Below are 57,671 nucleotides of genomic sequence, written 5' to 3' on the forward strand. Positions count from 1 at the left end.
GAAGCAAATGATCTTGCGGTACCAGTTCTTCCAGGGAAACGAATTCAAAGGATTGTTGTTTGTCTCGATGAGATCGCAGCATACGAACACCGTCCGTTCTATACAATAGTTACCTATATTATACAACATTAACGCGGTGTCGTCTTAAACAAAATCAACATAAAAAAGCTGTCGAGACTTTCTCGACAGCCTGAGCAGACGCTAATGCGTCTGCTTTATTTTATAGCCTCATTATCTATGCCACCCGTTATGCTGTCGATTTGGAGCGAAGTGGCAGCATTCGTTCTTCATAACGCTGGTAAAACCAAATGCAAGCCGCCATCCAGCAGCCACTCATAAAATAGCCACCTACAACGTCGCTCGGATAATGCACGCCCAAATAAATGCGGCTCGTCCCGATAGCTGCAATCAGCAGGCTACTGAGCACAATAAGAAGGATACGACCTCGCCTGAAAGGAACGTGCTTCCACACTAAAAATGTTAGCGCCGCGTACATGCTGAAAGCTGTCATGGAATGTCCGCTCGGAAAGCTGTATCCATTCTCTTCAATAATACGGTTAATTTCCGGTCTCGCACGCTGAAATAGCAATTTTAGTATCGTATTCAGCATCACCGATCCCAGCACAGCAACCGCCAAAAAAAGTAGTTCTCTGCGGTGTCCCAATACTTTATACAGCACGAACATGGCAATTAAAATGATGATCACAACTGGAATCCCGCTGCCGATCACGGTGAAAAATTTCATTAGACGTGTCATGGCGGACGATTCCAGCTGTCCAATAGCAGTAATGATATTCTGGTCAAAATGTCGTATTTGATGGTCGCTGACCCATAATGCGATTAAGCCAAAACCGAGTGCACATACTATACATGTGAGCAGAGCCAAGGAAATGGGCAGCTTTGTTGGTGTTTGCTTCATTTTTTATAGCTCCTCCGTGATATTCATCCCATTTTAAAACAAAGTGCAGCATTAGCATCGTATATGTCTTTACTTTACCCACTTTCTCTTATCATTTCATCAAAGAATTAGCTTTTAGAGTATAGCGAGCTTAGCTTTTTGGCAAAAGAACGAGGAGTCATCCTGTGATATTAAACCAATTCTCCATTACAGATCACATGAAATACGCCATATGGTGTCGGGGACAATTCCATCAGCTGTGAACGATCGCGTATATAAATGATTTCAGGTTGTATGCCCACAGCCTCAACTGCTTCAATTACATTTTGCGCGGCTATTTCCAGATATGGGCATTGATGAGTTCGCAAAATGGTTAAGCCTTCACCAAAACGCTCCAACCGTTGCGCCCAATTATTAGGAAAATAAGGATCTGAATGCTCCTGATTAAGCTTGTAGACATACAACTGAAAAGAATAAGGTGCGTTTTCCACATGCTGAAACCCGTTTTTTAGAAAAATGTCGGGACCCGGGATGTGGTTGAAGTTTTCATATAGCCTCTCCCAACTTTAAAAATCATTTTATAATATAAGGATTTCATATTGACTACAAAATCGCAAGCGCAATGTAGCGAAAAAAGCAGCAACAAAAAAAGGACGCCATTCAAGCCTTATAAACGGCTCGAATGACATCCTTTGACTACACGTGACATACTGCAAACGCAATTCCTAAGTTAAACAAACATCATCTTCTATTTAGGTTGGTGTGACTTCTCCAAGTTTAACCTTATTCTCTGCTTCCTCTATTGGATAGCGTCTGCGGAACCACAGCGACTGAAGCAGCAAAAAGGTGCCACTTACTGTCCAATACAATGGCATGGCGGCAGGGGCATTGAAAGAAAAGACCGCCATCATAATCGGTGAAAGATAGCCCATGATAGCAAATTGCTTGCGCTGATCAGGCGTCATCTGAAGCTGAGAAAGCTTGGCCTGTGCCAAGTATACAACTGCGACGACGATTGCCAAAATCCAGTCCGGCTGTCCAAGCCGGAACCATAGGAAGGAGTGAGACGCTAGTTCCGGGGTTAGCCGGATTGCAGTGTACATACCGCTCAATATCGGTAGCTGAATAAGAATAGGCAGACAACCGATATTGAGCGGGTTGAATTGATGCTCTTTGTAAAGCGACATCATTTCCTGCTGCATACTCTGCTGGCTGGTGGCATCTTTCTTGTTTTCATACTTCTTCTTAATTCGGTCCAAGTCGGGCTGCATGGCGCTCATCTTGCGCTTCATCCCCTGCTGAGCACGCGTTTGACGCATCATAAGAGGCAGTAAGGCCAGACGGACAATGAATGTCAAAGTCATGATCGCCAGTCCAAAGCTTCCACCAAACCATTGCGCTAATTGCTGAATGAGCCAAGAAAGCGGAAACACCACGTAATGATTAAAAAATCCAGGTGTTTGTGCATTAATCTCCGCAGCATTCGCACCACAACCAGACAGCAGCATGACCACCGCCAACGCTACCATTAATCCAAATATCCGTTCTTTTTTACCCCAAAAAGTGAATCCCTTGAATCGTTTCATATGTTCCTCCTCGTTGATTGGCTGTGCCATCGTTCAACGAGGGAGAACAATCGGATGCATCTTCATCCGGCGCTTCTTTACGCCGGATATGTCGGGCCAGCCGGACAGGCATGTCCTGTCCACGGGCAGACATCGGCATCAGCGGAGAAGCATGAGACCGCACAGGCCCGCCTTCTACCCAGCATTCGGGTACACTACCGTGCAAATGAGCGAGATACGTATAAGTCACTGTGCATAGCAAGCCGATCGTAAATAAATAGGGGAGCAGGTCCTGAAGCTCAAACAAGGGATTCACCTCCTTCGGTTTGTTGCTATGATTATAGCACGAAACCGGGCGAACGACTAATCTTCAATTAGAGATACAGATAGGTTCACAAGCAACTGAATTTAAGTATCTGTGCTCAAAAAAAAACTAAAATGTAAAAACAACATGAAACTTTTGGTTTTTTTTACAGTCTAATCAAAGTGGAAACCGTCTACATGCCGTCAAGCTCCCTGCTTCTCTAAAATAATTTTAAAAAATTCAAGAAAGTACGCTCTCCGGAACAACAAAAGCTTAACGGATAGCAAGCATACGATTCAGTGCCAGTACAGCATCCTGTCTGACCTGAGCATCCACACGAATCACACCCACAGGCTCTCCTCGATCAATCTGCTCCATTGCCCACAGCAAATGCGGAAGATCGATCCGATTCATGGTCAGGCAGGGACACATATCGGGATTGAGCGATTCAATCTGCTGTTCAGGGTACTGCTGTTTGATTCGTTGCACAAGATTCATCTCTGTGCCAACGGCCCATTGGGTCCCCGGCTCTGCCGCATGGATCGTGTCGATAATAAATTTTGTGGAGCCCGCGCAATCTGCGAGCTGTACGACTTCATAAGAGCATTCGGGGTGAACGATGACCCGGATGCTCTTATCTCGTTCACGGACGTTGTGAATATGATCTACCGTAAATTTTTCATGAACTGAACAGTGCCCTTTCCATAAAATAATTTTCACGGTTGCCGGATCCTGTTCAATCTCCAGCTGATCGGTCATGGGATTCCACACAGCCATTTCATCCAGCGGAATTCCAAGATCGTAAGCTGTATTGCGGCCCAAGTGCTGATCCGGCAAAAACAAAATACGTTCCTTTTGCTTTAGCGCCCAGTCCAGCACTTGCTTGGCATTCGAAGAAGTCACGGTAGCCCCGCCATGCCGTCCTACAAAAGCTTTGATCTCTGCTGTGGAATTTACATACGTTAACGGAATGATCGTATCTCCTACCAACTCCTGTAAATGCTTCCACGCTCGTTCTGTCTGCTCCATATTCGCCATATCTGCCATCGAGCAGCCTGCGCGCATATCCGGCAGTACGACGATTTGTCGATCGGTAGTCAGCATATCCGCTGTCTCCGCCATAAAATGTACCCCGCAAAATACAATAAACTCCGCTTCCTGATTCTGTGCAGCCATTTGAGCGAGCTGTAGAGAATCTCCTGTTATATCAGCAAACTGAATAACCTCGTCCTTCTGATAGTGATGACCCGGAATGAGCAGCTTGGGGCCCCACTTTTGTTTCAGTTCAGCTACGCGTTGCTCCATGTCAGCAACTGTCAGTGCCTTATATTGCTCTGGCATAAGTCCTCGATTTCCTTGTAAAACGTCAAGCATAGACATTAGAATCCCTCCATATCGCTGCGGCTAACTGTCCCTGCTCTACGAACAGATAACCGCTGTTTATATATATGTTTACAAGTGTCTTGACACTTATATTTACACATGCCTACAATAATCTCAAGGGTTTTTGGATGGAATTATTTTTAAGCAGGGAGGATTTGCTGTGATTTATCTGGACTATGCCGCTTCCACACCCATGTGTGATGAAGCTTTGAATATGTATAGTGTATTAAACAAGGAAATGTTCGGAAATGCCAGCAGCCTCCATGATGCGGGTGGTCAAGCAGCCTACGCGCTGGATTACAGCAGGCAACGGATGGCGAATATGATTGGCGGGCAAAAGGAAGGCATCTATTTTACAACAGGGGGAACGGAATCCAATATGTTAGTCGTGCAGTCGATCCTGAACGGGTTGCCTCAGCACAAAAAGCATTGGATTATGAGTGCCTTGGAACATCACTCTATGTACAATCTTGCCAGTTTGCTGGAACGGCAGGGCTATGAGCTGACCATTGTGCAACCGGACCGGGAAGGACGAATTACTCGCCAAGCTCTTTTACCTCATCTCAGAGAAAGTACCGGGCTTGTATCGGTACAACACGCTAATTCGGAAACGGGACTGATTCAGGATCTTGCTGCCTTGTCTCCCCTGCTACGCGAACGCGGTATTTTGCTGCACAGTGATGCGGTACAAACATTTGGGAATATTCATGTAGATGTAGAAGCCATGGGAGTAGATGCACTCTCTGTATCGAGCCATAAAGTATATGGCCCCAAAGGTGTCGGTGCTGTATATCTCAAACCCGGAACCCCGTGGCGTCCTGTGTATCCTGATACACTGCATGAAAACGGATTTCGTCCCGGAACGGTTAATGTTCCCGGAATTGCTGCCTTTGTCGCGGCTGCAGAAATGATGACCGAACAGATGGAGCTGCATCAGGATCGGTATGCTACGTTGAGACAATACTTTATTACGAAAGTTCAAGAAAGATCTATTCCGTTACATTGGGTCGTACAGGAAAGCGATAAAGAAGCTGTGCTTCATCATATTGTGGGATGTTTTTTTCACGGTTACGAGGGACAATATGTTATGCTGGAATGTAATCGCAGCGGTGTCTGTATATCTACCGGAAGCGCATGCGCCACCGGGCACCACGAGCCTTCGCCTGCTTTACAGGCGCTTGGAGCATCCGGCCGTGAAGCATTACAATTTATCCGTATTTCTTTCGGAAGGACGACAACCATCGAGGAATTGAATGTACTGGTAGATATTTTAACAGACCTGACGCATCGACAAGAAAGGAGCTTATCCCGTTGACTGAATCTTTAAAACGGTCGGGTACGGATCGCCGCGAACAGCTGCTGTTATGGCTCAAGAGCGAATCACCGCTGACCGGGAGCGAACTGGCACGCAGATCCTCCGTCTCCAGACAAGTAATTGTACAGGATATTTCCCTGTTAAAAGCAAGCCAAGAGCCTATCCTTGCAACGAGTCAAGGATATATTTATATGGAGCCTGCGGGTCAGGCTGCTCCCTTAGCCTCACGTATTATTGTGTGCAAACACCGACCTGAACAGACAGAAGAGGAATTAAAGCTGATTGTGGACTACGGTGTAAGTGTGCAGGATGTTATTGTTGAGCATCCGGTATACGGGGATCTGACTGCTCCGATTCGGGTCGGAACCCGCAAGGAAGTGGACGATTTTATCCGCAAAATCAGCTCCACCCAAGCGACTTATCTGTCCCAGCTGACCGGAGGTATTCACCTTCATACCTTGCAAGCCCCGGATGAAGCTAAAATTAATGAAGCCTGTGCTGCATTGGAGCAAGCTGGCTTCCTAATGACGGACTAGCTTGCAGTGTTATAGCAGAAAGAAACTATGTAACCCCTGTCTCGCATGGGAGCGCTCCTTGCGCTCCGTGGGGCGGCTATATGATTAAAATGTGCCCATTAAAAAGTAAAAATCCCGGCCCCCTCATAAAGGGAATCGGGAACGGGTTATGTGAGCTTAATTTCAAGCAGCTCATATTTGATTACAGCCATGGGTGCATCTACATGAATGATACTGCCCACTTCTTTCCCCAAAAGTGCCTTGCCTAAAGGACTCTCATAGGAAATTTTGTTATCCAGAACATCCGCCTCAGCAGGACTTACAATTTTGTATTCCATCTTCTCCGAAAATTCGATGTCATTCAGAATGACAGTCGATCCGATACTAACGGTTCTAAGGTCCAAATTACTCTCATCCACAACCCGAGCTTTAGTCAGCATCTTCTCCAATATGAGAATGCGGGTTTCCATAAACGCTTGGTCGTCCTTGGCTGAGTGATACTCACTATTTTCTTTCAAATCGCCGTAGCTGATAGCCAACTTAAGCCGTTCGGCGAGTTCCTTGCGTTTTACAGTCTTCAGTTCCTTAAGCTCATCCTCCAGCTTGGCCAATCCCTCTTTAGTCAACAAAACTTCTTCATTCGACATATTTTATCTACAACTCCTATTTAGCTTGCTTTATTGTAGTTTAACCTATATTGGATCAACATGCGAAAAGAAATTACAGGGTGACAGGAGTCGGGTTCACTCTGACAGGGTTATTCATGCAGTAACCAATGCTTTCTTTTCGCATATGATAAGATCATAACGCATTTTGATGAGCACGTGCAGTGCCGCTGTCCTTGCCCCGAACTTTCATAAAGGCCAGGCAAGAACAGTATATGGCGGGAGGAAGATTCAATGACTTCCTTAGGAAAGAATGGGAATGGAAATCGTAAATCCAAATCACCCCCCAACGGTCAAAAGAAAAATGGATTAAACAGCAATTCAGCTATCTTCTCTGCTCTTCAAGGGAAAAATGTGGAGGTCCTAGTGGCAGCCCTCCTATTAACAGGAAAACTCAACGTCGATTCCGTGACTTTATACAGACAAGCAACATTGTTTTTGGGCCTAACGGGAAAATACAAAACATTAGCATCCACTCCATCCAACGTCGATAATATGGTTAAATTTTTAAATGATAACGGAAATATGACACTGGATCAGGTGATACAGGCCTTTTCACAGAAAATAAATAACTAACAAGTGGCGAAAGGAGATACTTGTGGTGAGTGAGTTTGATGGAGAATATTTTGCAGAGGTTATCATTATTGTGATTCTGGTTGCCTTGTTCTTCTATGGCTCCTCAGATATAGAGGGACTTTCTGCTTCGCCAACCCAATCCTAAGTGGGCGGGTCCCCATTCCCGGGGGCTCTTTTTTGTACTATTACCGATATTCGGGTTGAGAAGCGACTGACAACATACGGAGTGACAGCCTGAATAAATAAAAAAGAACATCTATTGACTCTTATAAAGCCCATAGATGCTCTTGCGATTTGACGCTACTTCACTTCTACGCTTATCGTTTTACTAGAAACTTCTCCTGAAGCATTGACTAACTCGGCCCGATACTCATATGTACCCGGCTTTTGATTTTGAATGTTGGTGACTGCACTTTGCGCCTGCGGACTTTGGCTCGGCAGCTCTTGCGTGTCGATCAGCTCACCATTTTCATATAAATTATATTTTGTCGCATTTGTGCCCCACCACATATTCATGGAAATGGTATAGTTACCGTCACCGTCCCAGTTATCATGAGAAAGCACCGGAATGCCAGGGGAGGCATCGGTCACTTCGACAGTTAATGGGTCGCTGGTCGTTTTACCGGAAGCGTTGATCAACTCGGCAGTATACGTGTAGGTACCATTTGTCTTGCCCGTAACGGGAATGACTGCATGCTGTGCTCCAGGGGAAGCCGCTTGCAAAGATTGGGTTCCGATTAGTTTGTCGTTTTCATACAACTTGAGTCCATCACCATTCGTACCCCACCACAGATTCATGGTGATGTTATAATTGCCATCCTTCAACCCGGTGTCCTGCCCGTTATCATGTGACAGCACAGGTTTACCCGGCACTTCACCTGCAGCGGTCTTTTCGACTCTAACGGTTACAGGATTGGATACGACAGTTTTACCGCGCAAGGTGACGCTGGCTGTAATCTCGGCGCTCCCCTCTTTTAGGGCCCGAAGTTCTCCATACGCATCCAGCGAAACGGATTCATGACTGCTAGTATACTGAACAGAAGCGTGGCTTAAATCAGCTTCTCTGCCATCTGTCAGCGTACCCTTGAGATGTGTCGCTACTGTATCTCCAATGTTGAGAGTCGTTTGATCCAGCGAAAGCTCTACTTCTTGCAAGGCTGCGCCTGCCTGAGCTGAAAAATCATCCAGTCCACGCGGTTTTAACTGATAATTCCCTTTGAAAATCGCCGAGATCCCCTTCAACTTTACTTGCTGCCCTTCTTGATATGGAAAAGATGTTCTTGTTACGCCTGTACGTGCATCGACGCGCACATGGTGGCTTATCTCACCGGATACTGCATCAAATTCAAACGAACCTACTGGAGTCGCGTCTATCACATTACGAATGATTGCAGTAGGAAGCTCAACCAGCTGTCCTTGGTTCGCATCGCTGAGTTCGGTGACCTGCACAGCTTCCGGAAGTTGTCCTTCTCCCGTTTTTTCAATAACCACTGGATCGCTCAACTCCAGTTCACTGTTATATAGCGCCAAGCTCGCTGTAATCTTTACTCGATCGCCTTGGTGAAAGCCGCTTTGGTTTTGATATACATAAATACCTCCACTTTCATCCTGCATGTAAAAGGCTTGACCACCGAATGTTCCCGGCTCTGTCGTCACAATACCCTCCAAGGTAACGACTTTGCCAGCCGGAAGACTCCGTGCTTCTGCGACACTGATACGGGCTGGAACGGTGTTGCCCTCCTCAGGCAACGGCTGGGCGGGGACATCTGCTAGCACGACTGATTGGGTCAGCAGGTTGCTGCCGTTTTGCCTCAGCCTAAGATTAGCCGATCCACTGGTTCCCGGCTTGATCCGCACCGTTAGGTCCTTATATGCATGCCCCTTGCTGTCGGATTCCAGACTAAATGTTCCGCTATAGCCATAGGAGGTCGGCCAGCTTCCATCTGGATTTTGAATCTGGGCTACTTGATTGCCGCCCGCTACATAAATACCTGTGCTGAATCCGCTAATGGTGCTATTGGGAGCCAGTTGGTCGGCAGCAATTCGAATTTGAAAAGGCTGTGCATTCGGCAGCTGTTCCTGACGAACGATGCTGTACACAGGCTGCGCACTGGCCGTAGGTCCTCCATAGGCTCCGGCCTTGAATGTTTGCTGATCCCACCACTTGTAGCCGGCTGCGGGAGCGGACCATGGCTCAGCTTGCGGTTCCGTCGAAGCCTGTGGCTCTTCAAAAGGCAGTAATGCCGTCGGCTGGTCAAGCTGTAAGCTTTTCACATCCGTAAGGCTGGTATACTCCTCCTTCTTGGACAACCAGTCTACGATATTGACCAGTAACACGGCGTCGTCCTGCTCCTTAAAGCCGTCATATGTTGTCTTCTTGGTTCCTGTCTCTTCGCGCAAATATTTCGGCGTTGCATCTTCGACAGGAGACGAATCCCCAATGAAAGCAGCTTTACCTAGTCCTACTTTCGATACAGCTGCATAGGGTCCCTCCGGTATGCCACCTCCATTATAGACGCCCTGATCTACCGCATTCCCCCAAGCCTGACTGGTTTTAGGCAGGTATACGATGCCTTTGGCTTTGGCCGGGTCGATAATCGCCAGTGTTGATCCTGCGTGCATCGCCACATTACTCACTCCTGCTGTAATGCCAAACGCCTGCGCAGGCTCAACAATCTGATTGGCGGTGATATCACCTAATGCATTGTAGCGAAAACGCACACCAAACTGGCTGCCCAGCCAATCTGAACTGACTACGCCCTGCATCGCTGCCGAGCTTTTCTCTTCCGCACTCATTCCCTTCGTAGGGTCTTCCCATGCACCACGACGGTAGCCATTAATACTCTCCGATCCGTCCCAGCGATTCTTGTTGCGGTCCGCATTATAATGATCTCCAATGAAAAAAATGCTATTGCCTGCTTTTACATACTGCTCCATTGCAGCCTGCTCGCTTTGTTTAAAAGGAATATTCGGCTCTGCCGTCACAAATACATCATAATTCTTTAGATCATTGTAAGTAATCGGCGTAGATTGGCGAAGCTCATGTACATCATAGCCATTGCTCGCGAGAGCTTGGCCGAAGTCTGAAAACCCGCCGTCAATCACCCAATCTGCTGCGCCAGCTGTCTGTCCATGTGTATTATCGAATAACACTTTTTTACCAGCATTCTCATTGACCACTTTGGCTGCAATGAAAGGCGCTGGGTCCGCCGGACCTTCTGCCCGTGCCGGTTGTATGCTGCCCACAACACCAGCGTACAACGACAAAGTGAAGACCGTCGCAGTTGCGTATTTGAAGCTACGGGATGTAAAACGACGAAAGATTCCCATTCTATTCCTCCTGTTTGTTGGTGTAAGGCTCCCGCTGTGGGGGACCAAATACAAATTTTAGCATTCATTTATATTCGGACATGCGATATTTTGTAAATTAGCATTTTGCATAATTCGATTTTCAACGCTTAAAAGTACAAAATATAGACGAATTAGACCGTTTCGATCTATATTTCCCGATTTAAAATCGCTCTTGGGATTTATGCAAATGCTAAAATCTTTAGGAATAATGAACAGGAAGGAAATTCCAATAAAAAAGATAGGCCGTATGCAGCAATGTGAGTACCGCAAATAGGATTTTCCCGGCAGCCCGGGTTCTTTTTTCCCCTGTAATCAGCTTTGCGCCATTCACGATCAATACCCACACGGCAACGAGTGCTGAAATGAGCGGCAGCGTGCAAATTCCCCAGATATACCAGGCGGAATAGCCATACACCATCTGATTGTTACCATAGACGACCTGCACCCCGAGAAAAATCGTATTTAGTAACGCGATGTATGCAAGGTTGGACGAAATGTGATTATTAGTTTTGCGGATAGCTCTGAGCACATATCTTATGATCCAAATCAGCAGGGTTGTGATGAAAAATAAGGAGGCGGCAGCGTAGCTGATAAGCAGCGTCCAGGTACGGTGCCAAAATGTCGTCTGTTTCATGGTCTCACTATCCGGAGCAATCATCATCCATGTACCGTTTTCCTGATACAGCAACATTTTAAGCCGCCCCCCCTTTTCCACAAACAGTCCATCGCCTGCTGCTTGAAAAACTTTGTCTGATGCTTCATTCTGATTCGGGTATTTTCCTTTAACAATTAACGTATGATCATCTTGAATTCGAACGGTGTATTTAATGCTTCCCAGCATCCGAATCCACTTTCCCCACCCATGAATAGGATTAGAATCCAGCTGAATATACACCCTCGATTTCTGGCAAAAGCTTCACTTGCGTGGCTGAACGAGCCGGTGACTGAGAGGCGGCCTGCGGCTCTGCGGGCAGCATTTGGGCTATCGCATTGATGACTTTTCCATGAAGCAGGGTGTCCGTGTCAGCTGAATTGCTGGTTACAAAAATACCGATCTTTTAGGACGGAATCAGTACCATTTCGCAAATAAAATCATCAATTTTCCCGGTAGCCCACAGCATGGGTACTCCCGTCTCCAGTTGACCGCGGAAAAATCCGTAGCCCAAACCATCCAGACGGGCGTCAGCTGCAAATTGCTGTGCATGCATCGTTTTTACCGTTTGTGGCTGGAGCACCGCTTTGCCCTTATACTCGCCTTGGTTTAAATGAGTGATCAGATAATGGGAAAATTCGTTGGGTGTGACGTTCAACGCTCCTGCTCCCGGCAGATTGATATACGATAAGGGTTGTTTCACATAAGCTCCATGCTTCCACTGATACGATCGGGCCAGTGCCGGATGATTTAACGACAACTCCAGTGTCGCGCTGGGCATATTCATCGGCTGGAGCAGATGTGTGCGAAGGTAATCATTCAGTCCCTGACCACTTACTTGCTCCACGATATTACCGATCAGACCATAGGCGACATTACTGTATTCATACTGAATTCCAGGTTTGCGGATAGGAGGCTGATTTTGAAAATACGTGATGAGATACTGCTCTGTAGGTAAAACGCCTGCCCGAGTCGAGCTGTTAATGTCGTATATCGCTTCATCTAATCCCGAAGTATGTGTCAAAAGCTGATGCAGATTAAAAGGCTGATTTTGGTATTGCGAAGCTTTATAGCTGTGGAGATAGCTGTTCACGTCTTTATTCAAATCAAGCTTATTTTGCTCGACAAGTTGCATTGTGGCGCTTGCACTAAATGATTTGGTTAGAGAGCCGACACGAACAATGGTCTTCGCCGGGTCGAATGCCATTTTCCGCTCCAAGTCTGCATATCCATAGCCTTTACTAAAAAAAATGTGGTCTTCCTGGGTCACGACGACGGCAGCTCCCGGAATATGCAATTTTTCCAATTCTGTACTCATGATATCGTCCACTGCTTTTTCCACTGAATTAGGTGTTATACTGTCTGCCGCCCATGCCGAAGCAATGAGCAGGTTCCAGAAAAACAACGCTGCTAAGAATGCGGATAGGTAGCAAATGCTTCTATTCTTCATGTTGAAGTACCCTCCTTACGTATGAAGTTGATTTATTGATTTGAACCGTGCGGTGATTGCATAGCGAGCAGATATTTATACTCCGTATGGAAGCCATCAGCATGGCGCTATGGAATCATCGCACTTCCCATCGCGGGAGTGCACATGATAAAGCGAATCCTGATCGAATCGCGTAAGCGGAAGGCTTCTTACCTATTCGATCAGGATTCATGGGTTGCAGATTAAAAATTAGTAATTCCAGTTAGTTAAATCATCGACCGTAGACTTTTCAAGAATTATGATGTGCCAAACCTTGTGCCATGTCTTTGTCTATGTTCGGGGTTATCTGTTGTATCGCGGCACGGATACTTTTTACATTTTCTTCGATAAATCCGGGTTCCAGCAGTTCGTAATGATTCCCAATCAAGCTATGCTCTTCATAGCTTCCTTGTGTAGCGTCTTTCCATAAAAGTCGATTATCTCCTGTGCCCTTCACCGTTTCCGATCCAATGGCGACAAAGCCATGAATATTCGCCTGAACGCTTTCTGTGTTCACAAGCTGGTTGCCATACACCGCATAAGCGATCATTTTACGCTGGTACGTTTCATTCAACAGCTCACGGTAGGTTTCGGGAACCTGTTCCAGCATGGCATAAATTTCGTGCTCTGTTTCTTCGTCTGTGAAGGGCAAGGCTTCCGTCCTTTTGACCGAATCAAGCATAAAAATGTCGGATACAGCATGACCTTGACGCTCCAGCATGTCGGCAACCTTATGCGCCAGATTACCACCTATGGAATAGCCAAGCAGCACATACGGACCTTGCGCCTGCGTGCTGACGATAAGATCAACATATCGTGCCAACATTGTCTGCTCATCCGCGGCATCATCTACGAACTCTAATCCATACACGACTGCGTCTTGATCCAGTTGTTTCGCAAGCTCCGCGAACGACAGCCCGTATCCAAGCATGGGCGGAAAGCAGAAGATGGAGACCGGACCGTGTTCATTCAACCGAATGATTGGACTATCGGCCTTGTATTCCAGATCGGCTTTCAATAATGTGAGCGCCTGCTCTTCTATGGTCGGGAACTCCAGCACACTACGTATAGGAAGCTCAATGTCTGTGGCAAGGTGAACTTTGCGTATAAGCTCCAGCACTTTCAAGGAATGTCCACCCAACGTGAAAAAGTCATCGTGGACACCCACTTGTGGGATTTCAAGCACTTCCTGCCAAATGGCTGCCAGCAACTGCTCCACATCGGTTCGCGGTGCGACATATTCTATACCCGTGTGCAGCGCTGTGTCCGGCGCAGGTAACGCTTTTCGGTCGATCTTGCCATTGGCCGTCAGCGGAATACAATCCATCTGCACGAATACGGATGGAATCATATAGCTCGGTAGACTGCCCAACAGTGTAGCTCGAATCTCACGGACAGTCAGCTGTTCATCGGCAGTGAAGTAAGCACATAATTGCTGCTGGCCTGCTCCATCCTGCAAAGCGATAACAACGCTATCCCGCACGAACGGTACACTTGCCAGCCGTGCCTCCACTTCGCCCAGCTCAATTCGATAACCGCGGATTTTCACCTGATGGTCGATCCGGCCCAGATATTCAATGTTGCCATCCGGCATCCATCTCGCCAAATCGCCTGTACGGTACATCCGCTCATACCCGGCTTCCCCGCCAGCAAACGGATCTTTCACAAATTTCTCGGCCGTCAGCTCTGGACGGTTCAGATAGCCTCGGGCTACGCCGACACCGCCGATGCACAGCTCACCCGCAACCCCGATCGGCTGCAATTGCTCCGTACCTTCCTTTACGATGTACAGACGAATATTTTGAATCGGTTTCCCGATTGGAATGACCGCATATTCCTCCGACGGCTCGCAATCGAAGTACGATACGTCCACCGTCGCTTCGGTTGGGCCATACAGGTTGATCAGCTTCGCTCCGGCCAGGCTCGACACGAGCCGTTGGAACCGGGCGACATGCTGTGGCGGCAATGCTTCTCCACTGGCAAATACATGGCGCAGCGTTGCCAGTTTCGCTTGCATCACTTCCCGCGGCTGCTGCTCCACATACTCCAGGAACGCATGCAGCATGGCCGGTACAAAGTGCATCGTGCTCACGCCATCACGGGCAATCGTGTCGACGATGTCTTCCGGGTTCTTTTCCCCGCCGACCGACAACAGGCTTACCTTCGAGCCGACCATTGACCACCAGAACAGCTCCCACACGGACACGTCGAAGGTGAAGGCCGTCTTTTGCAGGATCGTATCTTCCGCACTCAAGCCGTAACGATCATGCATCCACAAAATCCGGTTCAGAACGGAATGGTGCTCCACCATAACCCCCTTCGGTTTTCCCGTGGAGCCAGAGGTATAGATGACATAGGCTACATGGTGCGGTCCGGCCAGTGGCTCCAGATTCGAGCCGTCTTCGTGGTACACCTCCTTGCCATTCTGCTCATGACGATCCAGCACCAGCACCTGACCGTCGAAACTCAGTGCTGCTTGCTCTGCCAGATGCGATTGTGTGAGCACCAGCTTCGCTCCCGAGTCCTCCAGCATGAAGCGGATGCGGTCCGCCGGAAATTCCGGATCAATCGGTACATAGGCTCCGCCTGCCTTGAGGATCGCGTAGATGCCTACGACCATGTCCAGCGAGCGATGTACCAGAATGCCTACCGACTGATCCGGTTCAACACCTTTCGCGCCCAAGGTCCGTGCGAGACGGTTGGCTCGCTCGTTCAGTTCACGGTAAGTTAAAGATTGTTTACCCAAAACTACGGCAATATGATCCGGCGTGCGTTCCACCTGCTCCTCAAACATTTTCGGGATCGTCTGATTGCAGGGATATGCTAAGGCCGTGTCATTAAACTCTCCTATAATCTGTTGTTTTTCCGACGCTGTAACCAATTCCAGCTCTTCAACGCAAACATTCGGGTTAAGCAAAATTAGCTCCAGCAGATGTACAAAATGTCCATGCAGACGCTCAATATCTGCTTGATCAAAGCTTAACGAGTTATACATAAAACGAATTTTTATGTCTTCTCCCGGCATAACGACGATGCTCAGATCATAGTTAGTCTGCTCTGTAGCCATCACGTTGGAAACCGAGAATAATTCCTGCCCGTCACTTCCCATTTCCTCGATCTGCTCATCCACTGGATAATTTTCAAACACCATAATATGGTTAATTAAATTCTGTTTCTGGTCGGTCAATGCCTGAATTTCAAACAACGGATACGTATCATACGCATGGGAAGCTAGCGCCTGCTCCTGCATTTTCTTCATAACTTCTGCAAAAGATTCCCCGGCTTCGCTACGGATGCGAACGGGAATGGTATTTATGAACAAGCCGATAATATCCTCGACTCCGATAATATCCGATGGACGACCTGAGACGACACTGCCAAATACAACATCACTGTGGTTGTTATACTTTTGCAACAAAATCCCCCATGCGGTTTGTAATAATGTATTCATGGTCACCTGATACCGCTTGGCCGTCTCGTCCACCCGGAGAGTCAGCTCACGCTCCCAATCCGTCATCCAATCGCTGGCCGTATAGCCTTCACTCTTACGACCGGATTTTACAGCTGGCAGTGCTGTTTGCTGCTCATACCCGGACAAATAGCTGCTCCAGTAGTCGGTTGCTGCCTCGCGATCCTGTGCTTCCAGCCATTCAATAAAGCGGCTGTAAGGCACTGCCGGTGCCAGCTCTGGCACCCTGCGCTCCCGGAGTGCTGCATAGCTCTCAAACACTTCTTTGTTCACAAGGGACAGACACCAGCCGTCCATCACGATATGATGGAAGCTCCACACAAAATGGTAACTGTCTTCCCCGGTGCGCAAAATTGCTACACGCAGCAGCACATCCCTACGAAGATCAAAGCCTCGTGCTTTATCTTCCAACTTGAAGCTCTCCAGCCGGGTGTCCCTTGTATCCACATCCAGCTCAAGTAAATCCTCGTAATAAAAGCCGCAATCCCGGCTTCGATACACCACCTGCAACGGTTCCGTATCCCGGCCAAAATAAAAATGTGTACGCAGTGCCTCATGTCGCCGAACCAGAATATTCAGACTTTCTGCAAAAGCCTGAATGTCCAGCTGACCTCGCATATCATAAGAAACCTGCTCAAAATACGCATCATTCGCGGCTGCTTGACTATCGAGCTGACTGTGAAACAACATCCCTTTTTGCATCGGGGTCAGTGTATATACATTGTCGACCTCACCCGCAGTCCCCATTTCAGATAACAGACTATCCAAGCCCTCCACACTCATTCCTTTATAGGAAATATCACTTGGGGTCAGCTCCGGGTGCTCTTTATGGATGCAATGCGTCAAAATTTCACGCAGACTCGATTCCAGTAATTTCGCCAATCGCTCTATCGTCTCCGGTCGATAGCTGGTACGGCTATAGCTAATCGTCAGGCCCAGCTGGCCTCCCGAAATGATGCCGCCAAAATCCAGCGTATACGTCCGGGCCATGGTCGGGCTAAGTGGCATCCCCCCACTGTAAGGGGATGACTGCAGGTCATTTCCCTTCATATCCTGATCAAATTGTCCCAAATAGTTAAAGCTGATTTCAGGATCTGCCTCAAATAGGGCTGGAAATGCCGCCTGTCCCTGGCGATCGGCTAAGTATTTCAGCACCCCGTATCCGATCCCTTTTTGTGGGATGCCGCGCAGTCCTTCCTTCACATGCTTGATTCGCTGCGAAAGAGCTGTTTCTTCTGGCATATCGAGTAAAACAGGATATTGGCTTGTAAACCACCCTATCGTCCGGATAATGTCCACCTCTGGTAAAATGGTTTCACGTCCATGTCCCTCTAGATTAATCAGGAAACGATCATTTCCACTCCATGCTTGCAATGCCATTCCTACCGCCGTCAGCAACAGGTCATTAATTTCTGTACGGTAGGCACGATTGGCCTGCTTGAGCAGCTGCTCTGTCTCTGCGTTTGTCCATAAAGCAGTAACCGACTCACTATCGCCAATCAATGGCTTATCGTGCTCGTTATGCCCGTAATCCTGCGGCAAAGGAGCCAGTTTCGATTGTGCAAGCTCCCCCCAATACGCCCGCTCACGTTCCATAGCTGGGCTGTTGGCATAGGCGTGCAGCTTCTCGGCCCACGTTTGGAACGAATCCGTCTTGTGAGGTAACTGAATCACCTGTTCTCCCTTGGAGGCCTGCTCATACGCAGCCGCCAAATCCTCGAATAAAATGCGCCAGGATACCCCGTCCACCACCAAATGGTGAATCACGACCAGCAGATGATCTCCATCCGGGCAACGGAATAGGCCGAGCCTCATCAATGGCCCTTCGCTCAGGGAAATACCGGATTGAATTTCATTGCATTGGGCTTCAATCATCTTGGCCAAATCTTCCTCAGTGACGCGGCTGTCCCTATAGTCAAAGCACTCCAGATGATAGGGTTCGCCTTCCGCTACACCGCGGTTCCATGCTGTATATCCGTTTTCCGATGAGTGAAAAACCATACGCAATGCATCATGATGCGATGTAATCCGGTTGAGCGCCTGCCGAAGGGCCTGTTCCTCATAGCCTTCCTGCCGATAGAGCATGACCGACTGGTTAAAATAGTACGGCTCTGCCGTGGGCTGTTCAAAAAACCAGCGCTGAATCGGTGTAAGCACCACAGGTCCTGTGACCTCGCCCTGCTCCGCTATTCGGTTAACAGGCTGAATATATGGGCTTAGCCCTACAATCGTCGGGTATTTGAACAAGTCCTTCATTTCCAGCTTGTATCCAGCTTGAAACAAGCGGGACGATACTTGAATGGCCTTGATGGAGTCACCACCCAGATGGAAAAAGTTATCCTGAATGCCCACTCGCCGGATGCCCAGAATGGCCCCCCAAGCGGCTGCCAGTGCCTGTTGAACCTCCGTCTCGGGTGCCACATAATCCATGCCTGTATCGACATTGTACTCGGGGGCAGGCAATGCCCGGCGGTCTACTTTACCATTCAGTGTCAAAGGCAGTCTGGAAAGCTGCACAAAGTAGGAAGGGATCATATAGCCAGGCAGATCCTGCGACAAAACGCTACGCAAGTCGCTAGCGCTCAATTCGCTGTCTGTTACAAAATAGGCACACAGCTGTTTTTGCCCATGATCGTCCTGCCGTACGGTAACAATCGATTCCTTCACTCCTGCAATGTTGGACAATCGGCTCTCAATTTCACCCAGCTCAATGCGGTAGCCGCGAATTTTGACCTGCTCATCCATTCGTCCCTTGTACTCCAACACGCCATCTGCACGCCAACGCACTAAATCCCCTGTACGATAGCAGTATTCTCCAGGCCGAAATGGACTTTCAATAAACTTTTCCGCCGTGAGCTCCGGCCGATTCAGGTATCCACGCCCCACACCGTCGCCACCAACGATCAGCTCGCCCCAGGCCCCGATAGGCTGCAGCTTCAACGAACGATTGACCACATACGCGGTCGAATGATCAATCGGACGTCCAATGGGAATAGCCTGGGTTTGCGGTGCTGTAATGTCATAGATGGTGGAAAAGGTGGTGTTCTCCGTCGGCCCATAAATATTGGCCAAACGAAGCTGCGGGTGCTCCTTCAGCACACGATTGACGTGGGGTACGGACAGCACATCACCACCCACGAGCAATTCCTTCAGGGACGCAAACAATGTTATATCCTGCTGGGAATGCTGATTGAATAAAGGCGTGGTCATGAACATCGTGCTAATGCGATACTTGTCAATCGCCTGTTTGAGCTTGGCCGTATCCAGAAGGGTGTCATGACTGACCAGATACAGTTGCCCCCCGTTCAGCAGCGTCCCCCAAATTTCAAATGTAGAGGCATCGAACACCACGGCACCCGTTTGCAGCAAGCGCGTATTTTCGTCTAACGTGGCATAGCTTTTATTTTTCACCAAACGCACGACATTACGGTGATCGATCATCACGCCCTTCGGCTTGCCTGTCGTACCGGAGGTGTAGATGACATACGCAAGATCTGAGGAAGATCCCCCCGTTGAAATCGCAGCTGATTCATCCGTATGAGCATCATATTCCGTTTCGCTGCTCCATCGCTGTGGTTCACTCAAATCGATGACCGGAATGCCGGGTTCAAAAGGAACCTGCTCACGTCGCTGCGACAGCAGCAGCTCGGCACCGGAATCCTCAAGCAGATAACGGATACGCTCCTCGGGATAATCGGGATCTATGGGAACGTAAGCCCCTCCGGCCTTCAAAATCGCCAGCATCCCCACGATCATTTCAATGGAACGCTCAGCCATTATCCCTACTCGCTGTATCTGAGTCTCGGACCCGCGCCGTATCCCATGGGAAGCGAGTATGCGTGCCAGACGGTCGGAACGTTCATTCAGCTCGCGGTAAGTGAGCTGTGTGTCCGCACAGGTGACGGCCAGTCGATCCAGCGATTGTGCAACCTGTTCCTCGAACAGCACATGCAGCAATTGATCCCGTGGATACGGATAGTCTGCTGCTGTATCGTTGAATTGCTTCACAAGCTGCTCTTTTTCTTGGGCCGAAACCATTTCTATAGCCGCAAGAACGGTATCCGGCTGTTCTATAACCACATTGATAAGCTGCTGTAAATGTACAGCCAGACGTTCGATGGTTTCCCGTTTGTACAGCCGGGTTCCGTATTGAAGACCGCAGGCAATTTGTTCCCCATCCTCCAGCGCGAACAGACTCAAATCAAATTTGGCCGTCGTTTGTTCACTCGGATAGGGTGCCAATTGCAGCCCTGCCAGCTGCTGCTCTTTTTGCTCCAGGTTTTGTAGAGCAAACATGGTATCAAATAACGGATTGCGGCTTAAATCTCGATCCACGCCCAGCTTTTCTACCAGCTCTTCAAACGGATAATCCTGATGCTCAAAAGCCTTTAACGCGTTTTCTTTGACCTCCAGTACATAATCGCGGAATGTTTTCCCGCCTTCCGGATAATTGCGGATCGCCAGGGTATTCACGAACATCCCAATCAGACTGCCAAGATCAGCATGGGGCCGCCCTGCAATTGGCGAACCGACAATAATATCCTCCTGCCCGCTGTAGTGGCTAAGCAAAGTCGTATAGGCAGCCAACAGCACCATATATAATGTCGATTCGGTCTGTATCGCAATGCTTTTTAATCCTTCGCTTTGCCGTTGATCGAGCGTAAATTCCAGTACATCTCCTTCAAAGCTTCTCACCGCCGGACGTGGATAATCAGTCGGAATATCCAGCACAGGCAGCTCTCCTGCGAAGGTATTGAGCCAGTAGTTTTCCTGTTCCCGGTAGCGTTCACTTTGCTGCTGTTCCTGCTGCCAAGCGGAGTAGTCCTTATACTGAATGCGCAGCGGTGGCAGCGTGTCGCCTGCATATAAACGGATGAAGTCCTGAATGAGCACATTAATAGAGGTACCATCCGAAATGATGTGATGCATATCCAGCAGCAAAATATGATGCTCTGGACCGATTTCAATCAGACCAGTCCGGAACAACGGAGCCTGCGCAAGATCGAACGGCTGGACAAAGCCATGCACCAGCTCATCCGTCTCCTTGGGGTCAGCTCCGTGGGCATGAATCAGCTCCACGCGAAAAGGAACCTCGTCATGTACTCGCTGGACAGGTTCACCGTTCATGGTCTCAAAGCTTGTGCGCAATGTTTCATGGCGGTCAATAAGCTGACGGAACGCGTTATCCAGTGCCGTATGATCAAGTGAACCGGTCAGCGTCAGGGCACCAGGTATGTTATAGCTAATTCCCGCTCCATCAAGCTGATTGAGAATATACATTCGTTTTTGGGCCGAAGATATCGCATAAAATGGCTTATTCTCCGAAACAGGGATGGATTCATAGGTGGTTTGCTCCAGTGCTTCAATAACCTGCGCGAGCTGTTCAATCGTCGGGTGCTGGAACAGATCCTTGAGCTGCACATTTTTATGCAATTCCTTATGGATGAGCGAGATGACATGTGTCGCCCGCAGGGAATGTCCTCCTGCTTCAAAAAAGTTATCCTTCATCCCTATGCGCTCAAGCTCCAGCACTTCTTTCCAGATGCTGGCCAGTTGTACTTGTAATGGAGTTTGCGGAGGTACATACTCTGTGCCTGAGCTTACACTTCCCTCCGGCTGTGGCAGTGCCCGTCGATCCACCTTGCCATTCGGTGTCAACGGCAATTGCTCCAGCTGCACAAAATACGACGGCACCATATAGCCCGGCAGCTCCTGGCTCAAAGCACGGCGCAGCTCGCTTGCTGCTATATCTGTATGGGTCACCACATAAGCGCAGAGTTGCTTTTGCCCCTGCTCATCCTCCCGTGCAATCACGACCGCTTCTCGCACCGCTTCCAGCTTTAACAGCTGCGCTTCCACCTCACCCAGCTCGATCCGGTAGCCCCGAATTTTCACCTGGGCGTCGATCCGTCCCTTGTATTCCAGCGTCCCGTCCGCCTTCCAGCGCACCAAGTCGCCTGTGCGGTAGCAGCGTTCTCCGCTGCGGAACGGACTGTCGATGAACTTTTCAGCCGTCAGGTCCAGGCGGTTGCGGTAGCCACGTGCCACCCCGTCACCGCCGACGATCAGCTCACCCCACGCCCCGACAGGCTGGAGCTGCATCGAACGGTCCACGACATACGCTGTCGAATTATGGATCGGTCTGCCAATTGGCACCGATTCCGATTGCACACCGGTGATCGCATGCACTGTGGAAAAGGTCGTATTTTCGGTCGGGCCATAGATGTTACTGATTCGCAGGGACGGATGGGCCTCCAGCACCCGGTTCATATGTGGTACGGACATCACATCACCGCCGACCAGCAGCTCCCGTATCCCCTCGAACAGCGCCAGATCCTGCTGGGACAGCTGGTTAAAGAGCGGTGTGGTCAGAAACATCGTGGTAATGCCGTGGCTGCGGACCGCTTCCTTAAGCTTTGGCGCGTCCAAAATGACATCCTGGCTCACCAGCACCAGCTGTCCACCGTTCAATAGCGCCCCCCAAATTTCGAAGGTGGATGCATCGAAGACAACAGCCCCTGTCTGCAAAATGCGCGTGTCGGCATCCAACTGTGCGTAGTTTGTATTTTTCACCAAACGTACAACATTACGGTGCTCTACCATAACCCCTTTGGGCTGGCCTGTTGTCCCTGAGGTGTACATGATATAGGCCAAGCGATCAGCAGCGGTCTCCTTCGGTTGTTCTCCAGCTGCATAAACCTGCTGTATTGGTTTGGCTTGTTCTGATTGCGTAGTTTCTGTTGGGACGGTTGTAGTAGAAGCAAGCTCAGGACTAGCGGAAATGGAGTAGAGCGGATTTAAACAATCCACGTATCCCATGTCAGCCGTATCAGCATACGTTCCGTTGTCATTCGGCGTAACAGGATTGAGACGATCAGCATCATCCGTTCCATAGATTGCGGAATCGCTCAGGTCTAACACAGTTCCCTTAAAATCAACGGGCCGATGCTCCATTCGCTGTACCAGCAGTATGTTTGCACCGGAATCCTCCAGCAAATAGCGCACACGCTCCGCCGGATAATCGGAGTCAATCGGCACATACGCTCCGCCTGCTTTGAGAATCGCGAGCATACCGACGATCATCTCCATCGAGCGTTCAGCCACAATGCCGACAGTCTGTTCGGTGCATATCCCCTGCTTTCGCAATGCATGAGCCAGACGGCTGGCCTTTTCATTTAATTTTCCATACGTCAGCCTATTCGGTCCGGACACTACTGCCACCTGCTGTGGTAACTGCTTTGCCTGTATCTCAAACAATTCATGAATGGACGCATGACGTGGATAATCCACAGCTGTGTCGTTAAAGGTATGAACCAGTTGCTCTACTTCTTGCTCGGACAGCACTTGTGCTGTGAAAATCTCCAGCTCTGGCTGATGCAAAACAACGCTATACAGCCGTAATAGTTGCTCAACAAAGCGTTTAATCGTCATCTGGTCATAACGGTCGCTACTGTACTTCACGTTCAGGGAAACTGCTGCATTTTCCCATTGAAATTGAAAATCCAGCTCAGATTGCACATGATTCAAAAAATCAGAAGTGTGGATATTTCGCAGGGATGTCGTGGTGTGAATAAGAGGCTTATCATCCTCATTACGTGGAATTTCAAGCCCCTCGGTATAGTTCCAAAAAGGAATATTTTGGTGTTCAATGGCTTCGCTGACAGAGGTTTTGATTTGAGACAGCAAGGTTTTGAAGGTCGTTGATGAATCCAGCGTGTTTTTCAATAAAAGCAGATGGTTGATCGGCTTCGTAGCACCGTTGCCAGACTTCGCTACCGGAATGCCCAGCAGCACACATTCCTCACCTGTGTATTTATGCAATAAGCTCTCTACTCCAGCAAGCAGAACCATAAACACGGCCCATGGAGCCCCACCTGTTATAGATGATATTCTTTGGGAAATTTCAGATGGAAATGTGAGCGTGTACGTTTGACAATTAGAACCCGTTGCAGCTGTATCCCTGGACACATGGTTGGTGTATGGCAAGCAGATGATACGATCCTCAGATTCCAGCTTATGACTCCAGTAATTTTTTTCCTTCTCAAATAAGGCTTTCAATGACATCCCTCCTGCTTTATGAGGCCTATACCCCGGTTGGATGGTGCGTTGTTACGTAGATGAGCTTTGTATCGGAAAAAGAATACTTTGCAGGCAAGGGCAGTCGGACGGAGCCGCTGCCCTCTGCACATGCAAAGTGAAATCATTGCCTTTTAGAAAACGGATTTAGAAAACGGATTTAGAAAACAAAGTCGATGGAATCCGGCGAGAAGCCTTCCGCTTGCTCGTCCGAGTTCACCTGAATATCGCTTAATAGCAAATCTGGATTGGCCCCAACCTGTGACAGGATCGCTATCAAATCTTCCGTTAATCGTTCAATAGCATCTGCGCCAAACAGCTTCGTGCAATATTCAAAGGAACCCTTGATCTCCCCGTCTTCATTACTCATGGACAAGGTCAAATCGAATTTGGAAATACGATGCTCCTGAACATACGGACTGAAGGACAGCGTTTCAAGCTTCGCTTCCTGTGACTCCGTATTTTGTCGTAATCAGCTCCAGCTCACCCAGCTTCGCATCCGGGTTCGCCGCCACGGCTTCGGCCAAGCGAATAAAGTGACGTGTCATCCGTTCTACCGTTTCCCGTTGATACAACGCAGTTGCATACTGCAATCCGAACTGGATACCTGTCTCTTCCTCTCTGGCTTCCAGCGTCAAATCAAACTTCGCTGGCGTTTGTTCCAAGCCGTATGGGCGGAAGCTCAGGTCTGCCAGCTGCAGTTCGCCTTCCTCGGTGGTTTGCAGGGTAAACATCGTATCGAACAGCGGATGGCGGCTCATATCCCGCTTCACATTTAGCTTTTCCACCAGTTCCTCAAATGGATAGTCCTGATGTTCGTAGGCTTGCAGGGCGCGAACTTTCACTTCTTCCACGTAGCTGCGGAAGGGATGTTCCGCTGTCGGATAGTTTCGCAATGCCAATGTACCGACGAACATCCCGAGGATCGGCTCCAAATCTGCATGCGGTCGTCCTGCAATCGGCGTGCCGACTACGATGTCCTCTTGCCCGCTGTATTGGTGCAAGAGTGCGGTGTACGCTCCTAGCAGCACCATATACAGGGTAGAGCCTGTGTGCGCCGCCAGCTCCTTCAGGCGTTATGCTAGCTTCGCGCTCCAGCCCGAACACCACGGTATCGCCTGCCGTACTTCGTATCGACGGACGGGCATAGTCCGTAGGTAGATCCAGTACAGGCAGTTCACCCCGGAAGGTATCGAGCCAGTACGCTTTCTGGCGCTGCATCCATTCCTGATGGGCCTCGCTTTGCTGCCATACCGCATAATCTTTGTACTGTATCCGCAATGGCGATAGCTCTTCTCCGTCGTACAAGCGGACAAATTCATCAGTCAGTACCCCCATGGACACACCATCCGAGACGATATGGTGCATGTCGAGCATGAGCAAATGCTGAGATTCCTGCTCCACTCCTTGTGCGCCCAGATCCACCAAGCCTACCCGCAGCAGCGGCGCAGCTTTTAAATCAAACGGACGGACAAAGCGACTCACCAGTTCATGCACTTCCTTGCTGACCATCGTGTCCGCAGTTGCTCCTCTGCCTGCACCTTCGTATATTCCACCTCAAACGGCACAGCGTCCTCAATCCATTGCATCGGCTCACTGTCGATCAGATCAAAGCGGGTACGCAAGGTCGCATGGCGGGTGATCAGTTGACGGAACACGTCCTCCACTCGCTTCATGTCCAGCGGACCGCTCACTTGCAGCACCGACGGCATGTTGTAGTTCACATCATTCGGATCGAACTGATGCAGCACATACAGTCGTTTTTGCGCCGAAGATAATGGGTAGAAATTGCGTTCTTCCGTTACCGGAATGGACGCATACGCCACTTGATCCAGACTCTCTATAACAGCCACCAGTTGTTCAATCGTTGGTGCTTCAAAAACACTGCGCAGTGGAAGCGGCTTGTTCAGCTCCTTGTGAATCTTCGAGGCCAGGGTCGTCGCCCGCAGCGAATGTCCGCCAATCTCGAAGAAGTTTTCCTTCAAGCCGACCTGCGCCAAGCCCAGCACATCCTGCCAAATTTGTGCCAGCTTCGCTTCCACCCACGTCCGCGGTGCGACATAATCGGCTCCGCTTTGCAGGCTTCCTTCCGGTACTGGCAGTGCCTTGCGGTCGATTTTACCGTTTGGTGTCAGTGGCATGTGCTCCAGCTGTACCAAATACGAAGGCACCATGTAGTTTGGAAGCTCCTCGCCCAGTAAACTGCGCAGCTCTCCTGCGCTCACTTCCCGTTCCGCAACATAGTACACCACCAGTTGGTTTTGCCCCTGCTCGTCCGCCTGGGCCAGTACGATGACCTCTTGTATGTCCTCCACTTTCAAAATTTGTGCCTCAACCTCGCCCAGCTCGATCCGGTAGCCACGGATTTTGACCTGATGGTCGATCCGGCCCAGGTATTCGATGTTGCCATCCGGCATCCATCTCGCCAAGTCACCCGTGCGGTACATCCGTTCATAGCCCACTTCGCCAGCCGCAAACGGATTCGGTACGAATTTCTCAGCCGTCATTTCTGGACGATCCAGATAGCCACGTGCCAGACCCGGACTAGATACGCACAACTCACCCGCTACACCCATCGGCGCCAGATGTCCATGCACATCCACCATGTATACCCGGTGATTCGGCATAGGGCGTCCGATGGAAATCAGCTGTCCCGCTCTCTCGTCTTCGGACACCGGCCAGACTGACGTCGCTACCGAGTTTTCCGTTGGACCGTAGCCATTATAGTACGCCTCCTGATCCTTCCACTTGTGCACTAGTTCTGTCGACGATGCTGATCCGGCAGTCCGGAGCATATGCCGAATTTGCGTATTCTGTTACGCTCCTCCGGATACGTCGGATCGATGGGCACATATGCACCCCCGGCTTTCAAAATGCCTAAGATCCCCACAATCAAGTCTACCGAACGCTCGGTCATCAGACCAACCAATCGATCTTTCGTCACACCTTGACTACGCAAGGTACGAGCCTGACGATTCGCACGTTCATTCAGCTCGCGATAGGTCAACTGCTCTCCTTCAAAGAACAACGCTGCCTGCTCCGGTGTTTGCGCCGTTTGTATCTCGAACAAGCCATGGATCGTTTGCTCGCTTGGATACTCTGCCGCCGTGTTACCCCATATCTTGACAATTTGCTCACGCTCCTGCTCGGTCACTGCGTCCAACTCATGCACCCGAATGTCCGGCTTCGCCACCACCTGCTCCAACAGCTGTACTAGATGGCCCTGAATCCGTTCAATACACACGCGGTCATAAAGCTCCGTATTGTATTCAAATCGGATTTTCATCGCTTCCTGCGGCATGACGACCAGATTGAAATCATAGTTGGTTTGTTCAATCATGCCTGCATTGCGAATTTCAAAATCCGACTCTGCACCTTCGCCAAGCTGCTCAACCTGCTCCTCCACCGGATAGTTTTCAAACACGATAATGTGGTTGATCAGATCTTGCTTTTGCTCGGTCAAGGCTTGAATTTCATACAGCGGATACGTTTCATACGCTGAGAAGCCAGCGCCTGCTGCTGATTCGCTCTGATCAGGTCGGCAAATGTGTCCTCAGCTCCACTGCGGATACGTATTGGGATGGTGTTAATGAACAAGCCCACCATATGTTCGATACCTGGAATATCAGCCGGACGACCCGACACTACGCTGCCAAAAACAGCATCGTCACTGCCGTTGTACTTGTGAAGCAGCAAGCCCCATACCGTTTGCAGCAATGTATTCGTGGTCACGTGGTTCTGCTTGGCGATGATCTCGATGCGGCTTGTCAAGTCCTTGCCCAGATCGCACAGCACATGCTCAAATTGAGCACCTTCTGCTTTCGTTCCCACTTTTCCGCTCGGAATCAAGGTTTGCTGATCATAGCCGAACAAGTAACCGTTCCAGTATGCAGTTGCAGCTTCTACATCCTGTGCTTCAAGCCACTCGATATACTGACTGTATGGTGTAACCGGGGCAAGCTGTGGATCTCTGTGCTCCACGGCTGCAAAATACCCCTCAAACACCTCATCCGTTACCAGTGCCAGACACCAGCCATCCATCAAGATGTGATGAGAGCTCCACACAAAATAATAATCCTCATCACCTGTTCGTAAAATCGCTACGCGCATCAACGCATCCCTGGATAAATCGAATCCAGCTGCCTTGTCCTTGCGAATAAATTCCTTCACATACGCGTCACGTTCCTGATCATCCAAATGACGCAAATCTTCATAGGTGAAGCCGACATCCTTATGGCGGAAAATGACCTGTACAGGCTCATCCTGCCAACCGCTGATGAAATTGGCTCTAAATATCTCATGCCGCTGCGCCAATTGATTCAAGCTATCTTGGAAAATATCCGCTTGGAAGCGTCCGTGCAAATCAAATGTCGTCTGTTCAAAATAAGCCCCCGACTCTGCTGGATAAAAAAGTTCTGTAACACCGCCGTATTGTTTGTTAGACGGGTTACCAAATCTCCGGTGAACTTCCTCTCCACGCTGGAAACAGGTAAATCGCAAAACTTATGTACGAGATCGCCTCTCAAGTCGCGCAGAGCACTAACGCTAAATCGTGCTGAGGCGTATCTCATCACAAACTTACAGGGCATTCCAATAAGCGTCATACCAACAACTAGATAGATCATGTTTTGGGTGGAGGAGAATGTGCCCTGTGCCATTTGCTCTATGGCCTTACCCAAAATAATATCAATGGCTGCCAAACATAAGGAACCGGTCACCGTTATAAAAACCCATAGATTATACGGTTTTATATAACGTGCGAGTCTCCGAAAAGCAGAATTTGATCGAAACAAGGGCATCCCTCTTTTTCGTTGCTCACACTTTCGCAGTGCGAACTTTTTTAAGTAAGCATTTTGCATAAATCCCAAGAGCGTTTTCAAATTATCAATATATGGATCGAAGCGGTTTAGTTCGGTTATATATTGTACTTTCAAGCGTTGGAAATCGAATTATGCAAAATGCTGAAGTTGCAATGGACACAGTGAGATAACTCTGGCTCTGGATGTAGGAGTGTATGCATGGAATAAAATCGTTCTTGAATTATGCTGGGAATTGCATCATGGTGGTGGGTTGGCTGTCGGATTGTTGCCGAGATGGTAATAACGAAGTGTATCGTGATGTGTGAGACATTCAACTCTGTCTGAATCGTGGTTGTAGAGTGCTTGTATTGTAAGATGTATGAGCTGCCGCAGCGTGGGCCGTCGGCGAGGATGCGGAAAGAATGTTCTCAACTGCGCTCATAACCTCTTGCTCTTGTTCATGGATGAAAAAATGATTACCTTCGAACATCCGGACATCCATAGGAGATGTCGTATGCTGTTGCCAGGCATGGAGTGAATCTGTGCTAACCTCAAAATCCTCCATCCCGCCTAAAACCGTCATCGGACACGCCAGTGGATTTCCCGGCTGATAAACATAAGTTTCACATACCTTAAAATCTGCACGCAGACGAGGCATAATAATTTGCATTAATTCTGCATTTTGCAGCACCTCTTCGGGTGTTCCCTGCATCAAACGAAGCTCTTCGGTGAAAGAATCGTCTGCTAAATCATGGAGTCGTTTTTTGGAGTAGGGAAGATGTGGTGCAGATTTACCGGATACAATGATATGCACGGGTAGTTTTCCAGTTTTGCTGTACAACTGCCGTGCTGTTTCAAATGCAATCAGTGCCCCCATACTGTGTCCAAAAAAAGCAAACGGCTTATGCATGTATGGAGCCATGGCGGGAACCAATGATTGAATGATATCTTGAAGAGTTTCCATTGGAGCTTCAGTTGAGCGGCTCTCACGTCCGGGGAGCTGTATAGGCAGCACGGTGATATCGGGCGCGAGCCTGGACTTCCAAGAGTTAAATATGTAAGCGCCACCACCAGCGTAGGGGAAGCAGAATAGTTGGAGCTTCGCAGCTGGTTGGACCTCTGTTTTCGCGAACCAAGATTGTGATCGAGTCGTCATATGAATTCCTCCATCCTCTATGCAGTTCATAATTTTACAATAAACCCTTATATCTCTTTTTTCCTTCCAACACTTTCTAGCTTTTTTAAATATACAAACTTTAAAACGGCTTGGCACGGGACAAAAGGGCTAAATTGATAGGCTTTATAAAAATAAAACAAAATCTATATTATGTTATTTGTTTCCAAACTTCAAAAGCAACAATTTCTCTTTTCTCATTAATTATCTGCCAATCATGATCTGTTAATTTGATTTAAAACAACATTTCAGGTTTTCACGAATTTTATAAAACTAAATTCATTATGATTTACAATGGAGCCCAAACCCCTTATCCTGCAACAATTTTACCTTTACATGCCATTAACATAAATGTAACAAATTCAACCTGATATCATCCGACAAATTCCGCCTTTTTTTGCAACTGTCTTTAACCTCCTATATAATGGATTGAATTTGTACCAAGCTCACATCAACCAAAATTAATAACTCTTTAATTTTTTAATAAATAGTGCTATTTTGTAGTCCTATAGCACCATATTTAACATATTTTTTTGACTCTTCGTCTAAAAAGTTCAATTCGAATTGAGTTTTTCTCTCCAAAGCTATGAATTTACTTTTCAAACTCTAATAGAAACGTTTTTATCTTGTTTCAAAAGTGCCTGTTTTCTAGAAATTTATATCCTGCTTTTACTCCTTCACCCCCAAAAAACCAGTAACGCCAAACAGCAAGTCTCCCTGTCGTTAGAGACTTGCTGTTTTATAAGTTCATTATGATTGACTTCACAAGTGAAGGAAGCCATGACTTCAATTTTTAAGAGGATGCCGCGGCCGCAAGCGTACCGGAAGACTCTGCTGTATGGTGAATACTCCGCACGAAGCGAATCGTTTTTGTTTCAGAGTGCATCACGACTGAATGGGTTTCCGCTCTGTGACCGGGAAGAGAACGAACCCCCTGCAACCACTCACCAGGCGTCACACCTGTAGCCACAAACATCACGCCTTGGCGTCCAACCATATCATCCATGGACAGCAACGCCCCTGGATCAGTAATGCCCATACGTTTGCAACGCTCAATCTCTTCTTCACCATGAGGCAGCAGGCGGCCCTGGATTTCTCCGCCCATGCATTTCAGCGCTGCAGCGGCCAATACACCCTCAGGAGCCCCGCCAGAGCCGATATGCAAATCTACACCACTATCCAGGCATGTTTCAATCGCACCCATCACATCCCCATGGCCAAGCAGTTTGATTCGAACGCCGCTTTCCCGCAGAAGCTTGATGATCCCGGCGTGCCGTGTACGATCCAGAATGGACACAGTAAGATCGGACAAGGATTTACCCAGTATGCGTGCGGCTTTTGACAATGTAGTCGGGATCGGGTCCTCAAGTGACAGCTTTCCCGCCAATGCCGCGCCAACGGCCATTTTTTGCATGTACATATCTGGAGCGTGGAGTAGACTACCACGAGGTGCAGCAGCAATGACCGACAGAGCGTTATTCAAACCATTCGCCACTGTTTCCGTTCCCTCCAGCGGATCGACAGCGATGTCCATGGCCGGCCCTCTGCGATTGCCTACTCTTTCCCCGATATACAGCATGGGAGCCTCATCCATTTCGCCTTCGCCAATGACGACCGTGCCGTCCATTGATACCGCATTAAAATGAGTGCGGATGGCTACCGTAGCCGCCTCGTCCGCGCTGTTCTTATCTCCACGCCCTGTCCATTGTGCCGATTGCAGCGCCGCTGCCTCTGTTACCCGAACGAATTCCAATGCCAATTGACTCTCCATACCTATCCCTCCACCTCTCCTAAAAAATAATTGTTACCCTTAGGCAAATCATTATTTTAGAGCAGCTATGCTGCCATCTATCTCTTTAACTATTTATATATAATCTCCTATATCCTACGGCCAATCCTTTTCTTTAGAGCAGCTACGCTGCCATCTTTATTTATCTATTACACTCCCGTATCCTACGGTTTATATTTTGTTTATATGAGCAGCTACTGCGCTCTATAACATCCTGATAATCAAGCCTGCCGTCTCTTCAATCGCTTTATCTGTGACATCAATGACCGGACAATTCAGCTCTTTAAACAAAGACTGCGCATACGCAATTTCCTCTTCCACCCGCGTCGATGTAGCATACTGCACATTATTAGGAAGCCCCATAACCTTTAGTCGCTCACTGCGTATTTTCAACAGTAGCTCCGGCTGGATCGTCAATCCGAAAACTCGACCATGCTGAACATCCTTCAACTGTGCAGGCGGTGTCAGCTCCGGTACAATCGGAATATTGACCGTTTTATAACCTTTATGCGCGAGAAACATGGATAAAGGGGTTTTGGAAATACGGGATACCCCAAGCAATACAATATCTGCCTTGAGAATGGCGCTCACATCTTTGCCATCATCATATTGCACCGCAAAATCCAGGGCTTCCACACGACGAAAATAGTTGTCATCCAATCGATGCAGCAGACCGGGCTTCTCTTTGGGATCGTTATGGAACGTATCGGCAAACGCCTGCATCATCGGTCCCATAATATCGACAGCCCGCACATTTAGTCGGACAGCCTCCTCTTTCATCGCCTCTCTCAATTCCGGCTGTACCAGCGTATAAGCTACAAAGCCTTTACGCTCGGCAACTTCCTCCATCACCCGACTCAGTTCGTCTTCATCCCTTACATTCATAAATCTTTTGATCTCTGTGTCCGGTAACTCAAATTGGCGCATGGTCGCCTGTACGACAGCTTCTGCCGTCTCGCCAATCGAGTCTGAACAGATCGCTATAAAATGACTGCTCGCCTGAACCATTCGATTCCTCCCATTAATCCTCTGCTACCATATCGAGCAACATTTTAATAATATTCGTTTTTGTAATGCGTCCCACGACTTTCCAGTGCTCCCCTGGCTTGTCGGAGTCGGAAGGGACGACGACAGGCAGGCTGTCGATTTGACGGGCAATAATTTTGCGTGCTGCCTCTAATACCGTATCCTCTGGGGAAACGGTGACAACATTCGCCTGTCGGGTCATCACAAGACTGACAGGAATGGTCGCTGCATTGGGATTGCCCAACGTAACCTTGAGCAAATCCTTGCGGGAAGCTACCCCTGCCAAATCTCCGTCTTCATCAGTGACGATCAAATTGCTCACATTTTCCAAAAAAAGAGCTACGACAGCTTCCTGAATCGTTGTTGTTTCGCGTACGATGACTGGAACCCCGTGAAGATCGCCGACCTTCATTTGCAAAAGCCGGAATTTTTCCTCCCGGTTCGGCGTGCCCCTCTTTCCAACAAAATAGCCAACCTTGGGCTTGGCATCTATGTAATTCAGAATGCCCAATTTGGATAGGTCGGTCCGAATGGTCGCCTTGCTGAGATTAAGCATTTCCGCAATCTGATCACCGGTAATCGGGGCATGCTTTTGTACGATGGTTAAAATTTCTACTTGTCTTGCCGTAAGGTCGATGATGAACGCCCCTCCTTTTTTTCTTGCTATCTGATATTGAATATAATACGTCATATATAATAATAAATCAACCTTAAAAAGCATATAAAACATCACATATATAAAATTAAAGTGGTTATTCATGTTTTTTTATCATTTAAAACACTTATTCCACACACAAAAACGGGTACTTTACACCCTACTCTTTCGAGTAAGGCGAAGTACCCGCTCCCCTATTCGTATCTTAAAGCATCAATCGGACGCAGCTTCGATGCCTTTCGCGCCGGATAAACTCCAAACAACACACCAACTCCCATGCAGCACAGAAAAGAGTACAATACCGGCTCCATCGAATACACAATCGGCATATGGACGAATTTTTCCAGCAGCTTTGCGCCCCCAAGACCCACCATTACGCCAACCAGTCCGCCCATCAGACTAAGAAAAACAGCCTCAGCCACAAACTGCAGCATAATATCACTGCGCTGCGCACCAATCGCTTTGCGAATCCCGATCTCCCTCGTACGTTCCGTGACGGACACCAGCATAATATTCATAATGCCAACACCGCCAACGCCAAGCGCAATTGCAGCTACACCGGCCAGCAGCATATTCATAATCCGATCAACCCCGGACACTGTTTTTAAGATTTCCGTCTGGGTCATGATCTGAAAATCATCGCCCTCTGATGGCTTCAGCTCATGCCTGACACGCAGCACCTGTCGGATTTCAGCACTTGCCTGATCAATCTTTTCCTCCGTTGTTGCAGAGGCATTCACCTGCTGAATGCTCATATTACCCAGCCGTTCCATCCCCGTTGTAATCGGTACATATACCTGCTGCCCGCTGTTACTCATATTGGAATTGGAATTTGTCAGCACACCGACCACCTTAAAAGGAAGCTGCTTGATCATGATCGTCTCACCGACCGCCCTGGAGGCATCCGGGCCAAAAATATTACGGGCCGCATCACTCCCAAGCACGGCCACATTCATACGTTTATCCACTTCATAGTGGGTAAACGACCTGCCCTGAGCGAGCGACAGCTTTCTCACATGAACGAATGCCAGCGAAGTCCCCTCAATTTGCCCGCTGACCTTATTGCGACTCCACGTAATATCCGCACTGGTCATAGCGCTTGGTGCTACCTCTGCTACTGCTTTTTGCTGCTCTAGCGCACCGATATCCTCCAGAGATATTCCTTTCGTCTGACTGAACGACATGGAGCTGGACCCATCATATGGGGCATAAGGATAGATCATCAGCAGATTATTTCCCATACTGTTGATCTGCGATGTAATCGTTGCCGTAGAGCCTTTTCCGATAGCTACAATGGTGATCACAGCGGCCACTCCGATAATAATGCCCACCATGGTCAGTAAGGACCGCAGCATATTAGTTCGCAAACTGTTGAGCGATACCCGGATAATTTCCCGAAATTTCATACCTTCACTTCCTCTGCCGCCATTCTTCGTTTCCCAACAGGCTGATCCTCTTCAATCCGCCCATCACGAAAATGAATTAGACGCTTGGCGTATTCCGCAACCTCCTGATCATGAGTAACAAGTACAACCGTCTTCCCCTGATCGTTCAGACGCTGAAAAATCCCCATAATTTCAACACTTGTTTTGGAGTCCAATGCGCCTGTCGGTTCATCCGCCAAAAGAATAACCGGATTGTTTACAAGTGCGCGCGCAATGGATACCCGTTGCTGCTGACCACCTGACAATTCGTTCGGCCTATTGTTCATTCGATCGCCTAGACCTACGCTAGTGAGGGCCTCCATCGCCCGCAAACGACGCTCCTTGGCAGGAATACCCGCATAGATCATAGGCAGTTCCACATTCTCCAAAGCCGTTGCTCGCGGGAGCAAATGAAATTTTTGAAATACAAATCCGATTTTTTGATTACGTATAATAGCCAGTTCATCCTCACGGGCATCCAATATCGAATAACCGTCCAAATAAAATTGTCCCGATGTAGGCAAATCCAGACAGCCGATGACATTCATCATCGTGGACTTGCCTGATCCAGACGGTCCCATGATCGCAACAAAATCACCGTCAGCAATATCAAGTTGCACCTCACGCAGGGCATGAATTTCCTGATCTCCGACCTGATACACTTTTTTCAAATCCTCAATCTGAATGACGTATCTCATACCCGTTTAAAAGCCTCCCTGCATGCCGCCCATAGCGGAAGGGTCCGGCGGAGGTTCAGGAGCAGGCACAATAAGAGTGTCACCCTCCTTCACACCTGACTTGAGCTCGACTCGATCTGGCGTGTAAAATCCGAGTTCTACGGGCTTGAATGTGCGCGCCCCTGGACTTGCAGAGTTATTAGAGGAAACATACACGCCGTCCTGTCCCCCTTCGGATCTCAGCGCAGTCGCAGGTACGAACAGTACATTTTTGTGTACTCCCAAAATAACGGCCACATTCATAATCATGCCCGTTTTGAGCTTGCCTTTAGGGTCATGAACAGACAGTTCCATCAGATACGTCGTCATCCCTTCATCCGTAGAGGCTTCCGGTGAGACGAATTGTACCTTCCCCGGAAACGATTCGCCCGGATATGCATTGGTGGATAACACTGCTGAAAGTCCTTTTTTCACCTTGACAATGTCGGTCTGATTAACCTTCACAACCACCTTAAGATCGTTGGAATCCGAGTTATTCATGACAATAAATGGAGCCGTCGGACTGGTTCCGACATCCCCGTTCACCTTTAAGATAACTCCGTCCCACGGTGCCGTGACCTGAAGCTTGTTCAGTTCATTTTTTTTCTGCTCCAGCTCAGTCGCCAGTCTTCGAACCTCTATCCGTGAGGCTTGAATATTGGAAGCATCGGCTGGAACCTGAATCTTGCGAAGCTCAGCCATAGCCGTACGGTAGCCGATTTCAGCCTCTGCGATGGCGTGACGCTTTTGCGACATGATTTTGCGGAACTGTAGATCCAGACCATCATAGTCCGTCTGTGCTTTATCCAGCGCCTGCTCTGCCTGCTCCAAGTCACTGTTGGGCACCGCCCCGGCATCATGTAAAAACTTTTGATCATCATATGCCTTCTGCGCCTGCTCCAACTGCTTTTGGGAAGCCTTCTTCTGACTTTCGGCTTCTTCCAGCTCAAATGATTCCTGCGCCGTATCGACCGCCATTTTAGCACGAAGTACGCTTGTCTTTTGAATTTCGATATCTTCGGCCTTTGGCCCCTTTTCCAATTCGGCTAGCTTGGCCTTGGATATTTCCAAATTATCGGACGCACTCTGAATTTGCATTTTAATTTCAGAACTGTCCAGAAGCGCCAGAACCTGCCCTTTTTTCACCTTGTCTCCGGCCTTCACGTTTACTGCTGCCAGCTTATTTTCGCCTGCGCTTGTGAAATTCAGCTTCACTTCCTTGGAAGCCTGCACAGTACCGGACGTATCCAGCTTCTCGCTCACATCCCCGCGCTCCACTTTAAGCGTCTCGTCCTGAACCAACGGTGCGGCCTGCTCTTTGGGCAGATTCAGGTATACTGCCGCTCCGCCTCCGCCTACAACCAGTAGAACAATTGCAGTCCAGATCCACTTTTTTCTCCGTTTTTTCCGTAACTTTATTAAAGCATCATTTAAAACTGTTTCTGCCAATGCCGTTTCCTCCCTATGTGCTCCAAGGCTTGTTCAACGTGTACTCATTCTGATCCAACTCAATCGCCAGCTCTTCCATTTGCCGTTCAATCTGGTTCACCTTCAACTGATTATTTTTCAGTTCCAGCTCGATAATTAGACCTCTGGCCCACTTTTTGCGTGATAACTCCAGTCCCTCTTTTGCCGTACGCAAGCTTTCTTCCAGTTGTACGTATTTCTTTTGGTTTTCCTTAACCGTGGCATACAAATTGCGGAGAGATTCGGCAAAATCCTTTTGACCCTTGTCGAGCTCCTCTTTGGCCGTATCCACATCCATTTTGGCTAGATCATAAGCACCTGCACCACTGTTAAAATCGAAATATCTCACATTGAGTTCCGAAGTCTTGATGCTGTCCTCCAGCTTCCACAAATTCGGATTCATGCCCATCAGCTGTTGTATATGTATTTCGATATCCAGCTTCTTCGGTTCCTTGTACACGGGCCGATCAACCAATTCATAAGCTGTTCCATTAGGCTGTCCCATGAGGAAGTTCAGAGCATCCCTAGATTTTTGCAACGCAATCTTCCCCTGCTCTACTGTTTGCTGAGCCTGGCTTCTGGCCTGTGTACTCTCGTTTTTCGCATACTCAGACAACTTGCCGCGCGCAAATTTGGCGAGTGCAATCTTTTCCTCCGCTTGAGCAATTTCAAGCGCTTCCAGATCATTTTTCACCTGATTCTCTGCTACAAACACACTTTGATAGCTTTTCATCACATTAAAATAAATCTGGTCTTTGGCGAACTGCGCCTGCTTTTTGCTGGCTAGATAGGATAACGTCGAGGAACTGTAATTTCTCCAGGACGTTTCATCATCAACATACTCATCGTCTATAAAATCGACAGGTGAATTGCCCAGATCCTTTTCTGCATTTTTCAGTTCCATTCTACGACGCTCTACGTCCCGCTCGGCGGTACGTGTATTGTAACTGTTTGTTTGTGCCCATTCCGCGGCCTGCTTGAGCGTCAATGTAGGCAAAACCTGACCTGTTACAGATGATGTTTTCGATGTAGCCGCAGCAGTTGAAGTAACTGACGTACTTGCTGCTGTACTTCCTGATGAACTGTCAGCCTGTACAGTGGAGACCAAGCCTGATGATAAGGACAACACAAGCAGCACGGCAGCCGCTTTTTGCTTCATAGATGAATCTCTCCCCTTTCGGTGCATTCTTCGAATCATTTCAATCCTTTTCGACATAAATTTCCACTATCTATTCGCAATCTAATTGTACTTTCAGGTTTATGTTGGTACAAGGTTTCAAAACAATACATTTTTGTAACCTTTACTTCCAGATTACTCGTTGTAAACTACTTTTCGTTCAATTAGATATAGATTTAACCTGTTTTTACCTGGACTTTACCTAATTTTCAGCTAATTTTAAGGAAACCAACAGCATCTATTAAGGTTTGGAACATATACTAGAGAAAGAATAACAGCCGCTCACTGGGAGGGTTAATAGATGATAAAAGAAACTCGCATGACAACCACTAACGAACCGTCTGATTTGTGGATGACCCGCTTTTTACGTGAATCAGAACAAAAAAAGAAACAACTAATCCGGGAAGCCCGGAAAAATAACGATATACCGCTGATGAACAGTATTTCTTTTTACCTTGCTCAACGGGATCAGCAGCATCTTATCGGATAAAATGACAAGTGAATCTTATGCTATAAATTACAGATTACTTCTAGTTATCTGCTTAGATTGCTAGATTAAAAAGATCCGGGACAAATCGACAATTGATTTGTCCCGGATCTTTTGTGATAATCAAATCTAAAACCGCCATAACTTATTTATCGCCTATTCCTCCATCTCCGCCTGCGGATCATAAAGATATTTATCCAGTGGGATACGCCCGCTTCCATTAAAACGTATGCCTTCCTCCTCCAAATACAGACGCTGCAGGGATGCGGACTCATCCTCCTGCAAAGCAATCTCCCCCAATCGGTTGACTACTCTATGCCAAGGGAGCCGGTGTTTTTGGCTCAGTGTATGCAAAATTCGCACCACCTGCCTGGCACCTCTTGGGCTTCCGGCCTCTGCCGCAATTTGACCGTAAGTCATTACTTTTCCCTCAGGGATCAGCAATATAATTTGAAGCACACGGGCAGTGAAAGGCTGCATGTTCTAATTCCTCCGTATTACTATTGCTTTTTCTATTATTATAGCACCCTGAACAGAAGCCAAAAACCCCTGCTCCTACAAATGTAAGAAACAGGGGAAAAACCAACTTTTAAATTCAGAATCCGCTCAGACCCTGTCTTTTTAAATCCTGCGCTACCAATCGCGCCAGTTCCCTTGCACCCGCATAGTTCGGATGAAGCGCGTCACCGTTCATATACAAGGCCAGCGTAGCCTCCTTGCCAATAGAAGTGAAATAAGCTGAGCTAAGAACATTCAGATCGACCAAAGGCGTTTGTTCCTCTTGAGCCAGCGCCAAAATAGCGCTTCTATACCATCTTTTTTCTGCGTTGTGTACATTGTTGGCATTAAAGTCAGTGGCTCGACCTTGCGGTGTTGACAGGATGACTGTCGCCCCCTTAGCCTTAACCTGCCGGATCATATCCCGCATCCAGTCCTTAAACTCCGCTTCGCTTTCATTATGCTTTGGATTGGTGTCATTAATGCCCAATTGGAGAATAAAATAATCCCCCGGCTTGATATATTGGACGATGGCCTCCAACTGACCGTCCTGATGGAAACCTCTAGCGATCTGACCTCCTGACGCCATGTTGCGAATTTGAAAAGTATTCGTGTTCACAAACTCTGGCAGCAGTTGACCCCATCCCGCCTGCACGCTGCTATCTAGCGGATAATAGTTACATACAGTAGAATCCCCACCGATATAAATCGTTCGATTCGTAACCGGATTGCTAGACAATTGCCTGATTTCCAATGCACTGAGTGTAAAGACCGCACCCTCTTTGCCTTCTGTAACCAGCAGATTTAGCTGTCCGTCTGTCACTGGAATTTGAAAGCGATCCTTGGCTCCATTTCCTGTCATATTAATGACCTGAAACACGCCTTCGGCCGCAATACTCGAACGGGAGGTATCTCCTAAAGTAACCGACACCTCATACAATCCGGGAGGAAGATCTACGTCAAACGTATTCTCGCTTTTCGTACCTGTAGCCAGAAACTGTACCGCATCACTAGCCACTCCAGCCCCCGATGCATTGACATTGCGCATATTCCCAGGGGTACGAAAGCCATAGCCACGTGCTGAGTCGTAGGACTGCGAAGCGTCCACTCCGGTATAGCCCGCTTCGACCGTACCTCCCCCAAAATCAAATTTGTAGTCGCCAGTGGATGCATACGCCGGGGTAGCTATGCCCAAACCCGGTGCACCACATAAAAAAGCAGTTAAAAGCATACCGGTCAATCCTTTTTTCCACTTCATTCTTCATTCCTCCTTCAAATTTTAGATTGCACAAAAAAGGATTTTTCAAACTTAATTGTAAGCGCATACAAAAAAAATCACCACATAGATACAGGGTTGTACCTATTTAATTCCTATGCAGAAGAAGAGTAGCTTATTCATTAAGCTGTAACTTGTACTTGTCAGTCTGCATAGTGGGCTTGATCCACTATATGTATATACTCAAAAAAAGCTTCGCAGATACAACTGCGAAGCTTCCTGAATCAAAATTTCGTTAATTCAAAATTACTGCATTAATCCGCAACCAGAATACCGTCAAAGCTCTCTGGGCCTACTCGTACTGTACCCAGTAGGTTCGAAGAAACAAAAGCGGTGTACACCAGTTGTGGCGTAATCGGCGGATCGAAATCATCTGCGGAGAACGTGATGACCTGCGGAGCCGTTATACTTAAGCTGAACGTAGACGTTGCCGAATAAACGAGAGGATCGGTTGGCAAGGTACCTCTTACAATGGTGATCGTAATTCCGACTAAAGCAAGCGGAAGTTGAACTGATATAGTTCCTTTAAGCAGAACCCGTGCCGTACCTGTAGCTCCCAGTGTGTTTAATCCGATCTGCCCGAACAATTGAGGCGTATTTAAAACGGTGATCGGAATGGCAATAGAGTTTGCAAATGAGGCATTTTGAGATGTTCTTCCATCAATAAATGTTCCCATGGTTTTTCCCCCTCTCTCTACCAGATACTATTAGACTATGAAAAAGTTTGTTTTGTGCTTGGACTGAATAACTTGTAAAACACACAACTTTGGATGAATAGGCGAATGCGCAGCCCTTTCTCTGGCCCTGTGAATACACTAAACCAACACTGGGAAAGGAGGGATGTCATGTCTAATAAGTTTAGAGCCATTTTAAGGGGGGCTAATGAAGTGCCTCCTGTCAGAACAAATGCGACAGGAACCGCCGAATTTCGTTACCGTCAAGCTAGCCAACAATTAAGCTTCGAACTGACTGTGCGCAATATTTCACGGGTAACCGATGCGCACATTCATCTGGGACGAAGAGGTGAAAACGGACCTGTTGTTGCTACACTGTTTGGCCCTTCGAAGTTTGGGATAACCGTTAGAAGAGGCGTCGTTACTGGCGTGCTACGTGCGTCTGATCTTACCGGTCCGCTCAGAGGCAGAACCATTAATGATTTGGTATGCCAAATTAGAGAGGGCAACGCCTACGTCAATGTCCACACGATCCGTCATCCGAACGGTGTCATTCGTGGACAAATCAGACGCGCACCTATCAAACGTTGCAAATAACGAATGAACATGAGTATTAAAAAGAACTTCCAAGCTGCTCATTTTGAGCCCTATGGAAGTTCTTTTTCTTAATTCTTAACAAAAGTTAAGAAGTTCATAAGCATTTCTTATGCCGTTCCCTTTCAGGTTGTTAAGAACTTTATCTTTTAATAGAAAGAGTTCAACAAGATACAGTTCACTCCTGAAAGGAAATGAAGCTTAGCCACGCTTGCGGAAAGCTTTGCTCTGAAGCTGGCCACAGGCAAAGCGTATACGCATTTGTATTATATTTTTATCATGATGCAATTCTATCTTGCATTTCCATTCGTACTGTGGCTGTTCCAGCGTTATCGGCATATTCCACAATGGTCTATTGTCATTGGGCTGTTGGTACAGTGGTCATTTGTAATTGGCAACAAATTTTTATTTCAGATTCAAAATAAAGGCAGCTGGGCGCTGCTCTCGGTTACTACTACCCGCAGCTGAGAACGTGGTTTCTGATGCGTAAGAAGGAACGAAGTTTTGCCGGAGTGCTGACATGGATCGTAATTTGGGCTATATGGCTGATTTCAGCCACTATTCGTGTCTATATGTGGTACGAAAATAGAATGTATGGAACTTCGTACAATTCGCTAGTTTTTGAACTTATGTATAATATGTACAGCCTGTCTAGCACGCTGGTATTACTACAGATCTCCTTTCTAATGTATAGACGACAACATTCCTTTGTCACTCGCAAGCTGGAATGTCTGGGCTCACTGTCCTTTGGTGTGTATCTGATTCATCCGTTCTTCCTGCTCCTCTATCGGCAGTTTTCACCGCACATCGGTTCGCCGCAGCTTATTCATGTGTGGTACGACGGAGGTTTTTTCTGTGCACTTCTTTGCTCCTGGATTGTCGTGTCTATCATCGCCCGTTTCCTGCCATTTGCATGGATCTTGTTCGGTCAACTACCGGAAATAGGAAAAAGGCAATTCAAGCAAAAAGATCCTATTTCATCACCCGAAACAGTACTAACCAAAGGCTAATAACACCAAACTGTCAGCCTGAGATAAGGGTTCCATAGTCTCCATCTATAAAAAGGTATATAATACGCCCATATTGTATACTGCTGGAAAGAACAGAAAGGGAGCACAACCATGCATAACGGAACTATTTTATTAGTAGATGATGAACCTGAAATTATTAAGCTCATGCAAATTTATTTGGAAAATGAGGGATATCGTCTGCTCATGGCACGGGACGGACTGGAAGCGCTGGAGCAGGTCAGTCGGGAAACGATAGATATGATGGTGCTTGATGTGATGATGCCCAATATGGACGGGGTTGAAGCCTGTATGAAGATCAGGGAAACCGAGCATTTTCCGATCATTATGTTGTCTGCGAAGGGACAAGATATGGACAAAATTACAGGGCTCAGCGTTGGGGCAGATGATTATGTCACAAAGCCGTTCAGTCCGCTGGAGCTGGTGGCACGCATCAAATCGCAGCTGCGCAGAGTACGGAAATATACCCACTCGTCCCCTGTATTGGAGCATGAAATGATCCTGGATGAACTCTCCATTAACTCTGCTACGCATGAAGTCACTCTCGCCGGAGAGTCCATTAAGCTGACCCCGCGCGAATTTGCCATTGTCGAGCTTTTGGCCCGTAATCGCGGTCAAGTGCTGAGCATGGAACAGATCTATGAAAAAGTGTGGAAGGAGCAATATCTGGAATCCAACAACACGCTGATGGTTCATGTGCGTAAAATTCGCGAGAAAATCGAGGCTGATCCGAGAAAACCCAAATACCTGAAAACGATATGGGGCATCGGCTACAAAATGGAAAAATTCGATTAATGGAGGATTCACGTCTTGAAGGCAAAACGATACGATACGTTGGGATGGAAACTAGTAGCCCTTAGCCTTGCCGCTTTCACTTTAACCGGACTGATTTTGATGGTGTTTTATTATGGAGCGTCTTTGCTGTTATGGCTGAACCCTTCCCGTTCATTTTTTGGCACTCGTCTGATCCGCTGGACCGTGAATCACATTGGTTCCCCACTGATCATGCTGGTTGCAGGGCTGCCTTTATATCTCTATTTCTTTTTCCTTTTTACCAAAAATACAATTGGCTATCTACGCGAAATTACAACTGGGATGCAGGAGTTTGCGGACGGAGACCTTTCCTACACGATTCCTGTTTCTTCAGCAGATGAGCTGGGTACCTTGGCGAAAAATATGAACACCATGGCGGACAAGCTCCGTCTCTCGCTGGAAGAAGAACGGGCTTCCGCCAAAGCCAAAAACGACCTGATCACCGGCGTATCCCACGATCTTCGTACCCCGCTAACATCCGTGATCGGTTTTCTGGAATATATTGAAACCGACCGCTACCGGGACGAAATCGAGCTGCGCTATTATGTGAACATTGCTTATGAAAAGTCGCTGACGCTTAAAAAGCTGATTGACGAGCTATTTGAATACACACGTGTGAGCGGTGGCAGCTTGCCACTGGAGCTGGAGCCTGTAGACCTCAGCAAATTGCTCACTCAGCTTGCTGAGGAATTTGTGCCCTCGCTGGAACAGGCGGACATGTCCTACCGTGTCCGAATCATCGAGCCTGTTCGGATTTTGGCCGATACGGACGAGCTGGTGCGCCTGTATGAAAATTTGTTTTCCAACGCTATTCGATACGGAAAAGACGGCAAACGCCTCGATATCACCATAGGACGCGAAGACGACGAAGCAGTGGTAATCTGCACCAACTACGGCACCCCAATTCCTGCGGAAGATGTCCCGCACTTGTTTGAACGGTTTTACCGGGTGGACAAATCACGTTCCAAGGAAACCGGAGGCACCGGACTGGGCCTTGCGATTACAAAAAGTATTACCGAGCTGCACGGTGGCCGCATTTCGGTTAGGAGCAATCGCAGACAAACGGATTTTGAAACCCGTTTTCCGCTCTATCATGCTCGTTAGGCGGTGTACAAACTAACCAATGTACAGCGTTCATATCCAATTCGCCCCCTTCCATTCTACTCCTGCACATAAACAAACGAACCAGCCATTAGATCGTATCTTTGGCCGGTTCGTTCCTACTTTTATGGAATTAAGGATTATATTCCTTTATTTTTGCGTTTCAAACAACACTTCCCCATTGGATTCAATAATCTTTTGGTACCAGTAGAAGCTGTTGGCAGTGGTCGATTTTGAAGCCGACGAAAGTCAGGTAGCCGACGCCATGGGGCTGACCAATATTACGAATCCGTTGCAGCGAATCGGACTGGAAATGTTCCGTACGTTGTATCGACAGTTGAACGGCCAGCCTTTGGAGCCTGCCTCCCTTGCTTTTGAATTAAAGGTCCGCCAGTCTACCTGCTAACTCCACCTATAAACTAACCAATCAACAACGTAAAGACGATGCCGGGTCCATGTACGCCGATCGTCAAATCATTTTCAATATCCGATGAGCGGCTGGGTCCAGTAATAAAATGAATGCCTGCGGGCAATTGCTCTCGCCCGGCTTCGTCAAAACGGCCTAAAATCTCACCGAGTCGTGTTCGCAATCGCTCCACCGGCAGAAGAATAATCAGCACGGTCGGCAATAGGCTGACCGCACGGCCTTTCTCCGGCGAGGATAGCACCGCCACCGAGCCGGTGTAGGCGGCGGCCTCATCGGCCATGACGATGCCGATATCCGCCTCGGCGACGCGGGCCTTCCAGTCTTCGGCTGGATCGGTGTTCCACACCGACAGTCGGACTTTCGGCAGCGCTGTCTCCAACTGGAGCGCATCCAGGTCCGGCTCATTCTGCCGGACGATATAGGCCGCTCCCAGCTCTCGCGCTTTGAGCGCGATCCAGTCTGCGGTCTGCTCCAAATCCGGCAGTCGCACGACATGCCCGCCAACACTTGTAAAGTTGGCGGTGAACTCCTCGATGCGCCGCTCCGCGCTCCATTCGAATTCGTGCCAAAATGTAGGTGCCCCGCGAAACGGCTGAACTGGCGGCTCCGTTTGTCGTGGACGCTTGAGCCGCGTCGCGATGCCGTCCATAAAGCGTACCTGCTTGGCACGGGATTCAACTTCCATTTGATGAAGCCACGCTTCATGGGCCGCTTTTGCTTGCGCAGAAGGATTACTCTGTTCACTCATGCTGCGTCCCTCCTTTACTTCTATCTGCCAAAATCTTCTCCATTCGGCTGAGAACATCCGGCTGCATCACGTTGCGTTCCTGCTCCAGCTTATGCTCCAGCGTGTTCCATTGCTGACGGAAGGATTTTTTCGCCAGAGAGGGGGCTACCCGGTACGTATTCCATCCCTTTAGGGGGCCCAGCTTTAGGGTGATTTCGCCCTTACGGACGACCGCTTTCTGTGCAATCTGCCCTAGCCGAATCGCCGCTGCGAATCGCTTCGAGCTGGAAACCACGGTCGCAAAACCTTTCATTCCTGCCGTTTCCAGCTTATCTCCTTGTCCCGCCTCCACCTTGCGTCTACGCAAATATACCAGCATATCATGCAGCGGTATTTTGACTGGACAGGCTTCATAACACGCACCGCACAGACTGGACGCACTTGCAATATCGTTCCACTCTTCGATGTTGCCATGAAGGGCAGGCGTAAGCACTGCACCGATAGGGCCACTATATGTCCCACCATACGCGTGCCCGCCAATGTGTCGGTACACCGGACAGGCATTCAGGCAAGCCCCGCAGCGAATGCAATTCAACAGCTCTTGAAACTCGGGATTGCCTAGCTGTAGTGAACGTCCGTTATCTACGATGATGATGTGCATTTCGTCAGGCCCATCGGCATCCTGGCTGCGCCGGGGGCCTGAAATACCAGACATGTACATGGTCAGCTTCTGTCCGGTAGCAGATCGTGGCAGTAATGTAGCCATCACCTCCAAATCCGTCCAGGATGGAATAATCCGTTCCATGCCCATCAACGTAATTTGCGTTTTGGGCAAAGTGGATACCATTCGTGCGTTGCCTTCATTTTCAAACAGGACCATGGAGCCTGTCTCGGCGATGGCAAAATTACACCCGGTCATGCCAATATCCGCTTCCAGAAACTTTTCGCGTAGCTTTTTGCGGACAAAGCCCGCCAAAATCGTCGTATCTGCGGACAGCTCCTCCCCTGCTTCTTTGGATAACAGTTCAGCAATCTGATAGCGGTTTTTGTGAATGGCCGGAATGACGATATGGGACGGGGCCTCTCCTGCTAGTTGAATAATATATTCACCGAGGTCACTTTCAATCGTCTCGATATCCGCACCCTCCAGCGCCTGATTCAAATGCAACTCCTCCGACACCATCGACTTGGATTTGACGACGGAGCGGGCCTGGCTATGCGCAGCAATATCCAATGTAATACGTACGGCATCGGCTGCTGTATCGGCAAAATGGATATGCACCCCGTTGGCACGGGCATTTTCTACAAATAGATTTAAGTAATAGTCCAGATGAGCAATGGTATGCAGACGAATTTGACGGCCCCGTTCACGCCATTCCTCCCAATTTCCGTGCTGCTCTGAAGCCACCCGCTTGCCGTTGCGCAGCCGCTCCGTAGTGAAACGAACTGCATTCCGCAGAAAATCATCATTGAGGGCCAGCTCTGCGCGTTTTTTGACCTTTTGGTTCATGGAATGTGAGTGTACGGTGGTCATGCGTGCTTCACCCCTTCGTACAGCAGCTCAGCCAAATGCATAACACGAACTGGCTCTTGACGATACCGAAGATTTCCGGCAATGTTCATCAAGCAGGCCATATCCAGTCCGACCAATACCTCGGCTTCCGTCTCCCTGATATGATCCACTTTTTCAGTCACCATCGCTCCCGAAATATCCGGCATTTTCACCGCGAAAGTCCCGCCAAAGCCACAGCAGTCCTCAGCAAAGGGAAGTGGTACTAATTGCAGCCCCTTTACACTGCCAAGCAGCTTCATCGGTTCCTCCTTCACGCCGAGCAAACGTGTGCCATGGCAAGACGGGTGGTAGGTTACCGTATGCGGAAAAGACGCGCCCACATCGGTCACGCCAAGCACCTGCACCATAAATTGCGTAAACTCATACGTCTTTTGCTCCAGCCTCCGTGCGGAGTCCAGCCATTCGGGCTCATCCTTAAACAACTCCGGGTAATGATGAATCATATATGTGCAGGAACCGGAGGGGGATACGACAAAATCGCTGTCGTTAAACGCTTTCAAAATCGTTTTGGCCGCAACTCTCGTTTCATCCCAATAGCCGCTGTTATAGGACGGCTGTCCGCAGCATGTCTGCACCTTCGGAAAATCCAGCTGAACACCATATCTGGCAAGCAAGCGCGCCATCGCTTCCCCCACTCTGGGATAAATCGCATCACTTAGGCAGGTAATAAATAAAGATACCTTCATACGGAACACCCCTCCCGTCCATGGAATAGCTATTACTTTATAACTGAAAAGTTACCTTTGGTGCCAATGCGCAGTCGGATGGTGCTTCCCATCGCTGTTGCCCCCAGATTTTTTACTCAATGCTAAAAATCCGGGGAAGTGATAATTTAGAAGCTTGCAGTGGGCTTCTCGCTTATAACTTTTTACATCATCAAAGAATCCCACTGCAACAGCGATCGTAAGATCTAATGAAACGCAAAGCGGCCTTCACCTTGGAAACTCCCCGCTTTACACAACCGTAACTGGAATCGACAGCTCCGACAACTGACTGCGAATCGGGTCCGACAACCGTGAATCCGTAATAATCTCGGACACCTGCGATAATTTCACGACATGCGTAAACGCCTGCTGCCCAAATTTGCTCGCATCCGCCAGTAAAATCACGCGGTCTGCAATGCTGACCATTTTCTGCTTCAAACGAGCTTGCAGCTCATTCGATTCACTAATGCCACGATCCAGATGAACCCCCTGGCTGGAAAAAAACAGCTTATCCACATAATAGGTTTCTAATGAACGCTCCGCGAGCGGGCCTACAAACGACAGTGAACGTTGAAGCAACTGTCCCCCCGTCGAAATGACCTCGATTTTTTCCTTACCCGCCAGCTCTGTAGCTACCCGAATCGAATTCGTTAATATAGTCAAAGGGATATCCGGCAAACTGGACGCCATATACCAGGCAGTCGTGCTGGCATCCAGCAAAATACGATCATGCGGCTGAATCTGCTTGACCGCTTCCTCGGCAATCCGGCGCTTTTCCTCTGCGTTCATAATTTCACGTACCGCATAGGGCGTTTCGGGCTGCTCGTTTTTGACACTGACCGCTCCCCCATGCGAACGACGCAGTCGTCCCGCCTGCTCCAGGCGATCCAGATCGCGGCGAATCGTTTCCTCCGTTACTTTGCACAGCTCACTCAATTCCGACACCCGTATGCTTCCTTTTTCATTAACGAGCTGCACAATCATCTCATATCTTTCTGCGACCAGCATGGCAATCTCACTCCACATCTTTAATGTACAAAAAGTCCCGCCACCCGCCGGAATCGCCCATAGGCATCCTCCCACGCTTCTGACTCGGCAGGTTCATATTCCTCCACGGAAATAGAATCCGCGATGACCCGGCGTGCTTCCCATATATCGGCGAACTTTCCCTGTGTCATCCATTGTACCGCAAGATTGCCGATTGCGCTCGCTTCTGCGGGTCCCGCCCACACTGGTTTTTGAATCGAATTGGCCGTCCATTGGCATAGCAAGCGATTTTGAATCCCCCCGCCGACCATATGCAAACCATTAAACCGTTGTCCTGACACTCGTTCCGTAAGCTCCAAAATGTAACGGTACTTTAACGCCAGACTTTCCAAAATACAGCGTGTGATCTCTCCCGGCGTCTCCGGCAAGGGCTGTCCGGTATTGCGGCAATATTGGCGGAGACGTGTTTTCATATCCCCGGCATGCAGAAACAGTTCATCGTCCGGGTCAATGAAAGAAGTGAACGCCGGAGCCTGCTCTGCCATATGAACCAGCTCGGGGAAGGAATAGGAGCTTCCCTGCCGCTCCCACTCTCTGCGCGCCTCCTGTAAAATCCACAAGCCCATGATGTTTTTAAGCAGCCTGTAAGTTCGACCGACCCCACCTTCGTTCGTAAAATTGAAACGAAGCGTATCGTCATTGATTACAGGCTGTGCCGTTTCCGTTCCCATCAGGGACCATGTTCCGCAGCTCAAGTACGCAAACGAGCGCTTCAGCGCAGGCACGGCAGCCACAGCAGATCCCGTATCATGCTCTGCTACTGCAATCACAGGAATCGCTCCAATGCCCAGATCGGTCATGACCGACGAGCGGATGGTTCCTGCAACATTTCCTGGCTCCAGTACCTCTCCAAACCAGGAACGGGGAATGTTGATTCCAGACAAAAGCTCATCATCCCATTTTTGCTGCAACGGATTATATAATTGCGTGCTGGTCGCATTAGAGAACTCATTGTACATTTCACCTGTCAGAAAATATCGCAAAAGATCAGGAATCATCAAGAAATGCTCTGCCTGCTCCAGTAACGGCGATCTTGCTTTTCTCATAGCAGCCAGCTGATAAATCGTATTAAACGTCAAAAACTGAATGCCTGTGCGCTGAAAAATAAACTCTTTTCCCAGCCGTCCCTGTATTTCTTCCATCACCCCGTGGGTGTGCCAATCCCGATAATGATAAGGGTTACCCAGCAGTTCTCCCGTTTCCCCAATCAATCCAAAATCGACCGCCCAGGAGTCAATCGCAAGGCTGGACGGATTTACTCCCATATGCTTGGCTTTGAGCAATCCTTGCTGAACCTCGTGATACAGACGCAACATATCCCAGTGCAGACGTTCCCCAACCTTGACCGGATCATTCGAAAAGCGATGGATTTCCTCCACCACTATACGTGAATCTGTCAATTTTCCGAGCAGAACCCTGCCGCTGCTTGCCCCCAAATCATAAGCGAGGATGCTCACCAGCTTGCACCACCCTTGCCTCTTTGCAAAATCTGCGTGCCATACTCAGACGCTAAGTAGGCCTTCATCGGGTCAACAGGTAATCCTTGCTCTTCACGGATCGCTTTGAGCAATGGTGCCACATCAAACTCAAACGCTTGGCGCACGGCATTCTCCGCACCCAGCACATCCTGACGGCTCGCCGCTTCCTCCACCTCTGCATGATTGATCAGGAGTGCCTTCGCATATTGAGTCTGCACATTCAGTACCGAGCGAATCATGGCCGGGATTTTTGGTTCAATATTGTGCGACTGGTCGATCAAGTAAGCGATCTTATCCACGGTTTGACGGACATCCGCCTCTACATCCTGAGCCGCATTTAAAATCTGATAAAAGATCAAAAATAACTCATACGGATTTGCGGAACCTACGATCAGATCATCATCCGCATATTTATAGCTGTTAAAATGGAAACCACCTAGTCGCTTCTCATCAATTAGAAACGCGACAATATGCTCCACGTTGGCTCCCGGCAAATGATGCCCTGTATCCACAAGCACCTGTGCTTGCGGCCCCAGCTTGGTCGCGTAATTGTACGCCATGCCCCAATCGGCAATATCCGTATGATAAAAGGCCGGCTCGAACGCCTTGTATTCAATCAGCATGCGCATGTCAGGCGTGAGCGCCTTATACATTTCACTGAGCGCCTCCAGCATCCAATTTTTCCGTTTGCGAATGTCCCCCTGACCGGGATAATTCGTTCCGTCTGCGAACCATAAGCTAAAATCGTTGGAACCCGTTTCCTTCGCAATATCCACGCATTCCAGTAAATGGTTTGTAGCCTTGCGGCGGATTGCCGGGTCTACATTGGTGACACTGCCGAGCATGTAGTCCTCGTCTTGAAACAGATTCGGGTTAACCGCCCCAAGCTGCAGTCCCAGGCTTTCGGCATGACTGCGAAGCTTGCCGTAATTGTCTACTTTATCCCACGGGATATGAATGGCAACCGATGGACATAAGCCTGTCACGGCATGAACCTGCGCGGCATCCTCCAACTTTTCGAACGGATCACGCGGCACGCCCGTTTTCTGAAAGACCTTAAACCGTGTACCTGAGTCGCCATATCCCCAGGAAGGTGTTTCTATGCTAAGCGCTTTCAGCTTTGTCTTTACTTGCTCCAGGTCTATGCCTCGTTGTTGCTGTTGTTCCTCGAATAAGGCGTACGCTTTGTCACTCATCGTGGTTCCTCCTTGGAAAATGAAGTGAGTTATGATGGAGGCCGCTTCGCTGCTGACCATCCATAAAGTCTTCTATTTTAAAATGTTAGCTACCTCTCTTCGCTTCCTAGCGTGTAAAGGCTGCGGGGACGCCGCCGTCGATGGTTAGCATACAGCCTGTCGTTTTCTCTGCCTTGGAGGAGGCGAAAAAGGCAATGCCTTCTGCGATATCCTGCGGGTAAATGTTGACCAGCAGCGTCGTCCGCTTGCGGTAATGCTCCTCCAGCTGGTCTGGCTCGATGCCGTAGGCAGCGGCGCGCTCATTGCGCCAGTTGGAGTTCCAGATCGCTGAGCCTTGCAGAATGGCATCCGGCAAAATGGTGTTCACGCGGATACCGTATTCGCCACCTTCTGCGGCTATACAACGGGCCAGATGCGCTTCCAGCGCCTTGACCGAGCTGTAGGCCGTTACATTTTTACCTGCGTAGACCGAGTTTTTCGATCCGACAAACACCATGCTGCCGCCAAGTGTCTGTTCCTTCATGAGCTTGAACGCTTCCCGCGCCACCAAAAAATAACCCGTTCCCAGCACGTTTACATTTAAATTCCATTCTTTTAATGATGTTTCGTCGAATGGACTGGAGGTGGCTAGCCCTGCATTGTTGACGATGATATCTACACCACCATAGGTCAACGCCGTTTCGGCATAGGCAGCTTGAATCTGTTCCTCCTGCGTCACATCCATTTTCACGGCAATCGCACGGTTTTCGCCATAGCTACCATTCAGCTCAGCGGCTACCGCTTGCGCACCTTCCAGATTGAGGTCTGCCAGTACAACATGCGCGCCTTCATCCACCAGACGACGTGCGGTTGCACTGCCGATTCCGCCTGCACCGCCTGTAATGAACGCAATTTTGCGTGAAAATTCCGCTTCTGCTGGCGCAAGTGACAGCTTATAAAGCTCAAGCGGCCAGTATTCCACGTTGTATGATTCGTTTTCACTGAGCGAAACAAACTGTCCTAACGCCGTTGCCCCGCGCATGACAGCGATAGCACGATGATACAAGGCGCCACTCACCTGTGCATTGCTCCAGCTTTTGCCTGTGTTGATCATACCAATACCAGGAATCAAAATCACACGTGGCGCAGCCTCAAACATAACATCTCCCTCATGCCGATTGTGTTCAAAATAAGCTTGGTATTGTTCCTTATAAGCTGCGATGCCCTCAGCCAGTTTCACCTGTAGGCCTTCTACATCCTCTACGTCCGGCGTCCAATCCACAAAGAGCGGTACCATCTTGGTGTAAACCAAATGATCCGGACACGCTGCCCCGACCTGGGATAAAGCAGCAGAATCCTTACCGTTCACAAACTCCAGCACGTCCTCTGCATCATCAAAGGTAAGGATCATCTTTTTCTCATCACTAACCGCTCCCCGAACCGATGGCATCACACGAGATGCAATGCTGCGGCGTTCCTCGGTAGTAAGCGCTTTATATTTTGCGCCTCCAAACGCCTGCTTTTCTTCTTGACGAGCTTTAATATAACTTTCTGCTTCTTGGATGATTTCAATCGTTTTCACATAAGCCGCTTCGGATGTGTCTCCCCACGTAACCAGACCATGCTTTTCCATCAATACCAATTCAGCTTGTGGATGATCGAGTACGCCTTGGGCAATCATTTTCGACAGCTTAAAGCCAGGACGGATATAAGGCACCCATACAAAACGGTCACCGAAAATTTCTTTTGCGATTTCCTTGCCGTTGTGCGCACAGCACAAACTGATAATCGCGTCCGGATGTGTATGATCCACATGTCTAAAAGGCAGAAAAGCATGTAATAGCGTCTCAATTGAAGCACGCGGGTGCTTGGCATCTATCATACAGTTCGCCAAATATGCGACCATATCCTCGTCAGACATATCTTCCCTTTCAAACAAAGGACGAATATCCTCCATACGAAGCCCTGTGAAGTTATGCGCTTTCATTGTTGCGAGATCGGAACCGCTGCCCTTAACGTACATCACTTCTACTTCACGTCCACGAAAATCTTGTATCGTCGTTTTGGCCGAAGTGTTGCCGCCTCCCCAGTTGCACACACTCCTATCTGTGCCAATAAGGTTAGAACGGTATACGAGCTGTTCCAGCGTGTTTTTCTGCTCAGATGCTTGTGAAGAATTCCACAGACTTTGTACCATAGGAAAAAGACCTCCAAGTTCTGTTTTAGTTTTGAAATGCTTTATTACAGTGGTTATTTTTGTTTATGGAGACTATAACACTTTTGTTTTAATTTGAAAATACGTAATACAAAAATAATCAAAAATAAATTTCAATTTTGAATAACCTGTAAAACGGATATATTCATCTGTAAAATGATAATTGCCACGTAAAAAAGAAAGCGCTTTAATTAATGTAAGTTTGGAAGGCAATCCGGAGCCGCCTCATTCAAATTGCACCTAGCACAACTTTCTCAGTGAATCGCGAATACCCAATAAGCTAATCGTGGTTCTTCAGGAAGTTGTGCTGCTGATTTTATCCTCTATACGTGCCGAATAGGCATCTTAAGAGGTATACGGAGGGATGAGTATGGTTACACAGGCAGGCATTTGGAAACAGCGTTTGGGTTATGGAGTTGCCGATTTTGCATGTAACTTGATTTGGCAAATGATTACGCTGTATTTAATGTTTTTCTATACGGATGTCATGGGTCTACAGGTACTTGCGGTCAGTGCGTTGCTGTTAGTTACACGCGTTGTGGATGGTGTGGCAGATGCCATTATGGGAATTATTATCGACAAAACCCGTACGCGCTGGGGAAAATCACGTCCTTATTTTCTGTTTGGCGCCATTCCGTTCGGTATTTTGGGTATCCTTACTTTTTATGTGCCTGATATCGGCCCTGTCGGTAAACTGATTTACGCGTATTTCACTTATATGGGGTTATCACTGGCTTATACCATGGTCAATATTCCGATGGCTTCCATTTTACCGAGTCTGACTCGTGATGGACAGGAACGCACGGTGCTCGCGACCACCCGCATTATCTTTTCCTTCATTGGAGCGACGGTGGTTAGTGTCTTGACAATGCCGCTTGTACGTATGTTGGGTAACGGCTCACAGGCACACGGGTTCTTTTGGACCATGGTCATTTTTTCAGTCGTGGGCATGATGTTATTTTTTGTAACCTTCAAAAATGTAGAAGAAAAAGTAAAGCTGCGTCAGGAGAAAGTGACGGTCGCTCAAACCTTTTCGGCGCTCAAAGGAAATACCCCTTGGTACATCTTCGCAGCCAACATCATCTTTATGTTCGGAGGCATGTTTTTTCATCAAGGCAGCTTGATTTATTATTTCACGTATTATGTGAATCGGCCCGATCTGATCGGTCTGATCGCAGGGATTGGCTCCTTAGTTCCGATTATCGGCACCTTTGTCACCCCGTTACTGGCCCGGCATATGTACAAACGTAATTTATTTCAGATTGCAAGCGCCATCACTTTGGCAGGCATGCTGATTATGCTTATTTCTGGCACCCATATCTTCGGTTTAATAGTCGGTGCCGTCATTTCGGCCTTAGGAAACGGCGTTCGATCGGCGATCTACTTCTCCATGCAGGCGGACCCGGTGGATTACGGGGAATGGAAATCCGGTATCAGCGCAGCAGGCTTTATTTCCTCACTCAATGGTTTTATCGGGAAGGTAGCTTTGGCTTTGGCAGGTGCTGTTTCCGGTGTATTTCTAACGTGGGGGAATTATGTTCCTAATCAAACGCAAAGCGCTTCCGCTCTGTTCGCCATTCAACTGAATTATCTCATTATTCCATTGATGCTGACGATTGTGTCGATGATTATTATGTATTTTTATCGTTTGGATCACATTTTTCCACAAATCCGTAACGATATTCAGGAACGTAATCTGGCACTGGATGCTGCTGAGGGTAAAAACACTCCAGATGTTCACGGAAATAAAGAGTCCTTTCCTCAATCTGTTTAATGATCCTAAAGGAGGCATTCACATGTCAGATAGATCAGATAGATCCCCTATTCAGCAAGCTACAAAAACAACGATTGTACGTAACGAGGCTTTTATCCAGCAAGCGGTTCAAGCACTACCGCCATTGAATAGGTCCACTGTCCAGCCACAGCGAATGGTCGAGATCGTCCATAATCCAGACGCGATGCATGGCTGGACAACGCATCCGGTTCCATCCATTTCCACGCTGTTGCAGCAGCATTATGGAAAGGGGGATGAGTTTATTCTAGACTTTGGCACGCATCAGGTGGGATATCTGTCCTTCTCTGTTCGTCCAGTCGGTAGTCCACCGGATGCGCCGCTTCATCTCAAGCTGACTTTTGGCGAGATGCCTGTTGAAGTCGCTGAACCTTTTTCTAATTATACGGGCTGGATTAGCAGTTCATGGTTACAGGAGGAAACAATATATATCGACGTGCTGCCGGGTGTCATTGAGTTACCACGCCGTTACAGTTTTCGTTATGTGAAATTTGAAATTAAAGATACATCTATGAAATATCGGGTAGCCTTCGATAACGTACAAATTCAAGCCGTGACCTCGGCAGATGCTTCAGAGCTTATCCCGCTGGAACATGCTGATTCACTCCTGCGGGATATTGATCAAGTGAGCATCCGTACTCTGCGAAATTGTATGCAGGAAGTATTCGAGGATGGCCCTAAGCGAGACCGACGATTGTGGTTGGGCGATTTGCGACTTCAGGCGTTGGCAAATTACGAAACCTATGGCAATAACGAGCTTGTCAAACGCTGCCTCTACTTGTTCGCAGGAGTACCCGATGACCGGGGCCAAGTCTCAGCCAATCTGTTCATTACACCATCACTTATCCCGGATGATACGTATTTGTTCGACTATTCTTTATTGTTCACCGTCAGTTTGTATGATTACTACAGAGCCACTCAGGACAGCAGCACCTTGCAGGAGCTATGGCCGACCGCCTACTGTCAGGTGGAACTGGCTCTGGAGCTTCTAAATGAACAGCATCTTTTACCGCATAGCGACGATTGGTGGTCTTTTATTGACTGGCATGAGCAACTGGATAAGCAAGTCCCTTCACAAGCCATACTTATCTACACCTTAAAACGAGCTATTCAATTGGCTGAGCAGGTTGATCCTGACAAGATTCAGTTCCTGAATCAGCGCTTAGAGGACGTTATGACAGCAACACTTGTCCATTTGTGGGATGAAAAACAAGGCTTCTTCGTTAGTGGTCCCGACCGCCAAATTTCGTGGGCCGGGCAAATCTGGATGGTTTTAGCCGAAGTGCTGGATGCAAAGCAAAACGCAGCTCTAATGCAACACTTGCTGTCTGAGAAACCCGAAATTGGCCTGACAACACCATATATGCATCACTATTTGGTTGAAGCTTTGCTGATTACGGGTGATCGGGATGGGGCTGTGCAGCACCTCAAATCCTACTGGGGAGGCATGCTGCGGGACGGAGCCGATACGTTCTGGGAGTTGTACGATCCCCATAACAAAGCCTTTTCACCCTACGGCAGTTATCTGATCAACAGCTATTGTCACGCGTGGAGCTGCACCCCAACCTATCTAATTCGTAAGTATAAGCTTTAACATA

At 48.4% G+C, this 57,671-nt stretch carries 41 protein-coding genes and 2 pseudogenes; 12 read left to right on the plus strand and 31 right to left on the minus strand.

Translation table 11 applies throughout. The annotated features are described in order from the left end of the window. Positions 1–247 precede the first annotated feature (247 nt). From AC6EJC_RS16800 to nadA, 5 genes are all read right to left on the minus strand, one after another. Entirely contained in the window at positions 248–919 is a 672-nt protein-coding gene (locus tag AC6EJC_RS16800) for a phosphatase PAP2 family protein (protein ID WP_444954947.1), read from the minus strand. A gap of 170 nt (positions 920–1,089) precedes the next feature. Further along, the gene (locus tag AC6EJC_RS16805) at positions 1,090–1,389 is read right to left on the minus strand and encodes a thioredoxin domain-containing protein (protein ID WP_444954948.1); all 300 of its coding nucleotides are present in this window, start codon (positions 1,387–1,389) and stop codon (positions 1,090–1,092) included. A 261-nt stretch (positions 1,390–1,650) separates the two neighbouring features. Continuing rightward, positions 1,651–2,484, minus strand: coding sequence for a membrane protein insertase YidC (gene yidC, locus AC6EJC_RS16810; RefSeq protein WP_444954949.1), 834 nt, complete (start codon positions 2,482–2,484; stop codon positions 1,651–1,653). Continuing rightward, a complete protein-coding gene (locus AC6EJC_RS16815; RefSeq protein WP_444954950.1) occupies positions 2,450–2,770 on the minus strand; it encodes a hypothetical protein in 321 nt (106 codons plus the stop codon). Before AC6EJC_RS16815 ends, yidC begins: the two co-directional genes overlap by 35 nt. Before the next feature lie 270 nt (positions 2,771–3,040). Beyond that, positions 3,041–4,147: a quinolinate synthase NadA gene (gene nadA, locus AC6EJC_RS16820; RefSeq protein ID WP_444954951.1), complete on the minus strand. Its 1,107-nt coding sequence runs from the start codon at positions 4,145–4,147 to the stop codon at positions 3,041–3,043. Between the two features lie 163 nt (positions 4,148–4,310). Here nadA and AC6EJC_RS16825 point away from each other — a divergent pair, with 163 nt between their 5' ends. Beyond that, positions 4,311–5,465 carry an IscS subfamily cysteine desulfurase gene (locus tag AC6EJC_RS16825; protein ID WP_444954952.1) on the plus strand — a complete coding sequence of 385 codons (1,155 nt, stop codon included), beginning with the start codon at positions 4,311–4,313 and terminating at the stop codon, positions 5,463–5,465. Next, positions 5,462–6,001 (plus strand): transcription repressor NadR, encoded by a 540-nt coding sequence (locus AC6EJC_RS16830; RefSeq protein WP_348625095.1) that lies wholly within the window; start codon positions 5,462–5,464, stop codon positions 5,999–6,001. The genes AC6EJC_RS16825 and AC6EJC_RS16830 overlap by 4 nt, the downstream gene beginning before the upstream one ends. Before the next feature lie 146 nt (positions 6,002–6,147). On the opposite strand, the gene greA is transcribed toward AC6EJC_RS16830, so the two are convergent. Beyond that, positions 6,148–6,627, minus strand: a complete 480-nt coding sequence (gene greA, locus AC6EJC_RS16835) for a transcription elongation factor GreA (protein ID WP_013310174.1) — start codon at positions 6,625–6,627, stop codon at positions 6,148–6,150. A 252-nt stretch (positions 6,628–6,879) separates the two neighbouring features. Between greA and AC6EJC_RS16840 the strand changes: the two genes are divergently transcribed. Next, positions 6,880–7,221, plus strand: coding sequence for a hypothetical protein (locus AC6EJC_RS16840; RefSeq protein ID WP_444954953.1), 342 nt, complete (start codon positions 6,880–6,882; stop codon positions 7,219–7,221). Positions 7,222–7,521: 300 nt separating this feature from the next. On the opposite strand, the gene AC6EJC_RS16845 is transcribed toward AC6EJC_RS16840, so the two are convergent. The 15 genes and pseudogenes from AC6EJC_RS16845 to AC6EJC_RS16915 form a co-directional block, all read right to left on the minus strand. Then, on the minus strand, positions 7,522–10,551 hold the full coding sequence (locus AC6EJC_RS16845) for an endonuclease (protein WP_444954954.1): 3,030 nt from the start codon (positions 10,549–10,551) through the stop codon (positions 7,522–7,524). A 220-nt stretch (positions 10,552–10,771) separates the two neighbouring features. After that, complete coding sequence (locus AC6EJC_RS16850) at positions 10,772–11,413, minus strand: hypothetical protein (protein WP_444954955.1); 642 nt, start codon at positions 11,411–11,413, stop codon at positions 10,772–10,774. 217 nt (positions 11,414–11,630) lie between these two features. Beyond that, the gene (locus tag AC6EJC_RS16855; protein WP_444954956.1) at positions 11,631–12,674 is read right to left on the minus strand and encodes a serine hydrolase domain-containing protein; all 1,044 of its coding nucleotides are present in this window, start codon (positions 12,672–12,674) and stop codon (positions 11,631–11,633) included. A gap of 268 nt (positions 12,675–12,942) precedes the next feature. Beyond that, positions 12,943–24,219 (minus strand): non-ribosomal peptide synthetase, encoded by an 11,277-nt coding sequence (locus AC6EJC_RS16860; RefSeq protein ID WP_444954957.1) that lies wholly within the window; start codon positions 24,217–24,219, stop codon positions 12,943–12,945. Positions 24,220–24,397: 178 nt separating this feature from the next. Next, positions 24,398–24,667, minus strand: a complete 270-nt coding sequence (locus AC6EJC_RS16865; protein ID WP_444954988.1) for a condensation domain-containing protein — start codon at positions 24,665–24,667, stop codon at positions 24,398–24,400. A gap of 4 nt (positions 24,668–24,671) precedes the next feature. Then, a pseudogene (locus tag AC6EJC_RS16870) lies at positions 24,672–28,641 on the minus strand (condensation domain-containing protein); the annotation flags it as partial. Next, positions 28,623–29,030 (minus strand): annotated as a pseudogene (locus AC6EJC_RS16875) (ABC transporter transmembrane domain-containing protein); the annotation flags it as partial. The pseudogenes AC6EJC_RS16870 and AC6EJC_RS16875, both read right to left, overlap by 19 nt. A gap of 337 nt (positions 29,031–29,367) precedes the next feature. Beyond that, the gene (locus AC6EJC_RS16880; RefSeq protein ID WP_444954958.1) at positions 29,368–30,192 is read right to left on the minus strand and encodes a thioesterase II family protein; all 825 of its coding nucleotides are present in this window, start codon (positions 30,190–30,192) and stop codon (positions 29,368–29,370) included. 811 nt (positions 30,193–31,003) lie between these two features. Continuing rightward, positions 31,004–31,981, minus strand: a complete 978-nt coding sequence (gene glpX, locus AC6EJC_RS16885) for a class II fructose-bisphosphatase (RefSeq protein WP_444954959.1) — start codon at positions 31,979–31,981, stop codon at positions 31,004–31,006. Between the two features lie 222 nt (positions 31,982–32,203). Then, complete coding sequence (locus AC6EJC_RS16890; protein WP_444954960.1) at positions 32,204–33,007, minus strand: pyruvate, water dikinase regulatory protein; 804 nt, start codon at positions 33,005–33,007, stop codon at positions 32,204–32,206. A 13-nt stretch (positions 33,008–33,020) separates the two neighbouring features. Further along, positions 33,021–33,716, minus strand: a complete 696-nt coding sequence (locus AC6EJC_RS16895) for a helix-turn-helix transcriptional regulator (RefSeq protein WP_444954961.1) — start codon at positions 33,714–33,716, stop codon at positions 33,021–33,023. A gap of 158 nt (positions 33,717–33,874) precedes the next feature. After that, complete coding sequence (locus tag AC6EJC_RS16900; RefSeq protein ID WP_444954962.1) at positions 33,875–35,086, minus strand: ABC transporter permease; 1,212 nt, start codon at positions 35,084–35,086, stop codon at positions 33,875–33,877. Next, entirely contained in the window at positions 35,083–35,802 is a 720-nt protein-coding gene (locus tag AC6EJC_RS16905) for an ABC transporter ATP-binding protein (protein ID WP_444954963.1), read from the minus strand. Before AC6EJC_RS16905 ends, AC6EJC_RS16900 begins: the two co-directional genes overlap by 4 nt. 6 nt (positions 35,803–35,808) lie before the next feature. Continuing rightward, positions 35,809–37,269, minus strand: a complete 1,461-nt coding sequence (locus AC6EJC_RS16910; protein WP_444954964.1) for an efflux RND transporter periplasmic adaptor subunit — start codon at positions 37,267–37,269, stop codon at positions 35,809–35,811. A gap of 13 nt (positions 37,270–37,282) precedes the next feature. Next, on the minus strand, positions 37,283–38,446 hold the full coding sequence (locus tag AC6EJC_RS16915) for a TolC family protein (protein WP_444954965.1): 1,164 nt from the start codon (positions 38,444–38,446) through the stop codon (positions 37,283–37,285). Positions 38,447–38,765: 319 nt separating this feature from the next. On the opposite strand from AC6EJC_RS16915, the gene AC6EJC_RS16920 reads away from it, so the two are divergent. Continuing rightward, positions 38,766–38,954 carry a hypothetical protein gene (locus tag AC6EJC_RS16920; RefSeq protein WP_103047046.1) on the plus strand — a complete coding sequence of 63 codons (189 nt, stop codon included), beginning with the start codon at positions 38,766–38,768 and terminating at the stop codon, positions 38,952–38,954. A gap of 153 nt (positions 38,955–39,107) precedes the next feature. Here AC6EJC_RS16920 and AC6EJC_RS16925 read toward each other — a convergent pair whose 3' ends face one another. The 3 genes from AC6EJC_RS16925 to AC6EJC_RS16935 form a co-directional block, all read right to left on the minus strand. Continuing rightward, the gene (locus AC6EJC_RS16925) at positions 39,108–39,431 is read right to left on the minus strand and encodes an MGMT family protein (protein ID WP_444954966.1); all 324 of its coding nucleotides are present in this window, start codon (positions 39,429–39,431) and stop codon (positions 39,108–39,110) included. A gap of 115 nt (positions 39,432–39,546) precedes the next feature. Then, entirely contained in the window at positions 39,547–40,707 is a 1,161-nt protein-coding gene (locus tag AC6EJC_RS16930; protein ID WP_444954967.1) for a rhamnogalacturonan acetylesterase, read from the minus strand. A 272-nt stretch (positions 40,708–40,979) separates the two neighbouring features. Further along, entirely contained in the window at positions 40,980–41,402 is a 423-nt protein-coding gene (locus AC6EJC_RS16935) for a hypothetical protein (protein ID WP_444954968.1), read from the minus strand. A gap of 168 nt (positions 41,403–41,570) precedes the next feature. On the opposite strand from AC6EJC_RS16935, the gene AC6EJC_RS16940 reads away from it, so the two are divergent. The 6 genes from AC6EJC_RS16940 (at position 41,571) to AC6EJC_RS16965 (ending at position 45,341) form a co-directional block, all read left to right on the plus strand. After that, positions 41,571–41,996, plus strand: a complete 426-nt coding sequence (locus tag AC6EJC_RS16940; RefSeq protein ID WP_444954969.1) for a CHRD domain-containing protein — start codon at positions 41,571–41,573, stop codon at positions 41,994–41,996. A 258-nt stretch (positions 41,997–42,254) separates the two neighbouring features. Continuing rightward, positions 42,255–42,461: a hypothetical protein gene (locus tag AC6EJC_RS16945; protein ID WP_444954970.1), complete on the plus strand. Its 207-nt coding sequence runs from the start codon at positions 42,255–42,257 to the stop codon at positions 42,459–42,461. 14 nt (positions 42,462–42,475) lie between these two features. Next, entirely contained in the window at positions 42,476–43,003 is a 528-nt protein-coding gene (locus AC6EJC_RS16950; RefSeq protein WP_444954971.1) for an acyltransferase family protein, read from the plus strand. Positions 43,004–43,114: 111 nt separating this feature from the next. Further along, entirely contained in the window at positions 43,115–43,816 is a 702-nt protein-coding gene (locus AC6EJC_RS16955; RefSeq protein ID WP_444954972.1) for a response regulator transcription factor, read from the plus strand. 15 nt (positions 43,817–43,831) lie between these two features. Continuing rightward, positions 43,832–44,938: a sensor histidine kinase gene (locus AC6EJC_RS16960; RefSeq protein ID WP_444954973.1), complete on the plus strand. Its 1,107-nt coding sequence runs from the start codon at positions 43,832–43,834 to the stop codon at positions 44,936–44,938. Between the two features lie 220 nt (positions 44,939–45,158). Beyond that, complete coding sequence (locus AC6EJC_RS16965) at positions 45,159–45,341, plus strand: hypothetical protein (protein WP_444954974.1); 183 nt, start codon at positions 45,159–45,161, stop codon at positions 45,339–45,341. Positions 45,342–45,354: 13 nt separating this feature from the next. On the opposite strand, the gene AC6EJC_RS16970 is transcribed toward AC6EJC_RS16965, so the two are convergent. From AC6EJC_RS16970 to AC6EJC_RS17000, 7 genes are all read right to left on the minus strand, one after another. Continuing rightward, positions 45,355–46,110, minus strand: coding sequence for a LutC/YkgG family protein (locus AC6EJC_RS16970; protein WP_444954975.1), 756 nt, complete (start codon positions 46,108–46,110; stop codon positions 45,355–45,357). Next, entirely contained in the window at positions 46,103–47,623 is a 1,521-nt protein-coding gene (locus AC6EJC_RS16975; RefSeq protein WP_444954976.1) for a LutB/LldF family L-lactate oxidation iron-sulfur protein, read from the minus strand. The genes AC6EJC_RS16970 and AC6EJC_RS16975 overlap by 8 nt, the downstream gene beginning before the upstream one ends. Beyond that, complete coding sequence (locus tag AC6EJC_RS16980) at positions 47,620–48,348, minus strand: (Fe-S)-binding protein (protein WP_444954977.1); 729 nt, start codon at positions 48,346–48,348, stop codon at positions 47,620–47,622. The genes AC6EJC_RS16975 and AC6EJC_RS16980 overlap by 4 nt, the downstream gene beginning before the upstream one ends. Before the next feature lie 267 nt (positions 48,349–48,615). After that, a complete protein-coding gene (locus AC6EJC_RS16985) occupies positions 48,616–49,374 on the minus strand; it encodes a DeoR/GlpR family DNA-binding transcription regulator (RefSeq protein WP_444954978.1) in 759 nt (252 codons plus the stop codon). Positions 49,375–49,394: 20 nt separating this feature from the next. Continuing rightward, the gene (rhaB, locus tag AC6EJC_RS16990; protein ID WP_444954979.1) at positions 49,395–50,870 is read right to left on the minus strand and encodes a rhamnulokinase; all 1,476 of its coding nucleotides are present in this window, start codon (positions 50,868–50,870) and stop codon (positions 49,395–49,397) included. Then, positions 50,867–52,087, minus strand: a complete 1,221-nt coding sequence (gene rhaI / locus AC6EJC_RS16995; protein WP_444954980.1) for an L-rhamnose isomerase — start codon at positions 52,085–52,087, stop codon at positions 50,867–50,869. Before rhaI ends, rhaB begins: the two co-directional genes overlap by 4 nt. A gap of 106 nt (positions 52,088–52,193) precedes the next feature. Next, on the minus strand, positions 52,194–54,263 hold the full coding sequence (locus AC6EJC_RS17000; RefSeq protein ID WP_444954981.1) for a bifunctional aldolase/short-chain dehydrogenase: 2,070 nt from the start codon (positions 54,261–54,263) through the stop codon (positions 52,194–52,196). 388 nt (positions 54,264–54,651) lie between these two features. Between AC6EJC_RS17000 and AC6EJC_RS17005 the strand changes: the two genes are divergently transcribed. Beyond that, positions 54,652–56,055, plus strand: a complete 1,404-nt coding sequence (locus AC6EJC_RS17005) for a glycoside-pentoside-hexuronide (GPH):cation symporter (RefSeq protein WP_444954982.1) — start codon at positions 54,652–54,654, stop codon at positions 56,053–56,055. Between the two features lie 22 nt (positions 56,056–56,077). Beyond that, positions 56,078–57,667, plus strand: a complete 1,590-nt coding sequence (locus AC6EJC_RS17010; protein WP_444954983.1) for an alpha-L-rhamnosidase-related protein — start codon at positions 56,078–56,080, stop codon at positions 57,665–57,667. The last annotated feature ends 4 nt before the right edge of the window (positions 57,668–57,671 follow it).

This window comes from Paenibacillus sp. TY11, assembly GCF_059772165.1.

Coding starts and splice junctions, on each gene's coding strand:
- AC6EJC_RS16985 (WP_444954978.1), bottom strand. CDS start 49,374: ATGCTGGTCGCAGAAAGATATGAGATGATTGTGCAGCTCGTTAATGAA.
- AC6EJC_RS16845 (WP_444954954.1), bottom strand. CDS start 10,551: ATGGGAATCTTTCGTCGTTTTACATCCCGTAGCTTCAAATACGCAACT.
- AC6EJC_RS17000 (WP_444954981.1), bottom strand. CDS start 54,263: ATGGTACAAAGTCTGTGGAATTCTTCACAAGCATCTGAGCAGAAAAAC.
- glpX (WP_444954959.1), bottom strand. CDS start 31,981: ATGGAGAGTCAATTGGCATTGGAATTCGTTCGGGTAACAGAGGCAGCG.
- rhaI (WP_444954980.1), bottom strand. CDS start 52,087: ATGAGTGACAAAGCGTACGCCTTATTCGAGGAACAACAGCAACAACGA.
- AC6EJC_RS16800 (WP_444954947.1), bottom strand. CDS start 919: ATGAAGCAAACACCAACAAAGCTGCCCATTTCCTTGGCTCTGCTCACA.
- AC6EJC_RS16905 (WP_444954963.1), bottom strand. CDS start 35,802: ATGAGATACGTCATTCAGATTGAGGATTTGAAAAAAGTGTATCAGGTC.
- AC6EJC_RS16895 (WP_444954961.1), bottom strand. CDS start 33,716: ATGACGTATTATATTCAATATCAGATAGCAAGAAAAAAAGGAGGGGCG.
- AC6EJC_RS16900 (WP_444954962.1), bottom strand. CDS start 35,086: ATGAAATTTCGGGAAATTATCCGGGTATCGCTCAACAGTTTGCGAACT.
- AC6EJC_RS17005 (WP_444954982.1), top strand. CDS start 54,652: ATGGTTACACAGGCAGGCATTTGGAAACAGCGTTTGGGTTATGGAGTT.
- AC6EJC_RS16855 (WP_444954956.1), bottom strand. CDS start 12,674: ATGAAGAATAGAAGCATTTGCTACCTATCCGCATTCTTAGCAGCGTTG.
- nadA (WP_444954951.1), bottom strand. CDS start 4,147: ATGTCTATGCTTGACGTTTTACAAGGAAATCGAGGACTTATGCCAGAG.
- AC6EJC_RS16940 (WP_444954969.1), top strand. CDS start 41,571: ATGTCTAATAAGTTTAGAGCCATTTTAAGGGGGGCTAATGAAGTGCCT.
- AC6EJC_RS16890 (WP_444954960.1), bottom strand. CDS start 33,007: ATGGTTCAGGCGAGCAGTCATTTTATAGCGATCTGTTCAGACTCGATT.
- AC6EJC_RS16850 (WP_444954955.1), bottom strand. CDS start 11,413: ATGCTGGGAAGCATTAAATACACCGTTCGAATTCAAGATGATCATACG.
- AC6EJC_RS16970 (WP_444954975.1), bottom strand. CDS start 46,110: ATGAGTGAACAGAGTAATCCTTCTGCGCAAGCAAAAGCGGCCCATGAA.
- yidC (WP_444954949.1), bottom strand. CDS start 2,484: ATGAAACGATTCAAGGGATTCACTTTTTGGGGTAAAAAAGAACGGATA.
- AC6EJC_RS16915 (WP_444954965.1), bottom strand. CDS start 38,446: ATGAAGCAAAAAGCGGCTGCCGTGCTGCTTGTGTTGTCCTTATCATCA.
- AC6EJC_RS17010 (WP_444954983.1), top strand. CDS start 56,078: ATGTCAGATAGATCAGATAGATCCCCTATTCAGCAAGCTACAAAAACA.
- AC6EJC_RS16920 (WP_103047046.1), top strand. CDS start 38,766: ATGATAAAAGAAACTCGCATGACAACCACTAACGAACCGTCTGATTTG.
- AC6EJC_RS16975 (WP_444954976.1), bottom strand. CDS start 47,623: ATGACCACCGTACACTCACATTCCATGAACCAAAAGGTCAAAAAACGC.
- AC6EJC_RS16930 (WP_444954967.1), bottom strand. CDS start 40,707: ATGAAGTGGAAAAAAGGATTGACCGGTATGCTTTTAACTGCTTTTTTA.
- AC6EJC_RS16980 (WP_444954977.1), bottom strand. CDS start 48,348: ATGAAGGTATCTTTATTTATTACCTGCCTAAGTGATGCGATTTATCCC.
- AC6EJC_RS16935 (WP_444954968.1), bottom strand. CDS start 41,402: ATGGGAACATTTATTGATGGAAGAACATCTCAAAATGCCTCATTTGCA.
- AC6EJC_RS16925 (WP_444954966.1), bottom strand. CDS start 39,431: ATGCAGCCTTTCACTGCCCGTGTGCTTCAAATTATATTGCTGATCCCT.
- AC6EJC_RS16950 (WP_444954971.1), top strand. CDS start 42,476: ATGCGTAAGAAGGAACGAAGTTTTGCCGGAGTGCTGACATGGATCGTA.
- greA (WP_013310174.1), bottom strand. CDS start 6,627: ATGTCGAATGAAGAAGTTTTGTTGACTAAAGAGGGATTGGCCAAGCTG.
- AC6EJC_RS16955 (WP_444954972.1), top strand. CDS start 43,115: ATGCATAACGGAACTATTTTATTAGTAGATGATGAACCTGAAATTATT.
- AC6EJC_RS16880 (WP_444954958.1), bottom strand. CDS start 30,192: ATGACGACTCGATCACAATCTTGGTTCGCGAAAACAGAGGTCCAACCA.
- AC6EJC_RS16840 (WP_444954953.1), top strand. CDS start 6,880: ATGACTTCCTTAGGAAAGAATGGGAATGGAAATCGTAAATCCAAATCA.